Genomic DNA, 57671 nt, shown 5'->3' with positions numbered 1-57671 from the left:
ATAGAGGTCTGATTATCCAAGCAGTGCTTCTACAAATTCGGCAGCCACGAAAGGCTGCAGGTCTTCAATCTTTTCACCGACGCCGATGAAGTACACCGGCACCGGACGCACACGCGCAATGGCGGCCAGCACGCCGCCCTTGGCGGTGCCGTCCAGCTTGGTGATCACCAGGCCGGTCAGCTTGAGGGCGTCATCGAAGGCTTTGACTTGCGCCAGCGCATTTTGCCCGGTATTGCCGTCGATCACCAGCAGAGTTTCGTGCGGTGCGCCGTCCATGCCCTTGCCGATGACGCGCTGGACCTTTTTCAGTTCTTCCATCAAGTGCAGCTGGGTTGGCAGGCGGCCGGCGGTGTCGACCATGACCACGTCCACCCCCTTGGCCTTGCCGGATTGCACGGCGTCAAACGAGACGGCGGCCGGATCGCCGGACGCTTGCGAGATCACGGTGATGTTGTTGCGCTGGCCCCAGACCATCAGCTGCTCGCGGGCGGCGGCGCGGAAGGTGTCGCCGGCGGCCAGTAGCACCGACTGGCCGTGGGTCTGCATGTGCTTGGCCAGCTTGCCGATGGTGGTGGTCTTGCCGGCGCCGTTGACGCCGGCGATCATCATCACGGTGGGCGTGTGGCGGCCCAGTTCGAACGGGTGTTGCAGCGGCGTCAGCAATTCGATCATCAGCTGTTTCAGCGCGACCTTGACGGCGGCGGCGTCCAGCAGCTTGTCTTCCTTGACCTTGCGCTTGAGTTCGTCCAGCAGATAAGTGGTGGCGTCGACGCCTGCGTCGGACATCAGCAGCGCGGCTTCCAGCTCATCGTACAGGTCGTCGTCGATTTTGGCGCCGACGAACAGCACCGACAGGTTGTTGGAGGTTTTGGACAGCCCGGCCTTCAGGCGCGCCATCCAGGATTGTTTTTTCTCCGCTGGTTCTTCGATCGGCAGCAGCTCTGCCACTTCGGTAACGGCAGGCGCCGGAGTGGTAACAGGGGCGGCGACAGGCGCGGCGACAGGCGCCTCCGGCGCCACAGGTTTTTTCTTAAAGAAACTAAACATGGATAATTATGTGGGGGTGCTGGCCAGCACGAAGTTTGCTTATTTTACCAGAGCGCTGCCCCGCACTGCGATACAGGGGGGCTGAGCCCCTACCAGGTCAGACCCCGCCGCCCTGCGTCGTGCGGGGGGCTAGTTCGCTGCGGACGCGCCACTCGGCGATCGCGCCGGCCAGGTCGGCCAGCTCGAATACCCGTACATAGGATGGGCGGCGGCGCTTCAGGGCGGCATTGCTGCCGCCAGCCCACAGCTCGGCGGCGCCGGCCAGCCGGGTATTCAACTCAGCCAGCCCATCCAGCGCCTGGCGCGGATTCATGGCCACCGAGAACGACAGCGCAATAATATCCACCCGCTGCGCACGCGCCGCTTCAACGATGTCCAGCAGTGGCGTCTGCACGCCCAGCGAGATGCAGTGCGCGCCTTCCGCCACACACATGGCCTCGGCCATCAGCAGGCCCAGGCCGTGCCGTTCCTGCGGCAGGGTGGTCAGCAAAATGCGCGGTGCGCTGACATGGCTGCCGTTCGCCTGCGGCATGGCGAAGATGGCGCTGCGCATCACCACCGTCAGCGACTCGGTATATAGATGCTCTTCAAACGTGGCCAACTGGCCGCTGGCCCAGGCCTCGCCGATCAGCGCGGTCAGCGGCGACACCAGCTCGATCACAAAGCTTTTCAGCCCCATCATCAGCAAGGCCTGCGACAGCTTGCGGCGCAGCGCCTCCATTTGATGGCTCTTGCACAAATCCAGATAGGTTTGCAGTTCCGGCGCCGGCGCCGTTGGGGCTGCGCCCTTGCCGGTGGCTTTGCCGGTCAGCGCCTGCAATTCATCGGCGCTGAACTGGATCACTTTGCCGGGACGGAAGCCGAGGTCGATCAGCCGCTTGACCAGCCGCAGCTTGTGCACTTGTTCGATCGGGTAGACGCGTTCGCCGTGTGGATCGCGCAGCGGTTGCGGGAAATCGTAACGGCGTTCCCATACGCGCAGGGTTTCCTTGGCCACGCCGGTATCGCGCTCGACGTCGCTGATGGTGCTAGGCACTGCTTGGGAGGAAACGTTATTTATCATCAAGTATTAACCGGCTGCGGGTTGGGGCAGTCGCAAGGCTGGGACACGGGGTTCGGGTGCTCAAGCAGCGCCCTGCATTTTACATTCGTTTTTAACGTGAAAGTGACGTGCGCAGCGTGCCATTTGCAGGATATACCTGGCGGGTAAAACAGCTTGTCCACGACACACAGTTAACATGCAGAACTATTTACCGGAATATCGTTTTTCTGCTGACGGTGTCCAGGACAAGCGGCTGCAATCCATCTGAAAAATATTCTGAGGGCTGTTGTGCCGCCACCAAAGCTGAAAAATGAATCCATTTCATGCACTAAAACGGTGCGGCAGTGCAGAAAAATGCACTGATTTGTCGCTCCAAAACAACAGGTAGCAATTTCTTACAAATCGGTAACGTAATGCAACTTGTAGCGGCTTTTACAAAATTTACTACACAAATAAAGCTGCAATACCAAGTGCATCGTTGGTTTTGAGGCTATTTCGCTGGATAAAACTGCCGAACAAAGCTTGGAGTTGTTAGCTTATTACCATTCGAGAGAGGCAGTCTTCGATGGTGTTCAGTATAAAATGACTCCAGAAATAGCAATGTAGCTATTTTTACTTGGTCCGACGAAGAAGTGGTTCATACCGTGTTCATCGTGCGGGAAGCCGGGCTGTTCCGCTTGATCGGCAGGAAATATTGCGATGCGGTAAAATACCGCTGCTTTGAAAAACAGACAAGATAGAAGACGGTTCAGTATGAATGGTTTTACACTTGTCGTAGTTCAAGGCATCAGTATAGATCCGCCTCCGGCGCCCCATGAGGGTGCTGTGATCAGGCCGGCGTAGATTCATCGGCCGCATTAGTGAGCGCATCCGTATGGATGCATAGTGGCAGCTGGGGAGTTTGCCCTCACGCACATAACGGCACAAGCCGAGCAGCATCGAACACGCCGTACTACTGGCTTATTTTTACAGCAACACAACTGAAGGAAACATGTAATGAAAAAATCCCTTATCGCTATCGCCGTACTGGCAGCAACCAGCTCCGCAGCATTCGCTCAATCGAACGTCACCATCTACGGTATCGTAGACGCAGGCATCACCGCTGAACGCGGCGGCGCAGCTGGCAACGTCAGCAAAGTCACCAGCGGCGCAGCTTCGGCTTCGCGTATCGGCTTCAAAGGCACCGAAGATCTGGGCGGCGGTCTGAGCGCAATCTTCAAACTGGAAACCGGCGTTAAAATTGACGACGGCACCCTGGACAACTCCACCAGCACCCTGTTCAACCGTGAAGCCTATGTTGGTCTGTCGTCGAAAACCGCCGGCACCCTGACCCTGGGCCGTCAGTACACTCCGTACTACGAAACCCTGCGCGACGTTGGCGATCCATTCGCAATGGGCTACGCTGGTACCGCTAAAAACCTGTTCCCAGTTGCTTCGTATATGACCCGCAACTCGAACGCTGTTGTCTACAAAACCCCTAACCTGTCGGGCTTCACCGGCGCTGTTTCGTACAGCCTGGGCGAACAAGCTGGCGACGCATCGTCGGCACGTCAAGTTGGTGGCTCGCTGGCATACGGCAACGGTCCTCTGAACGTCGCTGTTGCTTACAACATGAAAAACAACGACACCGCGACCGTTAAAACCGCTGGTGTTGGCCACAACACCCTGGTTGCTGCTAACTACGACTTCAAAGTAGTTAAAGTATTCGGCGCATGGAGCAAAGATTCGGGCCAAGGTTCGGCACCAATCAACGGCGCAGCTAGCGCAACCGCCACCACCAACGTGTTCGGCTACGTATTCGCTCAGTCGCAAGACAGCCGCGATGCGCTGATCGGTGTGACCGCTCCTCTGGGCAACGGCACCCTGATGGCTTCGTACATCGACAAAGACGACAAAGAAGTTGCTAACCGTGACGCTTCGCAATGGGCAATCGGCTACAACTACGCTCTGTCGAAACGCACCAGCACCTACGTTGCTTACGCTAAAATCAAAAACAAAAACGGCGCAGGCTACACCGTTGGTAACAACACCGAAGCTGGTACCGGTGACAAAGCCTTCAACGTGGGCGTAAAACACTCGTTCTAATCTGACTTAGTCAGTTTTAGATGCAACAACGGCTGCCCTGTGCAGCCGTTGTTCATTTCTGAAAGCAGTATGATGAAGATGACACGACAAGCCGCTGTGGCTGGCGCCATCCTGCTGGCGTCCTGCGCCGTACTGGCCGCGCCCAAAGGGAATAGCAAGCAAGCCGGCACGCTGCCGCGCTACGGCATGCTGGTGTATTCCGATTTATGCATCCACCCGGACAGCGGGGAATTCGGCGGCCAGCGCATTACGCTGCAGCGCTTTGCTGAAGTCGATACGGTTTTATATGAATACACGGCCGGCGGCTTGAGCTGGCCGGTGGTGGCCAGCGACGTGACCATTGATACGCGCGGCCAGCAGTTTTACTTCACGGTGCAACCGCCGGACGAGGACGAGCGCATCATCAACGCCAAAGTGGTGGAGGGTGGCCGGGCGATCATGCTGGATGGCGGCTATTGCGGCGACGAGTCGCTGCCGATGCGGCTGCCGCTGGTGAAGGATTTCGGACGCAAGGCTGGCAGCTGCCGCGCCTGTCCTGCGCCGAAAATCCATCAGGAAAAAGAACAGGAGCCGCTGCCAGACAGCGGCTCCACCAAGACCGCCGGCCTGTAGGCCGGCCGCCGCTTACCTGGCGCGCGCCGCCTGGGCGTTGCTGCGGATGGTTTCCAGCGTCGCGCCCGGTGTGATCAGGTTGCCGTCGTAGCGCAGCTCAATCACTGCCGGCAGATTTTTCTCCCGCGTAAAGGCCAGTGCGCGTTGCAGCGCCGGCGCGAATTGCGCGGTCGCCTCGACCACCTCGCCCTGGCCGCCATACGCTGCCGCCAGCGCGGCAAAGTCCGGATTGTGCAGCGTGGTGCCGGACACCCGTCCCGGATATTCACGTTCCTGGTGCATGCGGATGGTGCCGAACATCGCGTTGTTGAACACGATGATGATCACGCCCGCCTGATACTGCACCGCCGTGGCCAGCTCCTGACCATTCATCATGTATTCGCCATCGCCGGCAAAGGTGATCACCGTGCGTGACGGATCGATGATCTTGGCTGCCACGCCGGCCGGCACACTGTAGCCCATGGCGCCGCTGGTCGGCGCCAATTGGGTGCGCATGCCGCCGTAGCTGTGGAAGCGGTGCGCCCAGGTCGCGTAGTTGCCGGCGCCGTTGGTGATGATGACATCGTGCGGCGCCAGCTGGTCGATCTGCTGCACCACCTGCCACAGGTCCAGCGGCGCTTTGCCGTCCTGGAAAATCGCCGGCTGCTGCTGCCACGCTTTCAGTTCGGCGCGCGCCTCGGCCACACTGGCTTGCCAGGCGCTGGCGTCCACCGGCTGCATCGCCGCCAGCATCGCCGCCATTTGCGGCATGCCGCTGTTGATCATCACCTCCGCCTGGTAGACGCTGCCCAGTTCCTCGGCGTCTGCGTGCACGTGGATCAGGCGCTGCACCGGCACCGGCGATTGCAGGATCGAATAGCCGCTGGTGGTCATCTCGCCCAGGCGCGGGCCGATCGCCAGAATCACATCCGCCTCGCGCACGCGCGCCGCCAGTTTCGGGTTGATGCCGATGCCGACATCGCCGATGTAGTGCGGGTGTTCGTTGTCCAGCAAGTCCTGGAAGCGGAAGGCGCACGACACCGGCAATTGATTGGCTTCGGCAAAGCGCTGGATGTCGGCGCAGGCGGTTTCGTCCCAGCCGCCGCCGCCGAGCAGCAGCAGCGGTTTTTTCGCCGACGCCAGCATGGCGCGTACCTGGTCGATCTGCGCGGCGGAAGGCGAGGCTTGCACCGGTTGATAGCAGCGGGTGTCGGCCACGCTGGCTTTGGTGGTCAGCATATCCTCGGGCAGCGCCAGCACCACCGGGCCGGGACGGCCGCTGGTAGCGATCTGGAAGGCGCGCGCGATGTATTCCGGCATGCGGTCGGCGCGGTCGATCTGCGTTACCCACTTTGCCATCTGGCCGTACATGCGGCGGTAGTCGATTTCCTGGAAGGCTTCGCGGTCGATAAAGTCGCTGCCGACCTGGCCGATGAATAAAATCATCGGGGTCGAGTCCTGGTAGGCGGTATGCACGCCGATCGAGGCATTGGTGGCGCCGGGGCCGCGGGTGACGAAACAGATGCCCGGCTTGCCGGTCATCTTGCCGTAGGCGTCAGCCATGAACCCAGCGCCGCCTTCCTGGCGGTTGATGATGAAGCGGATGTCGGAATCGTGCAGCGCGTCGAGCACGTCCAGGTAGCTTTCGCCGGGTACGCCGAAAGCGGTGTCCACGCCGTGGATCTTCAGGGCGTCGACCAGGATCTGGCCGCCGGAGCGGGATGGTTGCGTCATTATTGTGGGCCTCGTGGGTGAATTATCAGAGCATTCTACGGCGGCGGCGCGGGGGCGGCTTTTGGAATGGCGACACCAAATTTCAGATTTGCCGGTGTGGACTGGTACAATAGCGCCCGAAGCAAGCCAGACAGCCGCTGGTCAGTGCGTAAGGCCTGACGGGAGGAAGGTCCGGACTCCATAGAGCGGGGTGACGGTTAACGGCCGTCCGCTGAAAGCCAAAGCGCAAGCCGAGGTATAAGGCGAGGAATAGGGCCACAGAGACGAGCGTATTAAGTTACGGTGAAACGCGGTAACCTCCACCTGGTGCAATTCCAAATAGGCACGCGATGATGTTGCTCGCGGAGCGTGCGGGTAGGAAGCTTGAGCGCTGGAGTAATCCAGCGCCTAGAGGAATGGCTGTCATAGCGCAGGTTCGCCTGCGCCGTAACAAAATCCGGCCTATCGGCTTGCTTCAACTAATTACACGAGATGAAAAAATTCATTCTCGCCCTGGACCAGGGCACCACCAGCTCACGCGCCATCCTGTTCGATCACCAGGGCCAGATCTGTGGCAGCGCGGCACAGGAATTTCCTCAGCATTTTCCCCATCCCGGCTGGGTCGAGCACGACCCGCAGGATATCTGGCATAGCCAGCTGGCGGTGGCCCGCAAGGTGTTGGCCGACAATCATGTCGCGCCGCAGGATGTGCTGGCGATCGGCGTCACCAACCAGCGCGAAACCACCGTGGTGTGGGACCGCAAGACCGGCGAACCGATCGCGCCCGCCATCGTCTGGCAGGACCGCCGCACCGCTGACATCTGCGATGCGCTGCGCGCCGACGGCAAGGCCAAGAAAATCACCGACATCTCCGGCCTGGAGCTGGATGCCTACTTTTCCGCCTCCAAGCTGAAATGGCTGCTCGACCACGTGCCGGGCGCGCGTGAACAAGCCGAGCAGGGCGGGCTGGCGTTCGGCACCGTCGACAGCTGGCTGGTGTACAAGCTGACCGGCCAGCACGTGACTGATGTCAGCAACGCGGCGCGCACCATGCTGTTCAACATACACCTGATGCGCTGGGACTATGACCTGCTGCACCTGTTCGGCATTCCGGAACAGATGCTGCCGCAGATCGTCTCGTCCAGCGAGGAGGTTGGCACGACGCATCACAGCCTGTTCGGCGCGGCGATCCCGGTGGCCGGCATCGCCGGCGACCAGCAGGCGGCGACTTTTGGCCAGGCCTGCCATCAGCCTGGCATGGTCAAGAATACCTATGGCACCGGCTGCTTCATGCTGATGCACCTGGGCCGGCATCCGGTGGCCTCGCACAACCGTCTGCTGACCACCGTCGGCTGGCGCGTCGATGGCGCGACCGATTATCTGCTGGAGGGCAGCGTGTTCATGGGCGGCGCCACCGTGCAGTGGCTACGCGACGGCCTGGGCATCATCCAGTCTTCGGCGGAGGTGGAGGCGCTGGCGGCCAGCGTGCCGGATAGCGATGGCGTGTTCATGGTGCCGGCCTTCGTTGGCCTGGGCGCGCCGCACTGGGACGCTTATGCGCGCGGTTCGCTGTTCGGCCTGAGCCGCGGCAGCACCCGCGCCCACATCGCCCGCGCGGCGGTGGAGGCGATTGCCTACCAGAGCGCCGAGCTGATGGCGGCCATGCAAAAGGATGCGTCCTTGCCGCTGACCGAAGTGCGCGCCGACGGCGGCGCGGCCCGCAATGACCTGCTGATGCAATTCCAGGCCGATTTGCTGGGCGTGCCGGTGGTGCGCCCCAAGGTCACCGAAACCACGGCGCTGGGCGCAGCCTACCTGGCCGGCCTGGCGGTCGGCTTCTGGGACAGCCAGGAGGAAATCGCCGCGCAGTGGATGTGCGAGCGCCGTTTCGAGCCGGCCATGCCGGCGCAGCGCCGCGCTGAACTGCTAGGAAAATGGTCGCGCGCGGTGGAGCGTTCGAAAGCCTGGGAGGCTTGAACGGGCGCGTATAATGCTGTCTGAAACAGCATTGTGCGGTGCAAAATTTGTATAGACAAGTTGCGCTGCGTACATTGCTATAGAGTAAAAATTCAAGATTGCTGTTGTTGTTTGATGAGGCTTCCCCACTCCGCGTAAGGGCGCTCCCGCTGCGCCATGCTGGCGATTTACCCCTGCTGATACCCACTTTTCCCATCCCTGTCAGAGTGTTGTCTATTTGCTACTGCAATGTTGGCGGTTTGCAACTTTATACATTTAGATCAATTTTTTTAATCCGACATTTTCCGACCAAAACACATGGGTACAGATGAGGTGCCACCTTCACAACCTTTGCTAAGTACTTAATTTATCGAATTATTTTGTTTCTAGGTGGCTTCAAGGAATTACGCTAAGTCCTTAATTTCATTACTAAAATCGCTGTTTCGATTGGCTGAAACCGCTTGACCACTATTCTTCCATCCTCTAAAGTGGGCATCTGTGTGAAAAAGTGTCTTTTTGTGGGAAATTTTGCCTGACTTAGCGGACAGGGAAGATGAAAACGACTAGTCATAGTTTCATGCTCCGCTAACCATACTGAGGTAAAAGGTAATCACGTGTTTCAAGGCGCGTCCGCAATCAATCTCGATGCCAAAGGCAGGATGTCCATCCCTGCCAAGCACCGTGACGCGCTCTCGATCCAGTGCGAAGGCCGCCTCACCCTGACGCGCCATCCTGACGGCTGCGTCATGCTGTTCCCCCGTCCTGTGTGGGAACAACACCGTCAACAGATCTCCGCCTGGCCCCTGCAAGCGCGCGCCTGGCAGCGCATTTTCCTCGGTTACGCAAGCGACGTGGAAATGGATACCGCCGGCCGCATCCTCATTTCGCCCGAACTCCGCGCCGCCGTCGGCCTGGAAAAAGAGGTGATGATGATGGGCATGGGCTCGCACTTCGAGATCTGGGACGCCGCCAAGATGGCGGAAAAAGAGCAGCAGGCCCTGGAGGCCGGCACCCCTGATGTACTCGCTAATTTCTCTTTCTAAGGCCCTGTCACATGACCACGACAACGGTGCCTGAATTCCAGCATCGCACGGTGCTGCTAGACGAAGCGGTGGATGCGCTGGCGCTGGATGGCGCGCGCGCCAACGGCATATTCGTCGACGGCACGTTCGGCCGTGGCGGCCACTCGCGGTTGATCCTGTCGAAACTGGGCGCCAACGCACGCCTGATCGCTTTCGACAAAGACCCGCAAGCCATCGCCACCGCCGAACAGATTACCGACGCCCGCTTCAGCATCGTCCACGACAGCTTTGCCACCATGCGCGAGTCGCTGGCGGCCGAGGGCGTGGACAAGGTCGACGGCATTCTGCTCGACCTGGGCATCTCGTCGCCGCAGGTGGATGACGCCGCACGCGGCTTCAGTTTCCGCAACGATGGCCCGCTCGACATGCGCATGGACACCACGCGCGGCATGTCGGCGGCGGAGTGGCTCGCCACTGAAAACGAACAGACACTGGAAAAGGTGATAAAGGAATATGGGGAAGAACGGTTTGCTTTTCAGATTGCAAAGGCGATTGTTGCTCGCCGGGCAGTCGAGCCAATTTCAAGCACACGACAGCTTGCCGGCATCGTGGCAGGCGCGGTCAAGACTCGGGAGAAGGGCAAGGACCCGGCCACCCGCACATTTCAGGCTATCCGGATTTTCATCAATAAAGAGCTTGAAGACCTTGAAATCGGTTTGAACCGTGCCTACGACAGCCTGGCGCCGGGCGGGATTATCGCCATCATCAGCTTCCATTCGCTGGAAGACCGCATGGTGAAGCGCTTCTTCGCGTCCAAGGCGAATGTCGAGCAGCCGGACCGCCGCCTGCCGATCCGCGCGGTCGACCTGCCGCAGCCGGAGCTCAAGCTGCTGTCGAAGATGAAGCCGTCGGATCAGGAGATCGATGACAATCCGCGTTCCCGTTCGGCGGTGATGCGCGTAGCGCGCCGCCTGCCGATTCCTGCGGAGGCTGCATGAGCGGCAAGATTAACCTGGTGCTGGCGGCCTTGCTGGTCGCTTGCGGCCTGTCGCTGGTCAACGCACAGTACCAGGCGCGCCATCTGTTCATTGAACTGGAACGCACGCAGTCGCAGGCGCGCCAGCTGGATATCGAATGGGCGCAGCTGCAGCTGGATCAATCCACGCTGGGCAAGCACGCACGCATCGAAGAGATCGCGCGCCGTGACCTGAACATGACGCCGCTGACTGCGGCGCGCACGCAGTACCTGACGCCGGAGCACGCAAAATGAGCCGCGGCAGCAATGTGAACACCTCGCGCGTGGCCGCCTCGAAAGGCGTGGCCTTCTCCAAGAGCCCAGTATTGGCAGTCCGTCTGCCAACCTGGCGCTCGCGCGTGGTGCTGTTCGTATTGTTTGCCGCCTTCGCCGCACTGGCCGCGCGCGCCCTGTGGCTGCAAGGCTTGTCGACCCAGTTCCTGCAAAAGCAGGGCGAGGCCCGCTACGCGCGCACGCTGACGCTGCCGGCCACGCGCGGCAAGATCACCGACCGCGATGGCCAGGTGCTGGCGTCGTCGGTGCCGGTCAAAGCCATCTGGGCCAACCCGGACGAGGTGCAGGATGCGCCGCCGGGAAAACTGCGCGAACTGGCCAAGCTGCTCGACATGAGCAATGCCGAGCTGCAGAAAAAACTCGATTCCGATCGCAGCTTCGTGTTCCTCAAGCGCCAGGTCGAAATGGGTGCGGCCGAGCAGATCGCCAAGCTGGGTATTCAGGGCCTGGGCGCGGAGCGCGAGTACAAGCGCTTCTATCCACAGGGCGAGGTGACCACCCACGTGGTTGGCTTTACCAATCTGGAAGACGTCGGCCAGGAGTCGATGGAACTGGCGCAGCAGAAAACGCTGGTCGGCCAGCCGGGCACCCGCCGCGTCATCAAGGACCGTCTTGGCCACATCGTTGAAGACATTGGTTCGATCCGCGAGCCGCACGACGGCAAGGACCTGACGCTGTCTATCGACAGCAAGATCCAGTACATCGCTTTCACCCAGATCAAAGACGCAGTCGAGAAGTTCAAGGCCAAGGCCGGTGCGGCGGTGGTACTGGATGTGCATACCGGCGAGGTGCTGGCGCTGGCCAACTGGCCGAGCTACAACCCGAACGACCGCTCCAAGCTGACCGGCGAACAGCTGCGCAACCGCGTGATGACCGATACCTTCGAGCCTGGTTCGTCGATGAAGCCGTTCCCGGTAGCGATGGCGCTGGACGCGAAAAAGATCACGCCGCACACCATGTTCGATACCGGTAACGGCTCGATGGTGATTGGCGACCGTGTCATCCACGACACGCATCCGCACTACATGATCGACGTGCAGACCATCATCCAGAAGTCGTCGAATATCGGCACCACCAAGATCGCCTTCGGCATGCCGGCGCAGGACCTGTGGGAGATGTTCACCAAGCTCGGTTTCGGCCAGCAGCCGAAGTGGGGCTTCCCTGGCGCCGTGGCCGGCCGCGTGCGTCCGTATAAAGCGTGGCGGCCGATCGAACACGCCAATATGAGTTTCGGCCAGGGTATCTCGGTGTCGCTGATCCAGCTGGCGCGTGCTTATATGGTGCTGGCGCGTGACGGCGACATCATTCCCTTATCGTTCCAGAAGGTACACGAGGCGCCGCACGGCACCCAGGTGATCAGCCCCAAGACCGCCGCCGAAATGCGCGAGATGCTGGAAATGGTGACGCTGCCGGGCGGTTCCGCCGTCAAGGCGCAGGTGCCTGGCTACCGCGTTGGCGGCAAGACTGGTACAGCGCAGAAGTTCGTCGGCGGCCGCTACTCGCACACCAAATATATCGGCAACTTTGTCGGCATGGCGCCGATGTCGGACCCGCGCTTTATCATCGCCGTGATGCTCGACGAGCCTAGCGGTGGCGTGACGTATGGCGGCGACGTTGCCGGTCCGGTGTTCTCCGCGCTGGCGGCGCAGGCGCTGCGCGCCAAGAACGTGGCGCCGGACTCGGACCTGACCCATATCATCATTCCTGAATCTGCAGCACAGGGGAACATGTGACGACTTCTACTTTCGACCCGTTGGCTATTGCAGCCGCAATCCGCAAGCTGGCGCCGACGGCGAACCTGGCTTCGGATTCGCGCCGCATCAAGCTGGGCGATGTGTTCTTCGCTTTTGCGCCAGTCGCGGGCGAAACCGCCGACGGGCGTAACTTTATCGACGGCGCCATCGAGCAGGGCGCCGCGCTGGTGGTGCTCGATCCGGCCGGCTTCAGCTGGAATGACAAGTGGAGCGTGCCTTACCTGACGGTGGAAAACCTGAAGCAGCACGCCGGCGCCATCGCGCACGCCTGCTATCAACAGCCGGACGCCGGCATGTTCACCGTTGCCGTCACCGGCACCAACGGCAAAACTTCCAGCGCCGTCTGGCTGGGCCAGGCGTTGTCGCGCGGCGGCGAACCGGCTGCTGTCATCGGCACGCTGGGTGTAGGCGTGTTCAAGCCGCGCGGCGAAGTGGAATACGACGTGACCGGCTACACCACGCCGGATGCAGTGCTGCTGGCGCGTTCGCTGGCAGATCTGCGCGAGAAGGGCGCTGCCTCGCTGGCAATTGAAGCTTCGTCCATCGGCCTGGAGCAAGGCCGCCTGTCCGGCATGCACTTCGACGTGGCGCTGTTCACCAACCTGACCCGCGACCATCTGGACTATCACGGCACCATGGAAGCCTACGAGGCGGCCAAGCTCAAACTGTTCGACTGGCCTGGCCTGAAAACGGCAGTGGTCAACCTGGACGATCCTGCCGGTGTGCGCATCATCGACCACCTGAAAGCCAAGCCCGCGCCACTGGCTGGCGAGATTCCGTTGATCGGCTATACACTGCACGACAGCACCGCGCGCCCGGATATCGACGGCGTCGTGCTGCTGCGCGCCAGCCAGCTGCGCGCCGGCCGCAGCGGCGGCACCGAGTTCCACCTGGAGTGCCCGCTGGGCGTGGCGCAAGTGCGCACGCAACTGGTCGGCGGCTTCAATATCAGCAACGCGCTGGGCGTGCTGGGTGCAGTGCTGGCCAAAGGTCTGGGCCTGCGCGCCGCCATCGAAGCGGTCGAAGCGCTGGAATCAGCGCCCGGCCGCATGCAGCAGGTGGGTGGCCAGGATGCGCCGCTGATTGTCATCGACTACGCGCATACGCCGGATGCCTTGGAAAAAACCCTGGCCGCGCTGCGTCCTGTGGCCAACGACCGTGGCGGCCAGCTGTGGTGCGTATTCGGTTGCGGCGGCGACCGCGATCCGGGCAAGCGTCCGCAAATGGGCAAGATCGCGCAGGCGGCGGATCATGTGCTGGTCACCAGTGACAATCCACGTAGCGAAGAACCACATTCGATCATTGAGCAGATTTTGGCCGGCATGGACCAGAACAATCCGGCATCGACCGTGCAGGCGCTGGATGACCGCGCCGGCGCGATCCTTTCGGCGATCAAGCATGCGGGCAAGCCGGATGTGATTCTGCTGGCCGGCAAAGGCCACGAGCCGTACCAGGAAATCAAAGGCAAGAAGCTGCCATTCTCGGATGCCGATCACGCGCAGCTGGCGCTGTCGGCGCGTTTAACCATGATGAGGACGAATTAATGCGTGCAGCAGTCGCACAAATTCTGCCTTCGTTGACCGGCGCACGTTTAGTGAACGCCGGCGATGCTGTATTCAACGGCGTGTCGACCGACAGCCGTAGTGTTTCCGCAGGCGCGCTGTTCGTTGCCCTGCGTGGTGAAGTATTTGACGCTCACAACTTCCTGCCGCAAGTGGCGGAGCAGGGCGTCGCCGCAGTGGTCGTGGAGGAACTGCCGGAAGGCTGGACCGAATCGACCAACATCGCGGCCATCGTTGTGCCGAACACGCTGGTGGCGCTGGGCCAGATCGCCAACTGGTGGCGCAAGCAGTTCAGCATTCCAGTCATCGGCGTCACCGGCAGCAATGGCAAGACCACGGTGAAAGAAATGATCGCCGCGATCCTGGCGGCCGCCCACGGCGAAGAAGGCCGATTGGCTACGCGCGGCAACCTGAATAATGAAATCGGCGTGCCGCTGACGCTGTTCCGCATGGATGTGCAACAGCAGTCGGCGGTGATCGAGATGGGCATGAATCATCCGGGCGAGATCAGCCGCCTGGCCGCCATCGCCGGCGCAAATATCGCCATGGTCAACAACGCGCAGCGCGAGCACCAGGAGTTCATGCACACGGTGGAAGCGGTGGCGCGCGAAAACGGCTCGGTGTTGTCGGCATTGCCGAAGGATGGCGTGGCAGTGTTCCCGCATGGCGATGAGTTCACGCCGATCTGGGAAGAACTGTCGGCCGGCCGCCGCATGCTTCGTTTTGGCCTGAGCAAGGACGCGGAAGTCAGCTGCACCTTCCGCGCCAGCGATTTCGAAAGCGAGATGTTCATCACCATCTGCGAGAGCGAGGCGGACACACAGCAGTTCTTCGTGCGCCTGCAAGCGGCCGGTGAACACAATGTGCGCAACGCGCTGGCCGCAGCGGCGTGTACCTATGCCGCTGGCGTGTCGCTGGGAAAAATCAAGCTGGGCCTGGATACCTTTGCGCCGGTCAGTGGCCGCCTGCAAAAGAAGCAGGCCGTCAACGGCGCCGTGGTAATCGACGACACCTACAACGCCAATCCGGATTCGGTGCGCGCCGCCATCGACGTGCTGTCAAAAGCTGCTGCACCGCGCGTGCTGGTGCTGGGCGATATGGGCGAAGTCGGCACGCAAGGCCGCGAGTTCCATGAAGAGATTGGCGCTTACGCGCGGGATAAGGGCATCGAAACGGTGCTGGTAACAGGCGAACTGGCCGCGCACATCCGAGGCGCCAACGTTCGTCATTTTGAAAACTTTGGCGATTTGCTGTCTGCTGTTGAGGCAGCGGTGTCGCCTGATGCAACTGTATTAATCAAGGGCTCCCGTTTCATGAAGATGGAGCGGGTCGTGCAGCATTTGATTGGGTCGCAACAAGCTAACAAGGAAAGTCACTAATCATGCTGCTCTGGCTCGCACAATTCTTCCAGGATGATCTCGGTTTTCTCCGGGTCTTCAACTTCATCACCTTCCGTGCGGTGTTCGCCACCGCGACGGCGCTGTTTATCGGCCTGGCCGCTGGTCCGTTCGTAATCCGCAAGCTGACCGCAATGAAGTACGGCCAGGCGGTGCGCACCGATGGTCCGCAGACCCACCTGAAAAAACATGGCACGCCAACCATGGGCGGTGTGCTGATCCTGCTATCGATCGCGATTTCCACGCTGCTGTGGTGCGACCTGTCGAACCGCCTGATCTGGCCGGTGCTGATCGTCACGCTGGGCTTTGGCGCGGTGGGCTGGGTGGATGACTACCGCAAGGTGGTGTACCAGGACCCGGAAGGCATGCGCTCGCGCGAGAAGTATTTCTGGCAGTCGCTGGTGGGTATCGCTGCCGCGCTGTATCTGGCGTTTTCGGTGTCGGCGCCGAATACCGGCAAGGTGTTTGAGCTGTTCTTTGCCTGGGTGCAGTCGGGCTTCTCGATGGACCTGCCGCCGAAGGCCGACCTGATTGTGCCGTTCTTTAAAACCATCAGCTATCCGCTGGGTGTATGGGGCTTCATCGCGCTGACCTACTGTGTCATCGTCGGTTCGTCCAACGCCGTTAACTTCACCGATGGCCTGGATGGTCTGGCGATCATGCCGACGATTATGGTCGGCTCGGCCCTGGGCTTGTTCGCTTACCTGACCGGCAGCGTGACCTATTCGAAGTATCTGTTTATTCCGCACATTCCTGGCGCGGGCGAGCTGATTATCTTCTGCGGTGCGCTGGCTGGCGCTGGTCTGGCTTTCCTGTGGTTTAACACCCATCCGGCGCAGGTGTTCATGGGCGACGTGGGCGCGTTAGCGCTGGGCGGCGCGCTGGGCACCATTGCGGTGATCGTGCGTCAGGAAATCGTGTTATTCATCATGGGCGGCATCTTCGTTGCGGAGACGGTGTCGGTGATGATTCAGGTGACGTGGTTCAAGTACACCAAGAAGCGCTATGGCGTTGGCCGTCGCGTGTTCCTGATGGCGCCGCTGCATCACCACTTTGAACAAAAAGGCTGGAAAGAGACCCAGGTCGTCGTGCGCTTCTGGATTATCACGATGATACTGGTACTGGTTGGACTCTCGACGTTGAAACTGCGCTGATGATTTACGAAGGCAAAAACGCACTGGTATTAGGGCTGGGGGAATCCGGCCTGGCGATGGCGCTGTGGCTCGCCCGCAGCGGCGCGCGCGTGCGCGTTGCCGACACGCGTGAGGGGCCGGATCGCCTGCCAGCATTGCAGGCGGCTGTTCCTGATGTGGAATTCGTCGCTGGCCCGTTTGGCGCGTCACTGCTGGACGGCGTGGACTTCGTGACCGTCAGTCCTGGCTTGGCGCCGAACCGCGAGCTGGCAGAAATTGCGCCCGCCGCCGCTGCCGCCGGCATTGAAGTATGGGGTGAGATCGAGCTGTTCGCGCAGGCGCTGGAGTCGCTGAAAGAAACGCGCGGCTACGTACCGAAGATCATCGCCATCACCGGCACCAACGGCAAGACCACCGTGACCACGCTGGTCGGTCAGCTGTGCGAACGCGCCGGCAAGAGCGTGCGTGTCGCCGGCAACATCAGCCCGGCCGCACTGGATGTCCTGCGCGAAGTGCTCGACGCCTCGCCAGCGCCCGCCGAAGCCGCAGCACCAGACGCCGATGCGGAACCGGCCGCCGCAGCGCCATCCACGCTGCCTGACATCTGGGTGCTGGAGCTGTCGAGCTTCCAATTGCAGACGACCTTCACGCTGGAAGCCGACGCGGCGACTGTGCTGAACGTGACACAAGACCACCTCGACTGGCACGGCGACATGCCATCCTACGCTGCCGCCAAGCACCGCATCTTCGCCGCCAACACCGTTCGCGTGCTGAACCGCGACGACGCGACCACCATGCGCATGGCCAGCGCCACCGGCCACAATGTCACCTTCGGCACCGACGCTCCAGCCCTGCGCGATGACCTTGGCCTGAACAACGAGCGCGGCGTGCTGTGGCTCGCCACCGCCATTCCGGCAGAAGAAGAGGGCGAACCGAAGAAGCGCAAGAAAAACGATCCACCGCCGCCACCGGTCGAGTGCATCGTCAAGAATCTGATGCCCGCCGACGCGCTGCAAATCCGTGGCGTCCACAACGCCGCCAACGCGTTGGCCGCGTTGGCCCTGTGCCGCGCCATCGACCTGCCGCTGGCGCCGCTGCTGCACGGCCTGCGCGAATATCGCGGCCAGCCGCATCGCGTGGAACTGGTCAGCGCCATCAACGAAGTTGAATATTACGATGACAGCAAAGGCACCAATGTCGGCGCCACCGTGGCAGCATTGAATGGCCTGGGCAAAGCCTTCACCGGCGACAACCAGCGCCTGCTGGTCATCCTGGGCGGCGACGGCAAAGGCCAGGACTTCGCACCGCTGGCAGAACCGATGCAGCGCTACGCCCGCACCGCGCTGCTGATCGGCCGCGACGCTGCACAAATCCGCGCCGCGCTGGAACGGTCCGCGCGTGAGCAGGGCGGTGAACTGGCGTACACGCTGGAAGACTGCGGCACCGATCTGCCGCAAGCCGTCAAGCGCGCCGCCGAACTCGCGCACGCCGGCGACGCCGTACTGCTGTCGCCCGCGTGCGCCAGCATGGACATGTTCAAGAATTACGCGCATCGCGCCCAGGTGTTTATCGACACCGTGCGCGACATCGCGCTTGACGCTGGACAGGAGATCTGATGGCCTTGCAGCTGCCGTTCCGCTTTGGCTCCAAGCTGGCTGAAACGCCGCTGGAGAGCCGTGCGCGGCAGTCCAAGATGATGGAGTACGACCAGCCGCTGGTGTGGGTCACGCTGCTGCTGATGCTGCTCGGGATGGTGATGGTGTACTCGGCTTCGATCTCGCTGCCGGATTCGCCGAAATTCGCCAACTACGTTCGCTGGCAGAATACCTACTTCCTGCAACGCCAGGCCATGTTCATCGCTGTCTCGCTGGTCGCTGGCCTGTTCGTGTTCCGCATCCGCATTGCGGACCTGCAGAAGGCTGCGCCTTATCTGTTCATCGGTACGCTGGTGCTGCTGGTGCTGGTGCTCATCCCAGGCATCGGCGTGGTGGTCAACGGTGGCCGCCGCTGGCTGTCGCTGAAGGTATTCAACGTCCAGCCGTCGGAGCTGATGAAGGTCGTGGCCGTGCTCTACGCCGCTGACTACACCGTGCGCAAGCAGCAATACATGCACAAGCTGACCAAGGGCTTTATGCCGATGGCGGCGGCGATCGGCTTTGTCGGCCTGCTGTTGCTGCTGGAACCGGACCTGGGCGCATTCGGCGTAATCGTCTGCATCGCCATGGGCATCCTGTTCCTGGGCGGAATCAATGCGATCTGGTTCGGCGGCATCGGCGCCGTGCTGGTGACGATCTTCGTCTCGATCATCGCACTATCCAAATTCCGCCGCGAGCGCTACTTCGCTTACCTGAATCCGTGGGAAGAAGACAATGCACTGAACAAGGCATACCAGCTGACCCACTCGCTGATCGCTTTCGGGCGCGGCGAGATTTTTGGCGTTGGCCTGGGCGGCAGCGTAGAAAAGCTGCACTACCTGCCGGAAGCGCATACCGACTTCCTGCTGGCGGTGATCGGCGAAGAACTTGGCCTGGCCGGTGTGCTGGTGGTGATCGCGCTGTTCTACTGGATCATCAAGCGTGCTTTCGATATCGGCCGCCAGGCCATCGCCATCGACCAGACCTTTGCTGGCCTGACGGCCAAGGGCATCGGTATCTGGATTGGCGTGCAGACGTTTATTAACATGGGTGTGAACCTGGGCTTACTGCCAACCAAAGGCTTGACCCTGCCGCTGATGAGCTATGGCGGTACGGGTGTTGTGATTAACTGCATCGGGCTCGCGATCCTGCTCCGGATCGACTACGAGAACCGGGTTCTGATGCGTGGTGGCAGACTATGAAACGACTGATGATTATGGCGGCCGGCACGGGCGGTCATATTTTCCCTGGCCTGGCGATCGCGCAAACCATGCGCGCGCGCGGCTGGGAAGTGAGCTGGCTGGGTACGTCCAGCGGCATGGAGCAGGAGCTGGTGCCGAAACATGGCATCGCGATGGACAGCATCAACTTCACCGGCATGCGCGGCAAGGGCTTGAAGCACTCCCTGGGGGGGGCGCTGAAGATGGTGAAGGCGTTCGCTGACTGCTTCGGTTTCATCGGTAGCCGCAAGCCGGACGTGGTGCTGGGCATGGGCGGTTACGTCACCGTGCCGGGTGGCCTGATGTCGCGCATGCGCGGCACGCCGCTGGTGCTGGTCAACGCCGATGCCGCGCTGCTGCTGTCGAACAAAACGCTGGTGCCGTTCGCGGACCGGGTGTGCTTCGGCTTCCCTGCGGAATTCGGCAGCGCGGCCAGCAAGGCGGTGGTGTCGGGCAATCCGGTGCGCGAGGAGATTCTTGACGTGGCGCCGCCAGCCCAGCGTTTCGAGGGCCGCGAAGGCGCGCTGCGCATCCTGGTGGTCGGTGGCAGCCTGGGCGCGAAAGCACTGAACGACGTGTTGCCGGCGGCGCTGGCGCTGATTCCGCAAGCACAGCGTCCGCTGGTGACGCACCAGTCGGGCAAGAAGAATATCGATGCGCTGCGTGCCGCGTATCAGCAGGCCGGCGTGACGGCCAATGTGGTCGATTTCATTGACGACATGGCGGCGGCATACAGCGCTGCGGATCTGGTGATCTGCCGCGCGGGCGCCATCACCATTTCGGAACTGACGGCGGCCGGCGTGGCCAGCGTGCTGGTGCCACTGGTTGCATCGACCACCAGCCATCAGCGCAACAACGCGCAGTGGATGGCAAAACAGAAAGCGGCGATACACATGCCGCAAACGGAATTGAGCGCGCAATCGGTTGCGACGCTGTTGGAAACGCTGACCCGCGCGTCCTGCCTGGCCATGGCCATGGCAGCGCGCGAAGTCGGCAAGCGCGATTCGAATGAGGCAATCGCTAAAGTATTGGAAGAATTGGTATGAAGCATAAAGTACAGAACATACACTTCGTCGGCATCGGTGGCAGCGGCATGAGCGGCATTGCGGAAGTGCTGCTCACGCTGGGCTACAACGTATCCGGCTCGGACCTGGGCAGCAATGCTGTGACCCAGCGCCTGGCCGGCATGGGCGCGACCGTGTATCAGGGCCACGCGGCGGAAAACATCGGCAAGGCCGATGCCGTCGTGACCTCGACCGCTGTGCAGCAGGACAATCCTGAAGTCGTCGCAGCGCGCAGCCGCAAGATTCCTATCGTTCCGCGCGCGGTGATGCTGGGCGAGTTGATGCGCCTGAAGCGCGGCATCGCCATCGCCGGCACCCACGGCAAGACCACCACTACCAGCCTGGTGGCGTCGGTGCTGGCGCAGGGCGGGCTGGACCCGACCTTCGTCATCGGCGGCCGGCTGACCAGCGCGGGCGCCAACGCCAAGCTGGGTACCGGCGAGTACCTGGTAGCGGAAGCCGATGAGTCGGATGCATCGTTCCTGAACCTGACGCCGATGATCGAAGTCATCACGAATATCGACGCCGACCACATGGAAACCTACGAGCACGATTTCGAAAAGCTCAAGCAGGCTTTCGTCCACTTCACGCACCGCCTGCCGTTCTACGGCCGCGCCATGCTGTGCATCGACGATCCGCATGTGCGCTCGATCCTGCCGCATGTGACCAAGCCGGTCACCACCTACGGATTTGCCGAGGATGCTGAAGTGCGCGCCGTGAACGCCCGCGCCGTCGGTGTGGAAATGCACTTTACTGTCAAGCAGGAAGGCTATCCGGATCTGGACGTGGTGCTGAACCAGCCTGGCCTGCACAATGTGCAGAATGCCTGCTCTGCCATCGCCATCGCGCGCGAGATCAATATTCCGGACAGCGCCACCCAGGCTGGCCTGGCTGGCTTTGCCGGCGTTGGCCGCCGCTTCACCAAGTATGGCGATGTTGCGATTCCAGGTGGCGGCAGCTTTACGCTGGTGGACGACTTCGGCCACCACCCGCTGGAAATGGAAGTGACCATGGCTGCCGCGCGCGCCGCCTATCCGGGCCGCCGCCTGGTGCTGGCTTTCCAGCCGCACCGCTACAGCCGCACCCGCGATTTGTTTGAAGACTTCGTCAAGGTACTGGGCGCACCGGATGTGCTGGTGCTGGGCGAAGTCTACGCTGCCGGTGAAGCGCCAGTGGTGGCTGCCGACGGCCGCGCGCTGGCGCATGCATTGCGCGCACGCGGCAAGACGGAACCGATTTTTGTTGAGGCGATCGGCGATATGCCGGAAACCATCATGGGCGTGGTGCGTGACGGCGATGTCGTCATGACCATGGGCGCAGGCTCGATCAGCGGCGTCCCGGCCAAACTGACTAATTATCCAAAGGTCTGAATCGTGAGTACCCTGAATCCACAACACGTACAAGACGCCAGCGCATTCGGCAAGGTCGGCGTGCTGTTCGGCGGCCGTTCCGCCGAGCGTGAAGTATCGAATATGTCCGGCGCCGGCGTGCTGGCCGCGCTGCAAAGCAAAGGCATCGACGCCCATCCTTTCGATCCGGGCCAACGCTCGCTGGCTGAACTGGCGGCGGAAAAATTCGACCGCGTGTTCATCGCGCTGCACGGCCGCTACGGCGAAGACGGCAGCCTGCAGGGCGCGCTGGAACTGCTGGGCATTCCGTACACCGGCAGCGGCGTGATGGCCAGCTCGGTGGGCATGGACAAGATCACCACCAAGATCGTGTGGCTGAACGCCGGCCTGCCGACGCCGCGCTACGCGGTGCTGAACGCGCAGTCCGACCTGGCCGCCACCGCCGCCGACCTGGGCCTGCCGCTGATCGTCAAGCCGCCGCATGAAGGTTCGACCATCGGCATCACCAAGGTCAACGAAGCGGCTGAGTTCAAAGCCGCCTACGACACCGCCGCCGCGCTGGACGATTCGGTGCTGGCGGAAGAATTTGTCACTGGCCGCGAATTCACCGTGGCGGTGCTCGGTACTGGCGCCAGCGCGCGTGCGCTGCCGGTGGTGGAGATCGTCGCGCCGGAAGGCAATTACGATTACCAGAACAAGTACTTCACCGACGACACCCAGTATTTCTGCCCGGCCGCGCTGCCAGAGGCGCTGAGCGAGGAAATGCGCCGTATCGCCGTGGAAGCGTATCGCGCGCTGGGTTGCGAGGGCTGGGGCCGGGTTGACGTGCTGCTGCGTGAACGCGATCAGAAACCGTTCCTGCTGGAAGTGAACACCTCGCCAGGCATGACTGGCCACTCGCTGGTGCCGATGGCGGCGCGTGCGGAAGGCATCAGCTATGAAGACCTGTGCGTGGAAATCCTGCGCAGCGCACGCCTGAAGATGAAGGGATAAGCAGTAGATGTGGCATGACGTGAAGGCTTTGAATGCTACCGCCAGCAGCTTGTTCGTGCTGACGATACTGGCATGCATCGCGTCCGGCGTGTGGTGGGTGTCGCAGCGTCCGATGTTTAACCTGCGCACGATACGTATTGAGAATATCGCGAGCGACGATTTAAAGCATGTGAACCACCTGACGCTGCGTAACAACGCGCTGGGCCGGATCAAGGGCAACTTCTTCACCACCAACCTGGACGCGGTGCGCCAGGCATTTGAGTCGGTGCCCTGGGTACGCCGCGCCACGGTACGGCGCGAATGGCCGGACCAGCTGATCGTGGCGCTGGAGGAGCATGAGGCGCTGGGAACGTGGGGCGAGGATGGCCGGCTGCTGTCGACCAAGGGCGATGTGTTCACCGCCAACCTGGCCGAGGCGGAAGAGGATCATGCGCTGCCGGAGTTTGACGGTCCGGATGGCAGCGAGAAGGAAGTGTTGTTGCGGTACGCCGAGTTGCGCAACTGGTTTGCGCCGCTGAAGCTGGTGCCGCAGGCGCTGTCGCTGTCCAGCCGCTATGCGTGGACGGTGCGGCTGGATAACGGTATGAGCGTGGCGCTGGGTCGGGAACAGACTACCGCCACGCTGAAGGAAAGGGTGGACCGCCTGGTGGGGATTTATCCGCAACTGGTGGAGCATTTACCGAATATAGAAGCGATAGACATGCGGTACCAGAACGGTTTGGCGCTGAGCGCGCAGGGATTGAAGATTCCGGCGGAAGGCGCGAAACGAAAACCAGCAGTGAAGAAACCAACGGCCAATAAACCGGACACCAAGCATAACTAGCAGGCAGAAAAGAAATGACTAAAGACGCGAAAAACCTGATCGTCGGCCTCGATATCGGCACCTCCAAGGTGGTGGCCGTGGTGGCCGAGGTGATGGGCGATGGACGCCACGAAGTGATCGGCCTGGGCCAGCACGAATCGCGAGGCCTGAAAAAAGGCGTGGTGGTCAACATCGAAGCGACCGTTGAATCGATCCAGCGCGCGCTGGAAGAAGCGGAGCTGATGGCCGACTGCAAGATCCGCAATGTGTACGCGGGCATCGCCGGCAGCCATATCCGCAGCTTCAATTCGAGCGGTATGGTAGCGATCAAGGACAAGGAAGTGACGGCGACCGACGTAGCGCGCGTCATTGAAACGGCAAAGGCGGTTAACATTCCGACCGATCAGCAATTGCTGCATACGGTGCCGCAAGAATTCATCGTCGACAGCCAGGAAGATGTGCGCGAGCCAATCGGCATGAGCGGCATCCGCCTGGAAGTCAAAGTGCACATCGTCACCGGCGCGGTGTCGGCGGTGCAGAACATCGTCAAGTGCGTGCGCCGCTGCGGCCTGGAAGTGTCGGACCTGATCTTGCAGCCGATGGCCTCGGCCGACGCGGTGCTGACAGTGGATGAGAAAGAACTGGGCGTGGTCCTGATCGACATCGGCGGCGGCACGACCGACGTGGCGGTGTTCTCCGATGGCGCGATCCGCCATACGGCGGTGATCCCGATCGCCGGCGACCAGATCACCAACGATATCGCGATGGCGCTGCGCACGCCGACCACCGAAGCGGAAGAGATCAAGATCCGCTACGGCGTAGCCAAGCAGGTGCTGGCTGATCCGGGCGAGTCGCTGGAAGTGCCGGGCCTGGGCGACCGCGGTCCGCGCAACCTGTCGCGCCAGGCGCTGGCTGCTGTGATCGAGCCGCGCGTGGAAGAGCTGTTTGCGATGGTGCACCAGGTGGTGCGCGAGTCCGGCTACGAAGGCGTGCTGTCGTCGGGCATCGTACTGACCGGCGGTACTTCGATCATGCCGGGCATGGTCGAGATGGCGGAAGACATTTTCCTCAAGCCGGCGCGCCTGGGCACGCCGGACTACCGTGGCCAGCTGGCCGACGTGGTGCGCAGCCCGCGCTACGCGACCGTGCTGGGCCTGTTGCAGGAAGCGAAAAAGCAGTATCTGCGTGGCCACATCGTCACGCGGCAGGATGGTTCGGTGAAGGCAGTCTGGCAGCGCATGAAGGAATGGTTCCTCGGGAACTTCTGAGGCAGATACGAAACAACGCAGTACAAAACAACGCAGTACAAACGCAAATTTTTTATATTAAACCGCAGTTTTCAATCTCCAGTTCTCCTACAATTATGAGGACTGGCGCTTGAAAACCGCATTCTGATAGGGAGTCACATCATGGAGTTCGATATGGTCGATAACGCAGCTTTGGGCACCGTCATCAAGGTCGTCGGGGTCGGCGGTGCGGGTGGTAATGCGGTGCAGCACATGATCAACAAAGGCATGTCCGGCGTGGAGTTCATCGCCGCGAATACCGACGCGCAAGCGCTGTCGACTTCGAAGGCCGACAACATCATCCAGATCGGCGACACCGGCCTGGGCGCTGGCATGAAGCCGGACGTCGGCCGCAAGCTGGCGGAAGATTCGCGCCAGCGCATTGAAGACTCGCTGCGCGGCGCGCACATGGTCTTCATCGCTGCCGGTATGGGCGGCGGCACCGGCACTGGCGCCGCACCGATCGTCGCGGAAGTGGCGAAGTCGCTGGGCGCACTGACCGTGGCCGTGGTGTCGAAGCCGTTCTCGCACGAAGGCCAGAAGTGCATGGACATCGCTGACGAAGGCCTGGAACAGCTGTCCGCCAACGTTGACTCGCTGATCGTCATCCTCAACGAAAAACTGGAAGAGATCTACGAAGACGAATCGCTGATCGAATGGCTGCAACACGCTGACGATGTGCTGAACAACGCGGTGGCCGGTATCGCCGAGATCATCAACGTGCCTGGCCACATCAACGTCGACTTCAACGACGTGAAAACCATCATGGGCGAGCAGGGCAAGGCGATGATGGGCACCGCTACCGCTGCTGGCGTGGACCGCGCGCGCATCGCTGCCGAGCAGGCAGTTGCCTCGCCGCTGCTGGATGGTGTCGACCTGTCGGGCGCACGCGGCGTGCTGGTCAACGTTACCGCATCGCGTGGCCTGAAAGGTAAAGAGATCAAGGAAGTCATGGCTGCCGTGCGCGCCTTCGCTGCGCCAGACGCATCGATCGCACAAGGCATCGCCTACGACGACGAGATGGGCGACAGCATCCGCGTGACCGTGGTGGCCACCGGCCTGGGCAAAGCCAAGAAGCATGTGCAACTGGTGCCACAGCAAATGCTGCGCACCGGCACCCACAACAGCCCGATGATGCCATCGGCTGCCATGGGCGGCGCAGCTGCAGCGCAGGGCATGTCGATGGGCGCCACCGGCGGCATGGGCGGCGGCGCTGCACCGGCGTTCGACGGCATGAAGGCGCCAGCAGTATGGCGCCGCGAGTCGGCATCGGAGCAAGTGCGCGCGATGGAGAAGAACGGCATGGAAACCTACGACATTCCAGCCTTCCTGCGCAAACAGGCCGATTAAGGCATACTTCGGGTTCTACCCAAGGAAAGAGCCGCACTGGGTGCGGCTCTTTTTACATTTACAGAGGAGTTATCCATGACCATCAAGATCGGCGACAAGCTGCCGGAAGGCGCACTGTCCGAATTCATCGAAACCGAAACCGAAGGCTGCTCGCTGGGCCCGAACACTTTCAATGTGCAGGATCTGGTCAAAGGCAAGAAGATCGCCATCTTCGGCCTGCCAGGCGCCTACACCCCAACCTGCTCGGCGCAGCATGTGCCTGGCTACGTCAAGCTGGCCGATGAGCTGAAAGCCAAGGGCGTGGATGAGATCTGGTGCATCTCGGTCAATGACGCCTTCGTCATGGGCGCATGGGGCCGCGACCAGAAAGCCACCGGCATCGTCCGCATGATGGCCGACGGTAACGCTGCTTACTCGAAAGCGCTGGGCCTGGACGCCGACTTCAGCAAGTTCGGCATGGGCACCCGCTCGCAGCGCTACTCGCTGCTGGCGGTGGACGGCGTAGTCACCCAGCTCAACATCGAGCAGGGCGGCAAGTTCGAAGTCTCCAACGCCGAGACTCTGCTGGGTCAGCTGTAATAAATCCGGGGTCAGTTGGCGGAACTGACCCTGGATCTTTAATCGACGATTTTTCTGATCTCGATGCTCTTCAGCCAGCGTACGTGGCGTGGGCCGGTGCGCAGGTCTTTGGTGGAGATCATGGCAATGCGGCCTTCGTCGTCGGCGAGCGCTTTGCCGTCTTTTTCGAAGAAGATCAGCACGCTTTCGCCTATCGGCGAGTTAAATATTTCTGACCACGAGTACACCACTGCATAGCCGTCGCTGGCGGTGGCGATGATGGCCATCTTCTTCACGTCGTTGTGATTGCTCGATATCACCTTGGCGCGATCCAGCAGGGCGCGAAGGGTGACGCCGTTGCGGTTTTGCTGTTGCTCCAGCGGGAACTGGCGCAGGTCGTTCACGTCCAGCTTGAGCGGATGCTCCACGGCGCCGGTGACGCTCAGTTCGGTCGTGACGTATTTGCTGGCGTTGTTCAGGTCCGGGTGGGCCCAGGCGGTGCTAGCGCTCAGGGTGAGTGCGATCAGTAGCTTACGGATGCTCATGGTAATTCCTTAGTAGCGGTAGGTGATGTTGCCGAACCACTGGCGGCCAGCGCTGGGGAAGCCATCTGCCAGTGCATAGTTTTTGTCGTTGAGGTTGGTCACGCCGGCTTCCATCGATACATGCGCCACAGGGCGATAGGCCAGCTTGAGATTCAGCGTGGTGAAGCCTGCCAGTTCGACGGTGTTGGAAGCCCAGCGGCTGCTGTTGTGTTCTGCAAAGGCGACCACGTCGACATCGCCGCGTGGATGCAGCGAGGCCTGAGCGGTCAACTTTTGTTTTGGTACGTCGGTCACGCGGGTCGAGGCCGAGCTGACGTTCTTCAATGCGGTGTAGGTGTAAGCGGCGCCGATATCGGCCCAGCGGTTAAGTGCCGTGCGCGCATCCACCTCAAAGCCGGTGCTGCGGACCTTGCCGACATTGCGCATCTGCGACTTGTTGCCGGAGACGTTGGCAAGCGCCTGGATCTTGTCGGTCACATCGCTGTAGAACAGCGCCGCCTGCAACTGGCCGCCTTGCCATGGCCGGCCTTGATAACCGACCTCGTAGTTGCGTGCTCGTTCCTGGCGCAGCGCTGGATTTTCGATGTAGGTGCCGAGGCGTTGCGAGTAACGATCCTTCAGCGTTGGCAGCCGCGATTTCTGGGCGATGGTGGCGTACAGCCTGTCATTGCTGTTCAGATCATGGAACAGGCCTGCTTGCCTATCGTGTGCGGTTTTCTTGTCCGGCAGCGAGTAGGCATTGCCGCTGCTGAAGACATCTTTCGGCTTCATCTGATGCATGCCTGCACCCACCGACAACATGGTAGCCTGTGTTAGCTGGATGTTGTCTTCCAGTGCATAGGACATCAGCTCATCCTTGAAGATGGACATGGTCGCATCATATGCGTCGGTCTCGACGTGTTTGTCGAGTTTGTAGTGGGTGATCAGGCGTAGCGTGTGCTGATCGAGCCGGCGCGATTCCAGTTCAAGCGATGCGCCATTGGTCCAGTCCTTGTAGATGCTGCGCCCGGTGCCGACGCTGCCAGAGCCGGAGGGCTTCAGCGTCGCGTAGCTGCCGTTGGTGTAGCTGTCGACTTCATTACCGTAGGTGTCGTGATAGGCGCGTACCTTCAGCGTTTCCTTGCTGCTCAGCGCAGTGCGCGAGATGAAGTACAAGCTTTCCTTGTCCCAGTATGGCCATTTCCAGTAACGCGCGGTGGCGGGATCGGTCGATGGCGGCTGGCCCTTGACCCCGTGCTGCTTATAGTAGCTGAGCGCGTATTCGTCGCTCCCAGTCGGCGTCCAGCCGAATTTCAGCGACACCTTGCTGTCGCGGCGATAGGCGTTGTTGCGCGAGCCGCCGTCTTCGCTGGCGGTCGGTTTGAAGTCAGAAGAGAGCGGGAAGGTGTCGGCCTGATCATACGAGGCTCCTGCCTGCATATACCACTTGCCCTGGTTGGTGCCGACGTTGGTAGAAGCGATGCGTCCGCTGCCGCTGCTGACGCCGAGCATGGCGTCGGCCTCCAGTGCTGTTTTCGGTTTGCGCGATACCAGATTGATTGCGCCGCCCAGCGCGTTGGGACCGTAAGACATCGAGCTAAAACCTTTGGCGACCTGAATCCCGGCCAGGTAGGCCGTGCTGAAACGGTTGAAGTCGACGTAGCCGTCATACGGCACATATACCGGAATGCCATCGATATAAAGCGGGACCTGGCGCGAATCGAAACCGCGCACGGCGATGGTTTTTTCGTTGCGCGAGTTGGTCGATAGCGTAATACCGGACAGCAGGTTCAACGCATCGCCGACATTCTCGCGATTGAATTCGCGCATCTCCTGACGGCTGACCAGCGATGACACCTGCTCCCTGCCGATTTCCCCCACTTCGCTGCGTGCGCTGCTGATGAGCACTGTGCCCAGGCCGAATGGCACCACCTCCTGCGCGTAAGCCCCACTGGTCGCCAACACTGGTATGGCCAGTGTCCATATCCGCTTTTTCATCCCTCTGCCTCTCGCTGTATAGTTAAGTATATAGCGATGATAGAATCAAACTACGCACAGGTCGATAGGCCAAAGTATCTAGGTCTTGGCTGGCGCAGGAGTTTTATCAGGACTATCGCGATTTGAGCTACCCGCAATTGCTGAATGAGCTGAAGAGCATCAAAGGCCGCATGCTTCAATTTAATACCTCATCGCGGTATGCGAATGCGCGTGGCCGCATCCGCAAATGGCTCAAGGCTTGTGAGTGGCGTCGATGCGCGCCTGCATCGCAGGCGTCATGTGAACCTGGTGCTGGGCGTCGACCAGCAGCACTTCTTTAAGATCGAGCTTGGCGGCCATGGCTTGCCAGCCTTCCGGGCCGGCGATGAACAGCGGCTTGGAGTGGCCGTCCGAGCGCAGGCCGGGATCGCGGCCGCCGCCGGCGATAATCGTGACCGATGCCACCAGATCGATCGGATAGCCGGTGCGTGGATCGATGATGTGTGGGCGGCGCTTTCCATCCTTCATGAAGTAGCGTTCATAGTCGCCGCTGGTGCCGATGGCTTCATTATCGTGCAGCGCGATCTGCGCCACCGTGCCGGCGCCGCGCGGATCGCGGATGCCAACCTGCCATGGCCGCTCACCTGGCTTGCCGATGGCGATGACGTTACCGCCGATATTAACCAGCGCCGCTTTCACATGCGCTTCGCGCAGCAGCATCGCGGCGCGGTCCAGCGCATAGCCTTTGGCGTAGCCGCCAAGGTCGATCATCACTGCTGTGTTGACGCTGCTGATGGTGTTACCGTCATAGCGCAGATCGGACAGCGACGGATGGGCATCGACCCAGCGTTTGATCTCCGCCTCCTCCGGGCCTTGCGCGCTGATGTCATTTTTCTGGAAGCCCCACAGCCGTATCAGGTGGCCGATAGCGGGATTGAATAGCAGGCCGGAACGTGTGGACAGCTTCTCGGCCGATTTGAGCAGCCCGGCCATTTCGGCATCGGCGCGGAATGGCTGGCCCTTGGCGATGCTGTCGTTCAGTGCGGTCAGCATGCTGGGTTGCCACGCGTGGAATTTGCGGTGCAGGCGGTCGAATTCGCGCAGTACTTCGTCGCCGAGCAGGTCGGCGCGTTGTTGTGATCCACCGTAGATGGTAATCGAGACTGTGGTGCCGAACACATGGCCCTCGGTTTTGTAGAGCCGCTCCTCACTTGAGCAGGCGCTCAGGAACAGCAGAATGGCCAGCAAGGCGCGGGTGAACATGGTGTTTCTCCGGAAGCGGCCGCCGACCGCAGTCGGCGGCCAGCGGTATTAATTACTCTTGCCGATCATGTAGTCGACGATGGCTTTCAGTTCGTCGTCCTTCAGGCCCGGATTGCCGCCACGCGGCGGCATCATCTTCACGCCCGAGATGGCGCTGGCGTACAGCGCCGGCTTGCCCTTTGCGATGCGCGGCTTCCACGCGGCCTTGTCGCCAACCTTGGGCGCACCCATGATGCCGGCCGCATGGCAGGCCGCGCAGGTGGTGGTGTAGGTCTTCTCGATCTTGGCTGCGTCCGGCGCAGCGGCGGTGGCGGTGGTGACGGCAGCCAACATGGCTGCCAGCATCAGTAACTTCTTCATGGTCTATCTCTCTCTTCAAAGTGAACCGGCATATACCGGGATAAAAAAGGATCGTCGCACCCTGCCAGACGACGCCGATCCAAACCGTTGCTATTTAATGTTCCATGCCGTGCGCCGGCATGCCGCCACTGGTGCTGTTCAACATGGACAGGGTGATCTGATCGAAACGCAGCACTTTGCCGCCTTGCTTCTGCGCGAAGGCGTCGGCGTAGGCCTGCTGGCTGAACGAGGCGATGGTCGCGCCCATCGAGCCTTGCGCCTTGCTGCCGATGACGTACAGTGCATCGCGTGCCGGTATCCAGTGGCCTTTGGGTTTCTGCCAGTCGGCCTTGCCCATGTCCTGCACGTAGAAAGTGCTGGTGGCGCGATGCTGTTCCGGCGCCAGCATTTCGCTGAGCAGTTCCATCACGTCGCAGAAGTAATCGGTTTTGCCGTCGACAAACCGGATCTGTGCTTTGGGGCCGGGGAAGTCGCGTAGCAGCATGCCATCCAGCGCGCAGGCCGCATCGTCGGATGGATCAATGGCGGGCAGCTTGCTTGCTGTGTGCGTGCACGCGGCCAGCACGAGGGCGGCCAGCGCGCTCCAGCGCAGGCGTTGGGTATTCATGAAAATCTCCTGAGTGCGATAGAAAACGGTAAGACAATCCAGGCCAGCATCACGCCGGCCAGCAGCGCTGGATGGGTCCAGCTTTCCGGCATGACGGTGGCCAGACCATACATGGCCTGGGCCTGATCGGAACTGAACACGTTCAGCAGACGGAATACGTCGGCCGGGTTCAGCATCAGCAAGGCGGCGAATATGCCGCTACTCAGCTTGCCCTGGCTGAGCACCATGACACCCATCAGCAGCAGGTCGAACACCAGCACGAACAGGAACCACAGCGTCAGGGCGATACCGCTGGCACGGATGCGGTCGCGCGTGCTGACCGACACCAGCATGGCAATGCTGAGGAAAGCCAGTCCCATCAACACGGCGCTGGCGACGAATTGCGTGTAGCGCCAGCCTTCGGCCACGGTCAGCTGCGAGAACAAGGGCAGCAGGCCAGCGCCGAAGCCGATGGCGGTGGCGCTGGTAAGGGCCGCTGCCAGTCCGAGGTATTTGCCGAGCAGGACTTCCAGCCGCGTTACCGGCATAGACAGCAGCAGTTCCAAAGCGCCGCGCTCACGCTCGCCGACGATGGCGTCGTAGCCGAGTATCAGCGCGATCAGCGGCACCAGGTAGATGACCAGGCTGGCAAGGCTGGCGATGGTGGCGTCGATGCTGTGGAAGCCAACCTGGCCTTGCTGGGCCGCGCCGAAGTAGGCGATGGCCAGCGCGAACACGGCAAACACCAGCGCCACGGCCAGCACCCAGCGGTTGCGCAGGCGGTCGCGCCATTCCTTGGCGGCTAGGATGCCGACCTGGCGCCATTCAATGCGTGCGGACATGGGCGCCTCCGTAGCCAAGGAAGACCTGTTCCAGTGTCGACTCTTGAAGGGTGATGTCGCTTGCGCAGGCAGCCAGCTCGCGCAGTACCGCCATCTTGTCGGCACTGGCGCAGCACACGCGCAGTTGTTCGCCATGCGCCTCCTGCTGCAATCGCAAGGGCAGTGCGGCCAGTGCGACGCGTATGCTCGCTTGCAGCATGAGCGGGACAGTGGCGACGATGGTCAGCGCCAATGGCGCATCCATGCCGGCGCGCAGTTGCGCCAGCGTGCCTTGCGCGGCGACCGCGCCGCCCTGCATGATCAGCAGCTGGTCCACGCGGTGCTGAATCTCGGCCAGGATGTGCGAGGTGATGACGATGGTGGCGCCGCGTTCGCGCACCGCGTGCAGAATGTCGTAAAAGCCGGCGATGCCTTGTGGATCAAGTCCGTTGGTTGGTTCATCGAGGAAGATGATGTCCGGCTGCCCCAGCAGCGCTTGCGCGAGCCCGAGGCGCTGGCGCATGCCTTTGGAATAGGTCTGCACCTGGCGGCCGGCGGCGGCGCTCAGGCCGACCAGTTCCAGCAGCGGCGTGCAGGCTGAACGTGGAATGCGCTTAAGGTCAGCGAAGAAGTGCAGCACTTCCCGTCCGCTCAGATTATCGTAGGTGACGAAGCTCTCGGGCAGGTAGCCGATGCGGCGGCGGGTCTGGCGAAACGCCGCTTCGGCAGCATTCTGGCCCAGTACATGCAGCGTGCCGGCGGACGGCGCGATCAGGCCGAGCATCAGCTTGAACAGCGTGCTCTTGCCGGCGCCGTTGTGACCGATCAGGCCAAACATGGCGCCTCGCGGAATGTCGAAGCTGACATCTCGTAAAGCCGTGAAAACGCCGTAGCGGTGTTGAATGCTACGCAGGCTGACGGCGGCTTCAGTTGGTGTCGGTGCGGGGAACGATGTCATTCCATTTCTTCCAATTCTGTGAGATCGGCCGCATGCGCGGATGGCGGTCGACTACGCTGGGTGCGCGCAGCAGCGGGAACTGGCGGGCAGCAAAGCGCAGTGTTTGCAGCGCCGGGCTGGCGCTGAGCATTTTGAGCAGCGGGTATTGCCAGTTCAGGCGGTCCACCAGGTCGTTGGCTTCGTAGGGCACGTCGCCTTGGCCGTCGGCGTTCTGGTCCCATCCGTTGTAGTTGCTCCAGTAGTTTCCTTCTTTCTTGCCCCATTCGACATCGCGCGACGCTACAAAGCGCACCTGTTCCTGATTGCCGATGAAGTCATTGCCATCGACTTCGTTGTTCGACGAACCGGCAGACAGATGCACACCGGTACGGTTGTTGATGACCAGGTTGCGGCGCAGCGTGTTGTATTCGGCGTCGTAGACGAAGAAGCCGCGGTCGTTGCTGGCGACAACGTTGTCTTCAATGATGGAATCCTGAATAGTGCGCAGCATGATGCCGTGATCGGTATTGCCCCACGAGATATTGCGGCGCACGGTCAGGCTGCGGACTTCCATCAATGCCAGCCCGGCGCGGCTCAGATAGACCTCGTTGTCTTCCCAGGTGCTGTGGTTGGTGTTCATGTAGTGCGTGCCATAGCGGACGTGATGGATGCGGTTGTGGCGGAATTCCGCATCCTTGGAAACGTCAACATAAATGCCGTCGCGGGTGGTGCTGATCTCGTTGCCGATAACGCGCACGCCGCGTGTGTCATACACCTGGATGCCGTTGCCGCGCTGCGCCGATTGCAGATCGCGCCGGCCGGTGATGACGTTGTTCATCAGCCGCGCGTCATGCACGCCTTGCAGCCAGATGCCGAACAGGTTGGCGACCAGCTGGCATTCGCTGATCTGCACGCGGTGCGCGCCAGGCTGGATATAGATGCCGGCATTCTGCGCGGTCAGGTCTTCGCCGCTGTCGCGCACGATCAGGCCGGTGAGTTTGACGTCGGCGGCGCTGATGCGGATGGTGTCGTCCTTGCGCTGCGCGCTGATGATGGGATGGCCCTGGCCTTGCAGCGTCAGCGGCTTGTCGATCAGCAGGCGCTCGTTATAGGTGCCGGCGGCGATCAGCAGCGTGTCGCCCGGCTGCGCGCGGACAATGGCGGCGTTGATCGAATCACCAGCGTGGACTTGCAGCACGGCGGCCGCGGCCAGGCCGGGGCCATTGCCGGCCAGTGTTAGCGCCAGCATCAGCGCGCGCATTAATGGTAGCGAGCCGGGAGCTGTCGTCTTCATGGATGTTCCTTGCCCTTGGACGGCAGCATCGCGCGCAGGCTGTCCAGCGACAGGAAATAGCCATCCGCGCCGATGCGCGTCAGCGCCTGGCCTTTGGCCTCGCGCTGCTTGCGTTCCTTGACCAGCGGCGGGCAGGCGTGATCGTCGTAGTACATGATCATGCAGTCGAGACACAGCATGCATTCCATCTGGTCGATTTTGCCCTCGCTGTCGATGGCGTGCGAGCCGCAGCCTGCCGCGCAGGCGTGGCAGGTGGTGCATTCGGCTTTGCGCCTCAGGCCGAACAGGCGGAACTTGCCGGGAAGGGCCAGGCCAGCGCCCATCGGGCACAGATATTTGCAGTAGGGACGCTCGCTGAACATCGACAGGCCGAGTATCGCGCCGATGAACAGCCAGAACGGCCACGTGCGGTTCCACACGCCGACCAGGAAGGTGGTCTTGAATGGCTCGATTTCCGCCAGGTGCTCGGCCGTCTCCATCGAGAACAAGGACACGCCGATCAGGCCGAAGAAGATGGCGTACTTCAGCCAGCGCAGCTTGTCGTGCAGCTTTTTCGGCAGCAGTTTCTGCCAGCGTTTCAGGCCGATGGCCGCGCCCAGTTTCAGCATCAGGTGTTGCAGCGAACCGAATGGGCACAGCCAGCCGCAGAACAGACCGCGTCCCCAGATCAGCACCGTAATGATGATGAACCACCAGAACAGGAAGATAAACGGATCGGACAGGAACAGCTCCCAGCGCCACTGGTTGATCAGCGAATGCAGCCAGGTCATGATCTGCGTGATGCTCGGCTGCGCCTTCAGGTAGAAGCCGATGAAGCCTGCGCTGATGATCCACAACACCAGTCGCGGCCAGCTGATCAACGGCTTGTGCTTGCGCTTGGATGCGCGCACCAGCCGGTCGCGCTGCGCGTACAGCACGGCGGTGAACAGCAGCGTGGCGATAAACAAGGCAATCTGCGGAATCCGGTCCAGCCAGATGTTTTGCCAGGCCGGGCGTGCCGTCACCACTTTCGGATGGCCGCCTTCCAGATAGCGCGCCGGCAGCCAGTACGGCTGGTCGTAGTGGGCGAAAGTCTTCGCACCTTTGGCATCCAGCTTGTTGACCAGCAGTGTCAGCGTCCATGGCCATGCCGGATTGAAGTGCTTCGAGCGGACGATGAAGATGCCGGACTCGCGGTAGTCCGGCGCATCGCCGGGTTGCAGGTGATAGAGGTTGAGGTAATCGGTGTCGCGGAAGGTGTAGGTTTGCGGATCTTGCCGCACCTGGATACGGTCGTAGATGCCGCCGCGTACAAAGCCCGATCCTTTGAACGAGGTCTGTCCGCTGGCGATGACGAAGATCGCATGCTCATCCGGCTTGAGGTCGCGCATCAGGCGCTGGTAGTTGTCCTCGCCCAGCAGGCTGTTGCCCAGCGTTGGCGTGTTCAGGTAACCGAAATACAGATCGATGTACTCGCCGCGTGCGCTGTCGGCGCCAACTTCGCGGGCTGAAATCTTCAGCCGGCCAACTGAACCTTCGTCCGCCAGCTTGCTCCAGTTCAGGCGTTCGTCGATGGGCGTGAAGCGCGCCGGGGGACGCTCGGCCGTGGTGAAGATGCCGACCTGGCGGCCGATTTCATAGGCACTGCGGGAAATCACCTGGTTCTCGGCGATGGCGGTCACTGTCGCACCGCTGATCGCATCCAGGCCCACACTGCCATCGCCGCCACGGCCGATTTCCAGCTTGGCGTCGCCGCGCAAGCCCACGTATTGGTCGATGAATTTGAGCAGCGCGGATTCGGGGATGCCAGCCAGCAGTATCGGCTCGGAGTGCTTGATCACACGCACGCCGGTGATGACGCCCTTGGCGTCCATGCCGATCAGCGTGATCACCGGCTTGCCGGAGTAAGCGGGAATATCCACCACATCGGTGGACAGGAACACATAGCCGATCACCTTGCCAGCAGCGTCCAGCGCCTGCACGTACTGCGGCGATCCCATACGCCTGGAAAAGCGTTTTGCCTGCGGCATGACATCGGCGCAGGCGGCATGGGCGCACAGGTCGGGACCGTGCATTAATTCGGGTGATAGCTCAGCGTCGTAGACGGTGGCGCCGGCCATCGGCGCCGTCAACACGGCCAGCAGCATTGCCAGCCATGCCAACAGGGATTTTGAAATAAACGTCATGAGGATACGCCCTGCCGCTGGCGTGCCAGCCGGCAGGGACTTAGGCTACAACTACATTACAATCAGGCTTCAACCAGGAAACGGCTGCGCATCTCCAGGTGCAAGGCGTGGCAGAAGTGCGTGCAATACATCCAGAACGCACCCGCGTGATCGGCCTTGAAGGTGACCGATTTGGTTTCCTGCGGATTGACGATGAAGTTGATGTTGTAGGTCGGGATCGCGCAACCGTGGGTCAGGTCTTCCACCTTGTCGTAGTTGGTCAGCGTGATGGTGACCTCGTCGCCTTTCTTCACCTTGATGACCGGCATGCTGTACGCCGGCGCTTGCGACATCAGGCGTACATGCACCTTGTTGCCCTTGCGCTCGATGCCGGCGGTTTCCGGCGTAACGGCGTTCGGGAAGTCGGTCAGGTTGTAGATCTGGCGCGTCTTCACCACGTCGCGGCGGACGATGATGCCGTCGTGCGGTTCCGAGTAGGCGGTATGGTCGGCCACCAGTTTCATGGCGCTGCCGCCGATGTCGATCAGCTGTTCCGTTTCCGGATGCAGCGGCCCGACCGGCAGGAAGCGGTCCTTGGAGAATTTGTTACCGGAGTTGAGGTACTTGCCATCCGCCTGCGTGGTTTCACCCATCGACGAATAGTTGTGGCCCGGCTGGTAGTGCACGTCGAATTTTTCCAGAATGACCTTGGCGTTCTTGTCGCCCTTGAATTGGGCGATGGCGGCGTCGACGTTCCACTTGACGGCCTGGCTGTCGAGGAACAGCGAGGTGTAGGCATTGCCCTTGCCGTCAAAGGCGGTGTGCAGCGGGCCCAGTCCGATTTCCGGTTCTGCCACCACGGTGTCGCGTGGATCTTTGACTGCGCCATCGAACCATTGCAGCACTTTGCTCAGCTCAATCACGGTGGCGGTCGGCGACAGCTTGCCGGAGCAAACGAAGTACTTGCCGTCCGGGCTGGCGTTGACGCCGTGCGGGTTTTTGCCGACCGGGACGTACAGCGAGATGGCGGTTTTCGGATCTTCGTTGGCGGCTTTGCGGCCATCCACCACGGGCACTTTCGAGGCACCGATCGTGGTGAACTTGCCGGCCTTGACCAGTGCTTCCACACGCTCGATGTGCAGGAACACGCAGGCGTCGCGTTCGGCCGCCATCATGCCGTTCAGATCGGCGGCATTTTCCACGTTGTACTGGTTGCAGGCGGCCAGCTTGCCGTCGTACGAGGTGGCGCACAAGTCCATATTGCCGTCGACGCGCACCTGCCACATCACTTCCATGGTCTCGGCGCTGACGCAGCTGAACAGCGCGCCCCATTTGGTCGGATCTTCCAGATCACGGCCATCGTTGGGCAGCGGGATGTGGAATTCTGCGCCGCAGAACACGCGGGTGGTGTAATCGATTTTCGGGTCAACCGGATCGCGCTTGTCCGGGAAGATGCCGTGGAAACCGGCCACATTGGGCAGCTCGGTGATCTTGTCGGTTTCCATCGTATCCATGCGGATGCGCGCCACGCGCGAGTGCAGCTTGTCGTTGATGAACAGCCAGCGGCCGTCATAGGTGCCGTTCTTGTAGCTGCCGTGGACGTGGTGGGTGTCGCCGGTGGTGTACTTCAGCGAGCCATCCGGCTTGGTGCCCATGATGGCTTTGGATTCGTTGGTGATGCCCCAGCCGACCATGCAGTCGATATTGAACACCGGGATGCGTTTCAGCTCGCGGCCGGACGGCAGGCCCAGCACGCGCGCTTCGCCGGAGTGGCCGGAACTGATGAAGGCGTAGTAATCGTCCAGCTGCCCCGGCGCGACCTCGCCGCCCTTGTGTGCGGCTGGCGCGGCGGCGGTTTTGCCGCCGGCCGCTGCTTCTTCCTTGCAGCCGGCCAGGCCCAGCGTTACGCCAGCCAGGCCCAGTGCTGCGCTCTTGCCCAGAAAGCCGCGGCGTGTCGACGGCGTTTCGTTGGTGGTATCCATCTTCTTGCTGTCCATCTGTCGTTCTCCATCGTTGCGAATTTTCTCAACACGTATTTTCAATGCATCTTTTCGGAAAAACGATGATCTGGATCAAGCATTTCAGGACAGGTCTGCGGCGAGTGCCGCAGACTTGATCTAGGCGAGGTTTGCCGGAGTGGCTTTGAACAAGCTTGAGTCGATGCTGAAGGAATCGTCAGCTTCCACCGCGAAGTAGCGGCGCGTTTCTTCCGGCGCGCCGTGCAGCAGGCTGCGGATGGCAGTGACGCGTTCGGCCGGCGTGCGCATGCGCGCGGTCCACTCATCAAACTTCATTTGCAGTTTCCAGTGGTTCAGCTGTTCACTGGCGAAGCCTGCGTCGCTGAGCATCCGCAGCCATTCCGATGCGCGATAGTCGCGCACATGCGAAGCGTCGCGCAGCAGTTCAACCGCTTGCAGCGTGGTGTCATGCAGCGGCGATTCTGGCGCGGTGATGTCGATGATGATGAATACGCCGTTCGGCTTGAGCACGCGCCGTACTTCGCGCAGCGCGGCTGGCACATCCAGCCAATGGTGCGCCGAGAAGCGCGTCACCACCATGCAGAACGATGCGTCGATGAAGGGCAGCGTGGCGACATTGCCTTGCTGTGTGCTGATGGTGTGATGTCCGCGTTCACGTGCAGCGTTTGCTACCACGTCCAGCATCTCGTGTGACAGGTCGTAGGCGGTGACCGAGTCCGCCACCGGCGCCACCGCGAAGCTGGCGTGGCCGGCGCCGCAGCCCAGGTCCAGTACCACCGGCCGTCTGGGCATGCCGGCTGCGATCTCGCGCAATTGCGCCAGGTCGGCGCCTTGTGCGTGGACGCTGCTGGTCAGATAGGCGCTGGCGGTATTACCGAACTGCTGGGCGACAATGGCTTGCTGTTGCATGATTTTTCTCCATAAGTGGCTGGGTCAGTGCAGAATAGGTGGGTTTTTATCCTGTAACAAGACAAGGACTTATCCTGGTATAAGGCACTACCATGCAGAACAAACTCGGCGAATTCATCCGCGCTCACCGCGAGCGCATCACCCCGGCCAGCGTTGGCCTGAGCAGCGGCGGCCGGCGCCGCACGCCCGGCCTGCGGCGGGAGGAACTGGCGCAGCTATGCGATGTCAGTCCAACCTGGCTGACGTGGCTGGAGCAGGGCAGGGAAGTTTCGGCTTCCGGCAAGCTGCTGGCGCGCATGGCGGAGGTGCTGCAACTCAGTGCGGCCGAGCGTACCTATCTGTTCAGCCTGGCGGAGCGGCTGGACCCCCAGCATGATGACGATACCAGTTATGCCGGCGAGCCGCTTGGCGATATCGTCGCGGCAATCGACGGCCCAGCGTATGTCCTCGACCGCCAGTGGAATGCGCTGGCGTGGAACGAGCACGCGGCCGCCCTGTTCGGCGGCTGGCTGGATGTGGAAGAGGCTGAACCGGCGCAGCCCAATCTGTTGCGCTTCATGTTCCGTAACCCTGCCGCGCGTGGACTGATCATCGACTGGGAAGACCGCGCGCACCGCCTGGTGGCCGAGTTCCGCGCCGACATTGGCAAGCACGCCAGCGATCCATCATTGGCCGCGCTGATCACCGAGCTGTCGCAAGACAGCGAGGCATTCCGCACACTCTGGACCTCGCAAGAAGTCGTTCACCGCGAAGGCGGCCTGCGCCGCTTCCTGCATCCCCGCGCCGGCGAACTCAGCTTCAACCAGATCACCCTTCATCTGGCCAAACGCCATGATCTCAAGCTGGTGATGCTGCTCCCAGCTTGACAATCGGGGTCTTGATAATTAATATCCATCCGGTCGGAAATAAATAATCGAGGCTGGCGTGGGACGTAAACGGGTAATTGATCAGGAGCAGATCCTGGATGCGGCGGAGCAGGTGGTAGCGCGCGATGGCGCGGCGCGGCTGACGCTGGAGGCGGTAGCGGAGCAGGCAGGAATCAGCAAGGCCAGCGTTTTGTATGACTTCAAGTCGAAGCAGGCGCTGATTGCGGCCGTTGTTGCGCGCGCGGTGCGGAAAGATAATGCGTTCAACGATAGCGTTACCGAAGATCTGGGCGATGTCAGTAGTCCTGTGATTCGTGGCCGCATCGCTGCCGCCGCGCAGCCCTTACCGGAAGAATTTCGCGCCACGGCGCTGAATCTGTGCGCGGCGCTGGCGCAGGATCGTGAATTGCGCGCGACGGTGCAGAACAATCAGACGGCGGTGGTCAAGAAAATGCTCGATACTGCTGAATATCCGCGCGGCGCCATGCTGGCGTATCTGGCGCTGGAAGGTTTAAAGTTGCTGGAGGCGATGGATCTGTACCACCTGCCGGCGAAACAGCGTAAGCAGGTGCTGGCTGATATCAGTGCGCTGGTGGAGCCTGAATGAGCCGTATATTCATCACTGGCGGCAGCGGCTATGTGGGCCGGAATCTGATTCGTCATTTCATCGCATGCGGTGACAGCGTGCTTGCGCTGGCGCGCAGCGAGCAGGCGGCTGTGACTGTTGCTGCGCTGGGCGCCACGCCACATCGTGGCGATTTGCATCAGCCGGAACTGATCCGCGCCATGCAGGGCTGCGATATTCTGATCCACGCAGCGGCCGATACTAATCACGGCTGGGGCACCAAGGCGCAGCGGCAGACCAATCTGAATGGCACACGTCATGTGTGTGCATCCGCGCGTAAAGCCGGTGTGACGCAGGTGATTCATATCAGTACTGAGTCGGTGCTGCTGGACGGCCAGCCTTTGCTGAACGCTACCGAAGACCACCAATTTCCTGCGAAGCCGGCTGGCGCATACTCGCATACCAAGGCGGAAGCGGAACGCATTGCGCTATCGTATGCCGACGAATCGATGTCGGTAGTGGTGTTGCGTCCGCGCTTCGTGTGGGGACGGGACGATACCACCGCATTGCCGCAACTGACCGCTGCCGCACGTGAGGGCAAGCTGGCGTGGATCGATGGCGGCGGCTATCGCACTTCGACTACCCATATCGCGAATCTGTGTGAAGGTGTGGACAAAGCGTTACAGCATGGCCGCAACGGCCACGTGTACTTCATTACCGATGGTGAGCCCGTGGTGTTCCGCGAATTCATCTCGCAGTTATTGGCTACGCAGGGCATCGTCGCGCCAGATAAAAGCGTGCCGCGCGCGCTGCTCAGCAAGATTTCTGCGATAGGCGATCTGCTGGCTTCGATCAGCCGTGGCCGCATCAAGCCGCCGATCACGCGACAGGAATACGCCACCATGGCAGTCGAAGTCACGCTGGATATCAGCAAGGCGCGCGCGGAACTAGGCTACGAACCAGTGATCAGCATGGAGGCTGGGCTGGTGGAAATGCGGGAGTCCTAAGGCCCGCGAAGCTTCAATGCGCGAAGGTTGATCATTGCCCTTTACGCGGGAGCGATGATGGATCGCCAAGCTGGTAATGACGACACCAAGCTGCGTGAAGCCGATCATTAGTCGCGGCTTGCTATAATGGCAGCGACCGCGCGCAATGCGCCGTCCTGGCTCCGGGCGTCGCCACAATGACGTCTTATCGGCCCGTCCTGGGCCCGTTGTCAGGGAGCTTCCTCTGTCCACTCGTCAAGAAAATCTGCACAGCATCTATGCGATGCTGACTGCTGTCGCCATGTTCTCCTTCATGGATACCACCATGAAGCTGTTGTCCGCCCACTATCCCGCGATGCAGGTGACCGCGCTGCGCTCGCTGAGTTCGCTGCCGCTGCTGTGCGGCTACATTCTGTATCGCGGCGCGTTCAGGGGCATCTTGCGCGTACGCTGGCCGATGCATTTGTTCCGCGCCGCACTTGGCATCACCATGCTGACCACCTTTGCCTTCGGCCTGAAGTCGTTGTCGCTGGCCGAGGCGTATTCGATCTTCTTCATTGCGCCGGCGCTGATTACCGCCTTGTCAGTGTGGGTGCTGAAGGAGCATGTGCGCACCGGGCAGTGGGTGGCGATCGGCGTAGGCCTGCTGGGCGTGCTGGTGGTACTGCGTCCCGAGGGGACGGGCTTCCTGTCGCTGGGGGGACTGGCGATTCTGGCCGCTGCCACCTGTTATGCGGTGTCGGCGATCAGCGCGCGCGTATTGGCTCGGACGGATAGCACCGAATCGATGATGTTCTGGCTGCTGACCCTGATGTCGATCGGCTCGGTGGCGCTGGCGTGGAAGATCTGGGTGCCGGTGCGCGCCGAGCATGGCTGGATATTGCTGGCGCTGGCCTTGTCCGGCTTTTTCGGCCAGTTGGCGATCACCAAGGCGTTCAGCACCGGCAAGGCGTCGATTGTGGCGCCGTTCGAGTACACGGCGCTGGCCTGGGGCGTGGCGATCGACTGGCTGCTGTGGCAGGCACTGCCGGATGGCTACACGCTGCTGGGCGCGGGCATCATCATCGCCAGCGGCATCTATCTGGTGCGGCGCGAGGCGGTTCATGTTGAAGCCGAGCATCCTTAGTCACAGTTCGCTATAATCTTCTGATGTTAAAACAACGCACTATCAAAGAACTGGTCCGCACCACGGGTGTCGGCCTGCACTCCGGCACCAAGGTCGAACTGACCTTGCGCCCGGCCGCGCCGGATACCGGCATCGTGTTCCGCCGCGTCGATTTGTCGCCGGTGGTCGAGTTTCCGTCCAGCGCGATGGCGGTGGGGGATACCCGCATGGCGTCGGTGCTGGTCAAGGATGGCGCGCGCGTCTCCACCGTGGAGCACCTGATGTCGGCCTGCGCCGGCCTCGGCATTGACAATCTGTACATCGAAGTCAGCGCCGAAGAAATTCCGATCATGGATGGTTCGGCCTCGTCTTTCGTGTTTTTATTGCAACAATCAGGCGTGCTGGAGCAGCCGGCGGCCAAGAAATTCATCCGCGTGCTGAAGCCGGTCGAAATCCGCGAAGGCACGGGCGACAAGGAAAAATGGGCGCGCCTGCTGCCGCACGACGGCTTCAAGCTGGATTTCTTCATTGAATTCAACCACCCTGCGGTGGACGGCACCCAGCAGCGCGCGCATGTGGATTTCGGCGACGTCTCCTATGTGCACGACGTCGCGCGCGCGCGCACCTTCGGCTTCATGCAGGATGTGGAAATGCTGCGCGGCATCGGCTTGGCGCGCGGCGGTTCGCTGGAAAACGCCATCGTCATGGACGAGTACCGTATCCTGAATTCGGACGGCCTGCGCTACGACGACGAATTCGTCCGCCACAAAATCCTCGACGCCATCGGCGACCTGTATCTGGTCGGCCATCCGCTGCTGGCCAGTTACGAAGCGCACAAATCCGGCCACGCGCTGAACAACCAGCTGCTGCTGGAATTGCTGAAGCATCCGGATGCCTACGAAATCGTCACCTTCGACAGCCAGGACGCAGCGCCACAGTCCTACGTGCGCCAGATGGCGCGTGAGTGGGCGCTAACTTAAACTAGCCGCCACCGGCGCGGCGGCGGGCCACCATGGCCTTGACCGCGTCGATCAGCGCGCTGTTCTGCGGGCTGGCTTCCAATGTGCCGCTGAGTTGGTCGAAGGCTTCGACCGCCGCCGGCGGCAGCTCCAGCGAACGCATCTTCTCCTTGATCTCGGCCGCCTTGGTCATCTGCACCTTGAGGCGCACGCCGCTCACCTGCCAGCCGCGCCGCGCTAGCGTATCTTGTAATTTTGGTAATTGTTGCTTCAACTTGGCTGCCAGCGCCGTGGTTGGCAGCGATAATTGCAACTGGCCTTCCTCGAACGACAGGATCTCGGCATGCTGGAACATCGCCGGCAGGCAGTCGGCGCAGTCTTTTTGCAGCCGCGCCATGCGCTCGATCGCTGGCAGCAGGGCGGCCATTTTGTCGTTGCGCCGCAGGAAATCCGTGGCGCCCACGGCGGTCGGGCGCTTGAGCGAGATGTTGGAGGAGTTGAATCGCATGCGGCGAAACATAACACAGATAGCGCAGCACCCCAAAATCGTCACCACCGGTTAAAATCGATTACTTTTGTGACATTGTGAACGCTTGGGCTATTGTTATATAGGCCAATAACCCAATCTAGCACCGGGCGCGTGATAAAATCACCGTCTTTTGCCATATCCCAACTCCGTGCGGTAGTGTCTTTTCACCTGCAGAGGTTTTTTTAACGGCGTTTTTTCAAGAATTCAAGCATGTCTTTTCTGACCAAGATTTTCGGCAGCCGCAACCAGCGCCTGCTCAAGCAATACCAAAAAACGGTACGCGAGATCAATGCGCTCGAACCGGCCATGGAAAAACTGTCGGACGCCGAGCTGCAAGCCAAGACGCCCGCCTTCAAGGAACGCCTCGCCGCCGGCGAGACGCTTGACCAGATCCTGCCGGAAGCCTTCGCCGTTTGCCGCGAAGCGTCCAAGCGCGTGATGAAAATGCGTCACTTCGACGTGCAAATGATCGGCGGCATGGTGCTGCACTACGGCAAAATCGCCGAGATGGGCACCGGCGAGGGCAAAACCCTGACCGCGACCCTGCCAGCCTACCTGAATGCACTGTCCGGCAAGGGCGTGCACATCGTTACCGTCAATGATTACCTGGCGCAGCGCGACGCCGACACCATGGCCAAGCTGTACAGCTGGCTGGGCCTGAGCACCGGCGTCAACCTGTCGCAGATGGAGCACTCGGTCAAGCAGCAGGCTTACGCTTCCGACATCACCTACGGCACCAACAACGAATTCGGTTTCGACTACCTGCGCGACAACATGGTGTTCGACATCAAGGACCGCGTGCAGCGCGTGCTGAACTTCGGCATCGTCGATGAAGTTGACTCGATCCTGATCGACGAAGCGCGTACCCCGCTGATCATCTCCGGTCAGGCCGAGAATCACACCGATCTGTACTACAAGATCAACGAACTGCCACCGCTGCTGACGCTGCAAATCGGCGAAGAAACCGCCGACGGCAAGGGCAAGATCGAAGTGCCCGGCGATTACACCAAGGACGAAAAAGCCCACCAGGTGCTGCTGACCGAAGCCGGTCACGAAAAAGCCGAAGCGATCCTTACGCAGATGGGTCTGCTGGCGGAAGGCGCCTCGCTGTACGACTCGGCCAACATCACGCTGGTACACCACCTGTACGCGGCGCTGCGCGCGCACGCGCTGTACTTCAAGGATCAGCACTATGTGGTGCAGAACAATGAAGTGGTGATCGTCGATGAATTCACCGGCCGCCTGATGACCGGCCGCCGCTGGTCCGACGGCCTGCACCAGGCGGTGGAAGCCAAGGAACACGTCAAGATCCAGAACGAGAACCAGACCCTGGCCTCGATCACCTTCCAGAACTACTTCCGCATGTACGCCAAGCTGGCCGGCATGACCGGTACGGCCGATACCGAAGCCTACGAATTCCAGGAAATCTACGGCCTGGAAACTGTGGTGGTGCCGCCTAACCGTCCATCGGCGCGTAAAGACCGCCAGGATCAGGTGTACAAATCGGCGCAAGAGAAGTACAACGCCATGATGCTGGAAATCCGCGAGTGCTACGAACGCGGCCAGCCAGTGCTGGTGGGGACGACCTCGATTGAAAACTCCGAGCTGCTGTCAAGCATCCTGACCAAGGCCGATCTGCCGCACAATGTGCTGAACGCGAAACAGCACGCACGCGAAGCAGAGATCATCGCCCAGGCAGGTTCGCCGAAAGCCATCACCATCGCTACCAATATGGCCGGCCGTGGTACTGACATCGTCTTGGGCGGCAACGTTGAAAAACAAATCCAGTTCATCGAAGCCAATCCTGAGCTGAGCGACGCTGACAAGGCCGCGCAAGCCCAGGCGCTGCGCGACGGCTGGCAAGCACTGCACGAACAAGTGGTGGCTGCTGGCGGCCTGCACATCGTCGGCACCGAGCGCCACGAATCGCGCCGCGTTGACAACCAACTGCGTGGCCGTGCTGCGCGCCAGGGTGATCCTGGCATGTCGCGCTTCTTCCTGTCGCTGGACGATCCGCTGCTGCGCATCTTCGCGGGCGACCGCGTGCGCGCCGTCATGGACCGTCTGAAAATGCCGGAAGGCGAGCCGATTGAGGCGGGCATCGTGTCGCGCTCGATCGAAACCGCACAGCGCAAGGTTGAGGCGCGCAACTTCGATATCCGTAAGCAGCTGCTGGAATACGACGACGTTGCCAACGACCAGCGTAAAGTCATCTATCAGCAGCGTAACGAGCTGCTGGAAGCGACCGATATTTCGGAACTGATCCAGTCGCTGCGCCATGGCGCCTTCCACGACCTGGTACGCGAATACGTGCCGGCGGAATCGGTCGAGGAGCAGTGGAACCTGAAAGGCCTGGAAGCCGCGCTGGCGGCCGAATGGCAGATCGAGGTACCGCTGACCAAGATGATCCAGGACGAGCCTAACCTGACTGACGAAGAAATCGTCGAACGCGTGATCGCGGCGGCCGATGCGCTGTATCAGTCGAAGATCGATATCGTCGGCAAGGAGTCGTTCGGCGGCTTCGAGCGCAACGTGATGCTGCAATCGGTGGACTCGCACTGGCGCGAGCACCTGGCTGCGCTCGATCACCTGCGCCAGGGTATTCACCTGCGCGGCTATGCGCAGAAGAACCCTAAGCAGGAATACAAGCGCGAGGCGTTTGAACTGTTTGGCCAGATGCTGGACATGATCAAGAACGAAGTGGTCAAGCTGATCATGACCGTGCGCATCCAGTCGCGTGAAGAGATCGACGCGGCCGAAGCGGCGATGCAGCAATCGCACGTTGAAAACGTCAGCTACCAGCACGCGGACTTCAATCCGAACGCTGCGCCGGAAGAATTGCTGGCGCCACCGCAATTCAGCGGCCTGCCACCGGAACTGCAGAACCTGAGCGGCGAGCAGCTGATGGAGCTGGGCCTGAAAGTCGGCCGCAACGATCCATGCCCATGCGGCAGTGGCAAGAAGTACAAATCCTGCCACGGCAAGCTGGCGTAAAGTGCCGCTCTGGTAGACAATAAACCCGTAAAGTTGAAAAGCTTTACGGGTTTTTTTACGCTTGAGCAGAGAGGCGCGGCATGACACAGACGCTGGACGAGGACATTGCGACGATTGCCGGCATCAGCGCGGTGCCGACCATACTGGAGGCAGTGGCGGAGCTGACCGGCCTGGGCTTTGTCGGCATCGCGCGGGTGACGCCGACCTCCTGGCATTTGTGTGCGGTGCTGGACCGGCTGAACTACGGTCTGTCGGTCGGCAGCGCACTGGATATCAAGACCACGCTGTGCGAGGAAGTGCAGCACACGCGCTGCGCCGTGATCATCGATTCGGTCGAGGAAAGCGCGCAATACCGCGATCATCACACGCCACGCATCTACGGCTTTCAAAGCTACTTCTCCATCCCCTTGTACCGGGCGAATGGCGACTATTTCGGTTCGCTGTGCGGACTGGACCCGCAGCCTGCGCAGCTGACGCAGAAAGCCACCCGCAATACGCTGATGCTGTTTGCCGAGTTGATTAGCCGGCAGCTGGCCAACGAAGTGGTGCTGGTCGAGGCGCAGGAAGCGCTCAGCGACGAGATGAAGACTGCGCGGCTGCGCGAGCAGTTCATCGCCATGCTGGGCCACGATATCCGCACGCCGCTGAGCACCATCATGAACGGCACCGAGATCCTGCGCCAGCGCGCGCCTGCGTCCCTGGCGCCCTTGCTGGACATGATGCAGCGGAGCAGCCAGCGCATCGCCGCGCTGGTGGACGATGTGACCGATTTCACGCGAGGCCGCATGGGTGGTGGCATCTCGCTCAATCTGCGCCCGGAACCTCATCTGGAAGCGCCGCTGCAGCAGGCGATAGACGAGTTGCGCAGCGTGCATCCGCAGCGCGAGATCGTCGCCGAACTGCCGCTGGGGCTGACGCTGGTTTGCGACGCGGCGCGCATGGTGCAGCTGCTGTCAAATTTGCTGAATAACGCCATCCTGCATGGTAGCCCGTCGGCGCCGGTACTGGTCAGCGCCAGGGAGGCGAACGGTATCTTTGAGCTGTCGGTGACCAACAGCGGCCCGGCGATTCCGGCCGAGGTGCAGGCGCAGCTGTTCAAACCGTTCTGGCGCTCCGGCATCGCCGACGGCGGTGACGGATTGGGATTGGGCTTGTTCATCGCCTCGGAAATCGCCATCTCGCACGGCGGGCTGCTGGAGGTCAGTTCGTCGGATGACGCCACCACGTTCACGTACCGCTCCAGCAGTATCAACCAATAAAAAGCGAGGAAGAATGGACCACGAAGTCAATCAACTAATGCTGCGCGTCGCGGCATGCGAGCAAGAAAACAAGCGCTTGCGCAAGCAGGTCAAACGGCAGAATTTGGGCTTGATCGGCGCCTTGCTGGTGACTGTGCTGGGTACGGCCACTGCCAGCATCGCGCTCAAGAACGAGGTGTTCGGTACGATACAGGCGCGCGATATCACCATCGTCGATAAGAACGGCGTGGTCCGTGCGCGCATGAGCGGCGATATGCCGGACGCGGTGATGTTCGGCGGCCGTGTCGCCAAGCGTGGCGGTGAAGCGGCCGGCTTCATGATTTACGATAAGGATGGCTACGAGCGTGGCGGCTATGTCACCTTCGACCATGACAACGCCATGCTGTCGCTCGATTCCAAGCACCACATGGTGGTCAGCCTGATTGCAGGCCCGGACGAGAGTGGTGTGGGCGTCCTGAACCTGGCGAACAAGCAGCAGGGAATGGAGTTACGGGTAGACACGGACGGTGCCCGCATGAGCGTCAGCAAGGAGCGCGTGGTGCAGCAGCAGATCCCGGCGATCGATCAACTGACGCCGGAAACCTGCACCCGTTGGCGCAAGATCGAAAAAGAAAATCCGAACAAAAACGTTTGCCGCAGCCGCTATACCGAAACCGCGTGCCAGCGTTGCCTGTCCGAGCAATAAGCAGGTCGCGCTGAAATTCTGCCGCGGGATGGTCGCCGCAGCCTGCGCTAGGCCGCCATGCGGTAGCAGGCGTCGTTGGCGCAGGCTTGCGGCTGTACATCGGTCAGCAGCCTGACGACTGTCGGCGCATCCAGTTCATGGATGGCGGCATGGAAGCGCTGGACCAGGTCGCGGTTCAGCTGTTGTTCCGACGCCTGTGCATCCTTATCTTCGCGTAGCCGGCGGCGGGCACGGCTCAGGTGCTGCCGCGCGTTGGCCGCTTTGCTGCCCAGCGTCGCCGCAATGTCGGCGTGTTCGCGTTCAAACACCTCATGCAGGACCAGCGCCAGTCGCTCGGCAGGCGACAGCGCCAGCAGCCGCGCCAGCGCTTCGGCCAGCTCCGCCTGCCGCAGCAAGCGATCATCTGGCGTTGTGGGGGCGCTCTGCGGCGTCATTTCCAGCGCGATGTGCGACGCCATCGCATCCCGTGCGCGCCTGCGCAGCCGGTCGATCGACTGATGCCGCACCACCGTGGTTAGCCAGGCAGCGGGCATGGTCAGCGCCTGCTGTTCGGCACCATGCCACTTGAGAAAGCAATCCTGCACCACATCCTCCGCCTCGGCATCGCTGCCGACAATGCGCAGGCTGATCGCTTTCAGGCGCGGGCGTAACTGTTCAAACAGATCAACGGCGGTTGGCATGACGGATCTCCTCAAGGCTGGTGTGCCTATGACGCCTGACGGCGGCCAGGTGTGACACGGCGACGGAATATTTTTTTGCCGTCACGCGACGCGTGTGCTTAAGCGTCAAGTGGGTACTTTAACCTGAAAGGACCTTCATGCATGCCTTGGTGCCCACCGTTATTGAACAAACCTCGCGCGGCGAACGCGCTTTCGACATTTATTCGCGTCTGCTGAAAGAGCGGGTGATCTTCCTGGTTGGGGAGGTGACCGAGCAATCGGCCAACCTGATTGTCGCGCAATTGCTGTTTCTGGAATCGGACAATCCCGAGAAGGACATCTCGCTCTACATCAATTCACCCGGCGGATCGGTCTATGCCGGCATGGCGGTGTACGACACCATGCAATTTATCCGGCCCGATGTCTCGACATTGTGCACCGGCTTTGCCGCCAGCATGGGCGCTACGCTGCTGGCGGCCGGCGCCATCGGCAAGCGCTACGCCTTGCCCAACGCCCGCATCATGATCCACCAGCCGCATGGCGGCTCAAAGGGCGTGGCGGCCGACATCGACATCCAGGCGCGTGAAATACTGTACCAGCGCCACCGTCTCAACACCATCATGGCCGAGCGCACCGGCAGGGCGCTGGCACAAATCGAAAAAGACTCCGACCGCGACAACTTCATGTCCGCTCACGAAGCCGCCGAATATGGCCTGATCGACCATGTGCTGACCACACGTCAGACCTGACTGCGGACGGGGGCGACGCGGGGAATCAGCATGCGGATGGCAGTGCCGGCGCCGGGTGCGGAGTCGAGGGTGATGCGTCCGCCCAGTATGCCGGTGACGATGTTGTAGACGATGTTCATGCCCAGCCCCGTGCCGCCCTGTCCCATCCTGGTGGTAAAAAAGGGATCGAACACGCGGCGCTGCACTTCTTCCGTCATGCCGCAGCCGTCGTCGCTGAATTGCAGGTCGATCAGGCCGTCGGCGCCCAGTTCGGCGCGGACGGCGATGGCGCCGCTGCGCCGCTGTTCGAAGGCATGCGTCAAGGCGTTGGTGATAAGGTTGGTCAGTACCTGATATAGCCCGCCCGGATAGGAGTCCAGCATCAGCCCGGCCGGAATGTCCAGCGCGACCTCGCATTGCATGCGCCGCAGCCGTGGGGTGTAGGCGGCGATGGTGTCCTGTACCGCCGCCAGCAGCTCAAAGCTGCGCCGCTGGTCGTTGGTCTGGTCCACTGCGATCTGCTTGAACGAGGCAATCAGCTCGGCCGCCTTGTGTAGCGAGCCGGCGATCAATTCGCTGGCGGTACGAACTTCGTCCAGGTGCGCTGTCAGCTCGGAGCGGCGCAGCGTGCCTGCGGCAACGTGCTGCGCGAATTCCTGCACGCGGTCACGCAAGGCGGTCGAGGCCAGCAGGCTGTTGCCGATTGGCGTATTCAGTTCATGCGCGATGCCAGCCACCAGCGATCCCAGCGAGGCCATTTTTTCCGATGCCAGCAATTCGCTCTGCGTGTGCTGCAGTGTTTGCAGCGCGGTACTGAGATCGGCGTTGGCGCGCTCCAGTGCGGCCGAGCGCTCGCGCACGCGGCTTTCCAGCGAGATGTTGAGATCCTTTAGCTCGCGCTTGGCGTTCAGTTCTTCGGTGAGGTCCAGCAGCGCCCAGATGATAGACGGCTTGCCGTCCAGGATCAGCGTCGACGACCAGATCGCTACGCTGCCGACACTGTCGTCGGCCAGCAGCACGCCGGCGATTGCGCCTTGCACAGCGCCGTCCTGACGGTACATATCCCAGATGCGCTCGCGCTCGCGGGTGCTGGCCCAGAACGGCACTTCGTCGCTGCGCTTGCCGATCAAGTCGGTGCCGGCGGCGCCGAAGGTGTGGGCCACCGCACGGTTGATGGCGACGATGCGGCCATCGCAGTCGGACACCGTCAACGGCAGCGGCGCCATATCGAACAAGGTTTTGAAGCGCGCTTCCGATTCCGACAGCCGCCGCTGCGATTGCTCCAGCTGCGCGATCCGTTCGCGCAGCGCCGCGCTCATCGCGTTCAGCGCGCGCGTGAAGACGGCAATTTCATCGTTGCCGTGCACCGGCAGCGCCTTGCTGTAGTCGCCCGAGGCCATCTGCCGTGATTCGCCGGTCAGTGCCGTCAGCCGTTTGCCGATGCCGTGGGTGAAGACGTAAAACATCAGCACCCCCAGCGCAAAGCCGAACAGCGCGATCACGCTGCCCTGTACCAGCACTTCGTCGCGGGCCTGTCCCAGGTCTTTGGTGGTGAGTCCGAAATGGATGCTGCCGATGCGGTTATCGGCCAGCAGCAGCGGCGAGCGCGCATGCAGCGTGTCGCCGCTGATGATGGTGTTGACGCCTTTGCTATCGCCGCCTTCGTGCGGCAGTCGTGGCAGGGCTTGTTCGCGCTTGCCCACCGAGATGATGGGGCTGCCCTCATCGTCGAGGATGGTCAGGTAGCGCAGGAAACTGTCGTCCGGATCGGCCAGCATTTCCGCCAGATAGCTGTTCAGCTCGGGCAGACGGCCACGGGTGGCGTAGGGACTCAGTGAGAGGTTGAGGGTGACCGCGTATTCACGGGCGACCCGTTCGGCGTTGGTATTGACTGCGTGGTTCATCAGCCGCAGGCTGTTCCAGATCAGTAGTCCAACCACCAGTGCCTGGATGATGGCACTCAGCATCAGGAACTTCGCGCGTAGCGATAAACTCAAAACGTTCACTCCTTGTTGGGCAATGCCAGGAGCGCACGCACCTGCCGCATGGATAACGCGGCAGGCTGGCAGGGCGGCCTGGGTTTAAGGCAGGGTCAAAATCACTTTGACAGTATCGTCAACTGCCGATTTATCAATATACCCGATTGCTTTCGGATCGGCAGCAACTGCTTTCTTCACCTCGGCGCTATTGGCATATTCCTTCGGCGGCGTGGCTTTGCCGGTGAATACCAGCTTGGACCACAGGGCTTTGACCTGGGCCGCGTCCTTGTCCGCTACCTTGTGATAGAACTCGTTGCGGATGGCCGAACCGTCAGCCTGGTCGACCGGCGTGAACAGATTGGATTTACCCAGGAAGAATTGCGAAGCCTGTTCCGAGAACATGCGCGTCGCCGGGTTCTGCTTGCTGACGATGACGACGATTTCCGCCGCCGATGCCGGCAGGGTTGCTGCGCCGATGGCCGACAGCAGCAGGGCACTCAGTATCTTTTTCATTGTTGTAGTCTCACGCTTTATCAGAATACGAAGTCGACGCCGGCCGCAACCACGGTGACGTTCTTGTTGTAGCCAGCGGCTGGCACGTTGATCAGCAGGCCCGACTTGGCGCCTGGCTTGACGCGGTCAACCTGCACCTTCAGCGCGACTTGCTTGGCGAAGTCCCAGCGCACGCCCACGGTGTCCGAGGTTTGCTCGGCAGCGGTCAGCAGATTGGTGACAGCGGCGTTCAGCGCAGGAATGCGCGACAGTGCGGCCGGCTTGGTGACCGAGCTGCCTTCGCCCTTGGCCGAAGCGTGCATGTAGTACGGCAGCACTTTGCCGAAGCGGTAGCCGACCATGGTGTACCAGGAGTTGGTGTCCGGCAGGTAGACCGGCTCCTTGGCGCGGCGTTGGGCGTATTCCGCCTGGGCGACGATATTGTTCCAGTCCATCGTGCCGCCGATCGAGGTGAAGGCGACCTTCTTGCCGGTGGTGAAGGTGATGTCCGAAGCCAGCTGGGTCAGGCCTACGCTGTTCAGCGTGGTGGTCAGGGCGTTGATCGGCTGGATGTCGTTGATCTTCATGTCGGCGCGGGCGTGGGCTACGCGCAGCAGGAAGGGACCGTATTCGCCGGCCAGGCTGATGCCGGCGGCTGGTGCGCGGTAGGTCGCGGTCGAGCCGGTGCCTGACGACACGTACAGTTTGCCGCGGCTGACGCCGACGAAGGCTTGTGCGGTGAAGTTCAGATCGCCAAACGCGCGCTGGAAGTTGATGTCCGCGCCGTCCGAGTTCTCAATCGGCGCCTGGCTATACAGCTCGATCGGTGGACGCATCATGTTGTTGGCGTAGCCGACGTTCTGGTAGTCCGAGATCAGGAAGGTCGGCACGACCACGCGGCCGACGCGCACCGAGACTTCATCGTTGATGCGGGCTTTCAGGAAGGCCCAGGTCAGATCGGTGGTGAAGGTGCCCTGGGTGGCGTTGCGGGTCAGCACCTGCGCGGTGCCGGACAGCCAATCGTTGAACTTGTAGGTCGCTTGCAGACCGAGGTTGGTGTCGAGGCCCAGACGGGCGCTGTCGCCGACGCCGTCAGCCTGGTTGTAACGGGCGAATTTGACGTCGTTGGTATTGCTTTGGGCGACACCCAGCGTACCGAAGCCGCTGATGCTCAGGTTACCATCATCCAGCGCGCCTGCCTGTGCCGATGTGGCGGTGGCCGCCACGAAGGCGGCCGAGATTGCCGCGACTAAAAGTTGCTTTTTCATGAGTTCAATCCTATGGGAGTTTTGTTTTGTGTGACGGGCAATGCGGGGATGGGGCATTTGTCCGTAACCTTAGACTAATTTCCTGAAGGCATGAAATGGAAAACGATAAACCGAACGAACGTTCTAATTTTTTGTGGCTTTTCTGCAAAAAACACTGTAAAAACAGCAGGTTGTACGATATCTCTCCAGTGATTTTTAAGCAAATTTGATGTTCTGCCATGCTTGCGCGGGACCGTTACAAACCTGCGCGAGCGGCGTGTCAGGGATTACAATAGCGGCTCCTGTTTCCACCCACTGAGATCACACTATGGCCGTTAATTCCCCTCTGCCCATCGCCTCCGAACTGAAGCCTGTCGCCGGTGTTGAAATCGGCTTTGCCGAAGCCGGTATCAAGAAGCCGAACCGCAAGGACGTGCTGGTGATGAAACTGGCGCCGACCGCGACCGTGTCCGGCGTGTTTACGCTGAACCGCTTCTGCGCCGCGCCTGTGCAGATCGCCAAGGCGCATCTGGCCGCCGCCCAAACCAGTGGCAAGCCGATCGCCGCGCTGCTGGTCAACACCGGCAACGCCAACGCCGGCACCGGTGAACTGGGCCTGTCGCTGGCGAATGAGACCTGCGCGGCGCTGGCCTCGCAGCTGGGCGTGGAGGCGGCGCAGATCCTGCCATTCTCGACCGGCGTGATCCTGGAACCACTGCCGGCCGCCAAAGTGATTGCCGGCCTGCCGCAAGCCGTGGCCGGTCTGAAAGCCGATAACTGGTACAACGCCGCCGAAGCCATCATGACCACCGACACGCAGCCGAAAGCCGGCTCGCGCACCGTCACCATCGGCGGACACAGCGTGACCATGACCGGTATTTCCAAGGGCGCCGGCATGATCAAGCCGAATATGGCGACCATGCTGGGCTATCTGGCGCTGGACGCCAAAGTGGCGCAGCCGGTGCTGGACGAGCTGGTCAAGCACGCGGCCAATCACTCGTTCAACTGCATCACCATCGACGGCGACACTTCGACCAACGATTCCTTCATGCTGATCGCCACCGGCGCCGGTTCGCTGAACATCACTTCGGCGGAGCAGCCTGAATACGCCCAGCTGCGCGACGCCGTCACCGAACTGTCGCTGTTCCTGGCGCAAGCCATCGTGCGCGACGGCGAAGGCGCGACCAAGTTCATGAGCATCATCGTGGAAGAGGGCGCCAGCGTGGAAGAGTGCCGCAAGATCGCCTACTCGATCGGCCACTCGCCGCTGGTGAAGACTGCCTTCTTCGCCTCCGACCCTAACCTGGGCCGCATCCTGGCCGCCATCGGCTACGCCGGCGTGGACGATCTGGACGTGTCGAAGCTGAACCTGTACCTGGACGACGTGTGGGTGGCGAAGAACGGCGGCCGCAATCCGGACTACAAGGAAGAAGACGGCCAGCGCGTGATGAAGCAGGCCGAGATCACCGTGCGTGTCAAGCTGGCGCGCGGTGCGGCGTCTGCCACGGTCTACACCTGCGACCTGTCGCACGATTACGTGTCGATCAACGCCGACTACCGCTCCTAAGATGTCGGCGGCCCTCGAACAATTCCTGGTGCGCGCCGAGGCGCTGCTGGCGCGCGTGGAAGCCATCCTGCCGCCGGCCGCGCCGCAGCCGGAGTGGGAGCGCGGCTTTGCGTTCCGCTGGCGTCAGCGCGCCAATGGTCCGAGCTATTTGCAGGCGGTGGCGCATGTGTCCGACATCGCGCTGGATGACTTGCAGCATATCGGTCCGCAGAAACAGCAGATCGAGCAGAACACGCGTCAGTTCGTGAGCGGCAAGCCGGCCAACAATGTGCTGCTGACCGGCGCGCGTGGCACTGGCAAGTCGTCGCTGATCAAGGCTTGCCTGAATCAGTTCGCCAAGGATGGCTTGCGCCTGATCGAAGTGGACAAGGAAGACCTGGCCGAGCTGCCGGACATTGTTGACCTGGTGGCGGGGCGGCCGGAGCGTTTCATCATCTTCTGCGACGACCTGTCGTTTGAAGAGGGCGAGAGCGGCTACAAGGCGTTGAAGGTGGCGCTGGACGGCAGCATCTCGGCGCAGTCCGAGAATGTGCTGATTTACGCGACCTCGAATCGCCGCCACCTGCTGCCGGAACGTATGTCAGACAATATGAGCTACAAGCACGACGAAAACGGCGACCTGCATCCGGGCGAAACGGTGGAGGAAAAAATTTCGCTGTCCGAGCGCTTTGGCCTGTGGCTGACCTTCTATCCGTTCCGGCAGGATGATTACCTGACCATCGTGGCGCACTGGCTGGCCTCGCTGGGCTGCACCGAAGCGCAGATTGAAGCGGCGCGCGCCGACGCCTTGCGCTGGGCCTTGCAGCGTGGCTCGCGCTCGGGCCGGGTAGCGTGGCAATTCGCCAAGGATTACGCGGGGAAGCTGGCATGAGCAAGCCGATTGATGTCGCTGTAGGCATCCTGGTCAAGCCGAACGGCGACGTGCTGCTGGGCCAGCGCCCGACCGGCAAGCCGTATGACGGCTATTGGGAATTCCCCGGCGGGAAAGTCGATCCGGGCGAGAGCATCCTGGAAGCCCTGAAACGCGAGTTTGTGGAAGAGCTGGGCCTGACCATCCACCGCGCCGAGGAATGGTGCGGCGTGGAATACATCTACCCGCATGCGCACGTACGTCTGCATTTCTTCATCAGCCGCGACTGGTCAGGCGAGCCGCAAAGCCTGGAAGGCCAGGCGTTCGCCTGGCAAGGCACGGTAGGCGTCGAGCCGCTGCTGCCAGCCACCATTCCTTTATTGGAATGGCTGGAGCAGGTGCGCTACTAAAATCGGGGTCAGATACCGTCTTGAATAGCAAGCCCTTTTGAAAGGTAATTGGCGTCAAAGGGCTTGCCGGTACGAATGACACCATAGATGAGATGCACGAGCTTATGCATCACGGCGCCGATTACGGCTT

Annotated in this window: 51 protein-coding genes and 1 other RNA gene (1 of these 52 running past the window's edge); 32 read left to right on the top strand and 20 right to left on the bottom strand. The window is 61.4% G+C overall.

Annotated elements, in window-relative coordinates:
* The 3 genes from KW842_RS18725 to KW842_RS18715 form a co-directional block, all read right to left on the bottom strand.
* Positions 1-2, bottom strand: partial view of a cell division ATP-binding protein FtsE gene (locus KW842_RS18725; protein ID WP_218305635.1) — a 2-nt sliver only. 655 nt of this gene lie to the left of the window's left edge; only 2 of the gene's 657 nt are visible here; its start codon straddles the left edge of the window (only 2 of its three bases are visible, at positions 1-2); its stop codon lies off the left edge, out of view.
* Between the two features lie 10 nt (positions 3-12).
* The gene (ftsY, locus tag KW842_RS18720) at positions 13-1047 is read right to left on the bottom strand and encodes a signal recognition particle-docking protein FtsY (RefSeq protein WP_218305634.1); all 1035 of its coding nucleotides are present in this window, start codon (positions 1045-1047) and stop codon (positions 13-15) included.
* Between the two features lie 97 nt (positions 1048-1144).
* Positions 1145-2110, bottom strand: a complete 966-nt coding sequence (locus KW842_RS18715; protein ID WP_218305633.1) for a MerR family transcriptional regulator — start codon at positions 2108-2110, stop codon at positions 1145-1147.
* 975 nt (positions 2111-3085) lie between these two features.
* On the opposite strand from KW842_RS18715, the gene KW842_RS18710 reads away from it, so the two are divergent.
* Positions 3086-4174: a porin gene (locus KW842_RS18710; protein WP_218305632.1), complete on the top strand. Its 1089-nt coding sequence runs from the start codon at positions 3086-3088 to the stop codon at positions 4172-4174.
* 69 nt (positions 4175-4243) lie between these two features.
* The gene (locus tag KW842_RS18705; protein WP_229223787.1) at positions 4244-4786 is read left to right on the top strand and encodes a hypothetical protein; all 543 of its coding nucleotides are present in this window, start codon (positions 4244-4246) and stop codon (positions 4784-4786) included.
* A gap of 12 nt (positions 4787-4798) precedes the next feature.
* On the opposite strand, the gene KW842_RS18700 is transcribed toward KW842_RS18705, so the two are convergent.
* Entirely contained in the window at positions 4799-6499 is a 1701-nt protein-coding gene (locus tag KW842_RS18700; RefSeq protein ID WP_218305631.1) for a thiamine pyrophosphate-binding protein, read from the bottom strand.
* Positions 6500-6617: 118 nt separating this feature from the next.
* Between KW842_RS18700 and rnpB the strand changes: the two genes are divergently transcribed.
* The 18 genes from rnpB (at position 6618) to KW842_RS18610 (ending at position 26888) form a co-directional block, all read left to right on the top strand.
* Positions 6618-6959: RNase P RNA component class A (gene rnpB / locus KW842_RS18695), an RNA gene on the top strand.
* An 11-nt stretch (positions 6960-6970) separates the two neighbouring features.
* Positions 6971-8455 (top strand): glycerol kinase GlpK, encoded by a 1485-nt coding sequence (gene glpK, locus KW842_RS18690; RefSeq protein ID WP_218305630.1) that lies wholly within the window; start codon positions 6971-6973, stop codon positions 8453-8455.
* A 593-nt stretch (positions 8456-9048) separates the two neighbouring features.
* Positions 9049-9477, top strand: coding sequence for a division/cell wall cluster transcriptional repressor MraZ (gene mraZ, locus KW842_RS18685; RefSeq protein WP_218305629.1), 429 nt, complete (start codon positions 9049-9051; stop codon positions 9475-9477).
* Positions 9478-9488: 11 nt separating this feature from the next.
* On the top strand, positions 9489-10454 hold the full coding sequence (gene rsmH / locus KW842_RS18680) for a 16S rRNA (cytosine(1402)-N(4))-methyltransferase RsmH (RefSeq protein ID WP_218305628.1): 966 nt from the start codon (positions 9489-9491) through the stop codon (positions 10452-10454).
* Positions 10451-10726, top strand: coding sequence for a cell division protein FtsL (gene ftsL / locus KW842_RS18675; protein ID WP_090186438.1), 276 nt, complete (start codon positions 10451-10453; stop codon positions 10724-10726). Before rsmH ends, ftsL begins: the two co-directional genes overlap by 4 nt.
* Complete coding sequence (locus KW842_RS18670) at positions 10723-12498, top strand: penicillin-binding protein 2 (protein ID WP_218305627.1); 1776 nt, start codon at positions 10723-10725, stop codon at positions 12496-12498. The genes ftsL and KW842_RS18670 overlap by 4 nt, the downstream gene beginning before the upstream one ends.
* The gene (locus KW842_RS18665) at positions 12495-14063 is read left to right on the top strand and encodes a UDP-N-acetylmuramoyl-L-alanyl-D-glutamate--2,6-diaminopimelate ligase (RefSeq protein ID WP_218305626.1); all 1569 of its coding nucleotides are present in this window, start codon (positions 12495-12497) and stop codon (positions 14061-14063) included. Before KW842_RS18670 ends, KW842_RS18665 begins: the two co-directional genes overlap by 4 nt.
* Positions 14063-15460, top strand: a complete 1398-nt coding sequence (murF, locus tag KW842_RS18660; RefSeq protein WP_218305625.1) for a UDP-N-acetylmuramoyl-tripeptide--D-alanyl-D-alanine ligase — start codon at positions 14063-14065, stop codon at positions 15458-15460. The genes KW842_RS18665 and murF overlap by 1 nt, the downstream gene beginning before the upstream one ends.
* 2 nt (positions 15461-15462) lie before the next feature.
* On the top strand, positions 15463-16632 hold the full coding sequence (mraY, locus tag KW842_RS18655; protein WP_218305624.1) for a phospho-N-acetylmuramoyl-pentapeptide-transferase: 1170 nt from the start codon (positions 15463-15465) through the stop codon (positions 16630-16632).
* On the top strand, positions 16632-18227 hold the full coding sequence (gene murD / locus KW842_RS18650; RefSeq protein ID WP_218305623.1) for a UDP-N-acetylmuramoyl-L-alanine--D-glutamate ligase: 1596 nt from the start codon (positions 16632-16634) through the stop codon (positions 18225-18227). The genes mraY and murD overlap by 1 nt, the downstream gene beginning before the upstream one ends.
* Positions 18227-19447 (top strand): putative lipid II flippase FtsW, encoded by a 1221-nt coding sequence (gene ftsW, locus KW842_RS18645; RefSeq protein ID WP_218305622.1) that lies wholly within the window; start codon positions 18227-18229, stop codon positions 19445-19447. Before murD ends, ftsW begins: the two co-directional genes overlap by 1 nt.
* The gene (gene murG / locus KW842_RS18640) at positions 19444-20511 is read left to right on the top strand and encodes an undecaprenyldiphospho-muramoylpentapeptide beta-N-acetylglucosaminyltransferase (RefSeq protein ID WP_218305621.1); all 1068 of its coding nucleotides are present in this window, start codon (positions 19444-19446) and stop codon (positions 20509-20511) included. Before ftsW ends, murG begins: the two co-directional genes overlap by 4 nt.
* On the top strand, positions 20508-21899 hold the full coding sequence (gene murC, locus KW842_RS18635; protein WP_218305620.1) for a UDP-N-acetylmuramate--L-alanine ligase: 1392 nt from the start codon (positions 20508-20510) through the stop codon (positions 21897-21899). The genes murG and murC overlap by 4 nt, the downstream gene beginning before the upstream one ends.
* Before the next feature lie 3 nt (positions 21900-21902).
* The gene (locus tag KW842_RS18630; RefSeq protein WP_373925207.1) at positions 21903-22871 is read left to right on the top strand and encodes a D-alanine--D-alanine ligase; all 969 of its coding nucleotides are present in this window, start codon (positions 21903-21905) and stop codon (positions 22869-22871) included.
* A gap of 7 nt (positions 22872-22878) precedes the next feature.
* Positions 22879-23694 carry a cell division protein FtsQ/DivIB gene (locus KW842_RS18625; protein ID WP_218305619.1) on the top strand — a complete coding sequence of 272 codons (816 nt, stop codon included), beginning with the start codon at positions 22879-22881 and terminating at the stop codon, positions 23692-23694.
* 14 nt (positions 23695-23708) lie between these two features.
* Positions 23709-24941 carry a cell division protein FtsA gene (gene ftsA / locus KW842_RS18620; protein ID WP_218305618.1) on the top strand — a complete coding sequence of 411 codons (1233 nt, stop codon included), beginning with the start codon at positions 23709-23711 and terminating at the stop codon, positions 24939-24941.
* 141 nt (positions 24942-25082) lie between these two features.
* Complete coding sequence (gene ftsZ / locus KW842_RS18615) at positions 25083-26309, top strand: cell division protein FtsZ (protein ID WP_090186387.1); 1227 nt, start codon at positions 25083-25085, stop codon at positions 26307-26309.
* 75 nt (positions 26310-26384) lie between these two features.
* On the top strand, positions 26385-26888 hold the full coding sequence (locus KW842_RS18610) for a peroxiredoxin (RefSeq protein WP_218305617.1): 504 nt from the start codon (positions 26385-26387) through the stop codon (positions 26886-26888).
* 38 nt (positions 26889-26926) lie between these two features.
* On the opposite strand, the gene KW842_RS18605 is transcribed toward KW842_RS18610, so the two are convergent.
* The 11 genes from KW842_RS18605 to KW842_RS18555 all read right to left on the bottom strand — a co-directional run bounded on the left by KW842_RS18605 (position 26927) and on the right by KW842_RS18555 (position 39661).
* On the bottom strand, positions 26927-27412 hold the full coding sequence (locus KW842_RS18605; protein WP_229223785.1) for a sulfite oxidase-like oxidoreductase: 486 nt from the start codon (positions 27410-27412) through the stop codon (positions 26927-26929).
* Between the two features lie 9 nt (positions 27413-27421).
* Complete coding sequence (locus KW842_RS18600; RefSeq protein WP_218305616.1) at positions 27422-29389, bottom strand: TonB-dependent siderophore receptor; 1968 nt, start codon at positions 29387-29389, stop codon at positions 27422-27424.
* A gap of 231 nt (positions 29390-29620) precedes the next feature.
* Complete coding sequence (locus KW842_RS18595) at positions 29621-30631, bottom strand: FAD:protein FMN transferase (RefSeq protein WP_218305615.1); 1011 nt, start codon at positions 30629-30631, stop codon at positions 29621-29623.
* Positions 30632-30679: 48 nt separating this feature from the next.
* Positions 30680-30991 carry a cytochrome c5 family protein gene (locus KW842_RS18590; protein WP_218305614.1) on the bottom strand — a complete coding sequence of 104 codons (312 nt, stop codon included), beginning with the start codon at positions 30989-30991 and terminating at the stop codon, positions 30680-30682.
* Positions 30992-31085: 94 nt separating this feature from the next.
* Positions 31086-31598 carry a nitrous oxide reductase accessory protein NosL gene (locus KW842_RS18585; RefSeq protein WP_218305613.1) on the bottom strand — a complete coding sequence of 171 codons (513 nt, stop codon included), beginning with the start codon at positions 31596-31598 and terminating at the stop codon, positions 31086-31088.
* Positions 31595-32419: an ABC transporter permease gene (locus KW842_RS18580; RefSeq protein WP_218305612.1), complete on the bottom strand. Its 825-nt coding sequence runs from the start codon at positions 32417-32419 to the stop codon at positions 31595-31597. Before KW842_RS18580 ends, KW842_RS18585 begins: the two co-directional genes overlap by 4 nt.
* Positions 32403-33356 carry an ABC transporter ATP-binding protein gene (locus KW842_RS18575; RefSeq protein WP_218305611.1) on the bottom strand — a complete coding sequence of 318 codons (954 nt, stop codon included), beginning with the start codon at positions 33354-33356 and terminating at the stop codon, positions 32403-32405. The genes KW842_RS18580 and KW842_RS18575 overlap by 17 nt, the downstream gene beginning before the upstream one ends.
* Positions 33325-34596, bottom strand: coding sequence for a nitrous oxide reductase family maturation protein NosD (locus KW842_RS18570; protein ID WP_218305842.1), 1272 nt, complete (start codon positions 34594-34596; stop codon positions 33325-33327). Before KW842_RS18570 ends, KW842_RS18575 begins: the two co-directional genes overlap by 32 nt.
* 29 nt (positions 34597-34625) lie before the next feature.
* Positions 34626-36794, bottom strand: coding sequence for a NosR/NirI family protein (locus tag KW842_RS18565; RefSeq protein ID WP_218305610.1), 2169 nt, complete (start codon positions 36792-36794; stop codon positions 34626-34628).
* 62 nt (positions 36795-36856) lie between these two features.
* Positions 36857-38770: a TAT-dependent nitrous-oxide reductase gene (gene nosZ / locus KW842_RS18560; protein ID WP_218305609.1), complete on the bottom strand. Its 1914-nt coding sequence runs from the start codon at positions 38768-38770 to the stop codon at positions 36857-36859.
* A 120-nt stretch (positions 38771-38890) separates the two neighbouring features.
* Positions 38891-39661: a class I SAM-dependent methyltransferase gene (locus tag KW842_RS18555; protein WP_218305608.1), complete on the bottom strand. Its 771-nt coding sequence runs from the start codon at positions 39659-39661 to the stop codon at positions 38891-38893.
* Between the two features lie 92 nt (positions 39662-39753).
* Between KW842_RS18555 and KW842_RS18550 the strand changes: the two genes are divergently transcribed.
* From KW842_RS18550 to lpxC, 5 genes are all read left to right on the top strand, one after another.
* Positions 39754-40527: a helix-turn-helix transcriptional regulator gene (locus KW842_RS18550; protein ID WP_218305607.1), complete on the top strand. Its 774-nt coding sequence runs from the start codon at positions 39754-39756 to the stop codon at positions 40525-40527.
* Between the two features lie 58 nt (positions 40528-40585).
* Positions 40586-41134: a TetR/AcrR family transcriptional regulator gene (locus tag KW842_RS18545; protein ID WP_218305606.1), complete on the top strand. Its 549-nt coding sequence runs from the start codon at positions 40586-40588 to the stop codon at positions 41132-41134.
* Entirely contained in the window at positions 41131-42099 is a 969-nt protein-coding gene (locus KW842_RS18540; protein ID WP_218305605.1) for an NAD(P)-dependent oxidoreductase, read from the top strand. The genes KW842_RS18545 and KW842_RS18540 overlap by 4 nt, the downstream gene beginning before the upstream one ends.
* Before the next feature lie 262 nt (positions 42100-42361).
* Positions 42362-43204 (top strand): DMT family transporter, encoded by an 843-nt coding sequence (locus tag KW842_RS18535; RefSeq protein ID WP_218305604.1) that lies wholly within the window; start codon positions 42362-42364, stop codon positions 43202-43204.
* 23 nt (positions 43205-43227) lie between these two features.
* Positions 43228-44163, top strand: coding sequence for a UDP-3-O-acyl-N-acetylglucosamine deacetylase (gene lpxC / locus KW842_RS18530; protein ID WP_218305603.1), 936 nt, complete (start codon positions 43228-43230; stop codon positions 44161-44163).
* Between the two features lies 1 nt (position 44164).
* On the opposite strand, the gene KW842_RS18525 is transcribed toward lpxC, so the two are convergent.
* Entirely contained in the window at positions 44165-44650 is a 486-nt protein-coding gene (locus tag KW842_RS18525) for a DciA family protein (RefSeq protein WP_229223784.1), read from the bottom strand.
* 231 nt (positions 44651-44881) lie between these two features.
* On the opposite strand from KW842_RS18525, the gene secA reads away from it, so the two are divergent.
* The 3 genes from secA to KW842_RS18510 all read left to right on the top strand — a co-directional run bounded on the left by secA (position 44882) and on the right by KW842_RS18510 (position 49609).
* A complete protein-coding gene (secA, locus tag KW842_RS18520; RefSeq protein WP_218305601.1) occupies positions 44882-47665 on the top strand; it encodes a preprotein translocase subunit SecA in 2784 nt (927 codons plus the stop codon).
* Between the two features lie 80 nt (positions 47666-47745).
* On the top strand, positions 47746-48924 hold the full coding sequence (locus tag KW842_RS18515) for a sensor histidine kinase KdpD (protein ID WP_218305600.1): 1179 nt from the start codon (positions 47746-47748) through the stop codon (positions 48922-48924).
* 13 nt (positions 48925-48937) lie between these two features.
* A complete protein-coding gene (locus tag KW842_RS18510; protein WP_218305599.1) occupies positions 48938-49609 on the top strand; it encodes a hypothetical protein in 672 nt (223 codons plus the stop codon).
* Between the two features lie 47 nt (positions 49610-49656).
* On the opposite strand, the gene KW842_RS18505 is transcribed toward KW842_RS18510, so the two are convergent.
* A complete protein-coding gene (locus KW842_RS18505) occupies positions 49657-50289 on the bottom strand; it encodes a sigma-70 family RNA polymerase sigma factor (RefSeq protein ID WP_218305598.1) in 633 nt (210 codons plus the stop codon).
* A gap of 137 nt (positions 50290-50426) precedes the next feature.
* Between KW842_RS18505 and clpP the strand changes: the two genes are divergently transcribed.
* Positions 50427-51017, top strand: a complete 591-nt coding sequence (gene clpP / locus KW842_RS18500) for an ATP-dependent Clp endopeptidase proteolytic subunit ClpP (protein ID WP_218305597.1) — start codon at positions 50427-50429, stop codon at positions 51015-51017.
* Here the strand turns inward: clpP and KW842_RS18495 are convergent.
* From KW842_RS18495 to KW842_RS18485, 3 genes are all read right to left on the bottom strand, one after another.
* Positions 51008-52993, bottom strand: a complete 1986-nt coding sequence (locus KW842_RS18495) for an ATP-binding protein (protein WP_218305596.1) — start codon at positions 52991-52993, stop codon at positions 51008-51010. The genes clpP and KW842_RS18495 overlap by 10 nt on opposite strands.
* 84 nt (positions 52994-53077) lie before the next feature.
* A complete protein-coding gene (locus tag KW842_RS18490; protein WP_218305595.1) occupies positions 53078-53488 on the bottom strand; it encodes a hypothetical protein in 411 nt (136 codons plus the stop codon).
* A 20-nt stretch (positions 53489-53508) separates the two neighbouring features.
* Positions 53509-54735 carry a porin gene (locus KW842_RS18485; protein WP_218305594.1) on the bottom strand — a complete coding sequence of 409 codons (1227 nt, stop codon included), beginning with the start codon at positions 54733-54735 and terminating at the stop codon, positions 53509-53511.
* 307 nt (positions 54736-55042) lie between these two features.
* On the opposite strand from KW842_RS18485, the gene argJ reads away from it, so the two are divergent.
* From argJ to KW842_RS18470, 3 genes are read left to right on the top strand one after another with little or no spacing between them, the layout of a single operon-like run.
* The gene (gene argJ, locus KW842_RS18480) at positions 55043-56281 is read left to right on the top strand and encodes a bifunctional glutamate N-acetyltransferase/amino-acid acetyltransferase ArgJ (RefSeq protein ID WP_218305593.1); all 1239 of its coding nucleotides are present in this window, start codon (positions 55043-55045) and stop codon (positions 56279-56281) included.
* 1 nt (position 56282) lies between these two features.
* Positions 56283-57152, top strand: coding sequence for an ATP-binding protein (locus KW842_RS18475; protein WP_218305592.1), 870 nt, complete (start codon positions 56283-56285; stop codon positions 57150-57152).
* Positions 57149-57541, top strand: a complete 393-nt coding sequence (locus tag KW842_RS18470; protein ID WP_218305591.1) for an NUDIX domain-containing protein — start codon at positions 57149-57151, stop codon at positions 57539-57541. The genes KW842_RS18475 and KW842_RS18470 overlap by 4 nt, the downstream gene beginning before the upstream one ends.
* Positions 57542-57671 lie beyond the last annotated feature (130 nt).

Origin of the sequence: Duganella sp. sic0402, from assembly GCF_019219065.1 — a bacterium.
Classification (GTDB): Bacteria; Pseudomonadota; Gammaproteobacteria; order Burkholderiales; family Burkholderiaceae_D; genus Rugamonas.
Note: the sequence above shows the minus strand (reverse complement) of the source record. Positions and strands in the feature narration are given on the sequence as shown.

What these genes read in the sequence shown, in the direction of transcription:
- ftsY (WP_218305634.1), bottom strand. Translation starts at nt 1,047, where the DNA reads ATGTTTAGTTTCTTTAAGAAAAAACCTGTGGCGCCGGAGGCGCCTGTC.
- KW842_RS18715 (WP_218305633.1), bottom strand. Translation starts at nt 2,110, where the DNA reads ATGATAAATAACGTTTCCTCCCAAGCAGTGCCTAGCACCATCAGCGAC.
- KW842_RS18710 (WP_218305632.1), top strand. Translation starts at nt 3,086, where the DNA reads ATGAAAAAATCCCTTATCGCTATCGCCGTACTGGCAGCAACCAGCTCC.
- KW842_RS18705 (WP_229223787.1), top strand. Translation starts at nt 4,244, where the DNA reads ATGATGAAGATGACACGACAAGCCGCTGTGGCTGGCGCCATCCTGCTG.
- KW842_RS18700 (WP_218305631.1), bottom strand. Translation starts at nt 6,499, where the DNA reads ATGACGCAACCATCCCGCTCCGGCGGCCAGATCCTGGTCGACGCCCTG.
- glpK (WP_218305630.1), top strand. Translation starts at nt 6,971, where the DNA reads ATGAAAAAATTCATTCTCGCCCTGGACCAGGGCACCACCAGCTCACGC.
- rsmH (WP_218305628.1), top strand. Translation starts at nt 9,489, where the DNA reads ATGACCACGACAACGGTGCCTGAATTCCAGCATCGCACGGTGCTGCTA.
- ftsL (WP_090186438.1), top strand. Translation starts at nt 10,451, where the DNA reads ATGAGCGGCAAGATTAACCTGGTGCTGGCGGCCTTGCTGGTCGCTTGC.
- KW842_RS18670 (WP_218305627.1), top strand. Translation starts at nt 10,723, where the DNA reads ATGAGCCGCGGCAGCAATGTGAACACCTCGCGCGTGGCCGCCTCGAAA.
- murF (WP_218305625.1), top strand. Translation starts at nt 14,063, where the DNA reads ATGCGTGCAGCAGTCGCACAAATTCTGCCTTCGTTGACCGGCGCACGT.
- mraY (WP_218305624.1), top strand. Translation starts at nt 15,463, where the DNA reads ATGCTGCTCTGGCTCGCACAATTCTTCCAGGATGATCTCGGTTTTCTC.
- murD (WP_218305623.1), top strand. Translation starts at nt 16,632, where the DNA reads ATGATTTACGAAGGCAAAAACGCACTGGTATTAGGGCTGGGGGAATCC.
- ftsW (WP_218305622.1), top strand. Translation starts at nt 18,227, where the DNA reads ATGGCCTTGCAGCTGCCGTTCCGCTTTGGCTCCAAGCTGGCTGAAACG.
- murG (WP_218305621.1), top strand. Translation starts at nt 19,444, where the DNA reads ATGAAACGACTGATGATTATGGCGGCCGGCACGGGCGGTCATATTTTC.
- murC (WP_218305620.1), top strand. Translation starts at nt 20,508, where the DNA reads ATGAAGCATAAAGTACAGAACATACACTTCGTCGGCATCGGTGGCAGC.
- KW842_RS18625 (WP_218305619.1), top strand. Translation starts at nt 22,879, where the DNA reads ATGTGGCATGACGTGAAGGCTTTGAATGCTACCGCCAGCAGCTTGTTC.
- ftsA (WP_218305618.1), top strand. Translation starts at nt 23,709, where the DNA reads ATGACTAAAGACGCGAAAAACCTGATCGTCGGCCTCGATATCGGCACC.
- ftsZ (WP_090186387.1), top strand. Translation starts at nt 25,083, where the DNA reads ATGGAGTTCGATATGGTCGATAACGCAGCTTTGGGCACCGTCATCAAG.
- KW842_RS18610 (WP_218305617.1), top strand. Translation starts at nt 26,385, where the DNA reads ATGACCATCAAGATCGGCGACAAGCTGCCGGAAGGCGCACTGTCCGAA.
- KW842_RS18605 (WP_229223785.1), bottom strand. Translation starts at nt 27,412, where the DNA reads ATGAGCATCCGTAAGCTACTGATCGCACTCACCCTGAGCGCTAGCACC.
- KW842_RS18600 (WP_218305616.1), bottom strand. Translation starts at nt 29,389, where the DNA reads ATGAAAAAGCGGATATGGACACTGGCCATACCAGTGTTGGCGACCAGT.
- KW842_RS18595 (WP_218305615.1), bottom strand. Translation starts at nt 30,631, where the DNA reads ATGTTCACCCGCGCCTTGCTGGCCATTCTGCTGTTCCTGAGCGCCTGC.
- KW842_RS18590 (WP_218305614.1), bottom strand. Translation starts at nt 30,991, where the DNA reads ATGAAGAAGTTACTGATGCTGGCAGCCATGTTGGCTGCCGTCACCACC.
- KW842_RS18585 (WP_218305613.1), bottom strand. Translation starts at nt 31,598, where the DNA reads ATGAATACCCAACGCCTGCGCTGGAGCGCGCTGGCCGCCCTCGTGCTG.
- KW842_RS18580 (WP_218305612.1), bottom strand. Translation starts at nt 32,419, where the DNA reads ATGTCCGCACGCATTGAATGGCGCCAGGTCGGCATCCTAGCCGCCAAG.
- KW842_RS18575 (WP_218305611.1), bottom strand. Translation starts at nt 33,356, where the DNA reads ATGACATCGTTCCCCGCACCGACACCAACTGAAGCCGCCGTCAGCCTG.
- KW842_RS18570 (WP_218305842.1), bottom strand. Translation starts at nt 34,596, where the DNA reads ATGCGCGCGCTGATGCTGGCGCTAACACTGGCCGGCAATGGCCCCGGC.
- KW842_RS18565 (WP_218305610.1), bottom strand. Translation starts at nt 36,794, where the DNA reads ATGACGTTTATTTCAAAATCCCTGTTGGCATGGCTGGCAATGCTGCTG.
- nosZ (WP_218305609.1), bottom strand. Translation starts at nt 38,770, where the DNA reads ATGGACAGCAAGAAGATGGATACCACCAACGAAACGCCGTCGACACGC.
- KW842_RS18555 (WP_218305608.1), bottom strand. Translation starts at nt 39,661, where the DNA reads ATGCAACAGCAAGCCATTGTCGCCCAGCAGTTCGGTAATACCGCCAGC.
- KW842_RS18550 (WP_218305607.1), top strand. Translation starts at nt 39,754, where the DNA reads ATGCAGAACAAACTCGGCGAATTCATCCGCGCTCACCGCGAGCGCATC.
- KW842_RS18540 (WP_218305605.1), top strand. Translation starts at nt 41,131, where the DNA reads ATGAGCCGTATATTCATCACTGGCGGCAGCGGCTATGTGGGCCGGAAT.
- KW842_RS18535 (WP_218305604.1), top strand. Translation starts at nt 42,362, where the DNA reads ATGCTGACTGCTGTCGCCATGTTCTCCTTCATGGATACCACCATGAAG.
- lpxC (WP_218305603.1), top strand. Translation starts at nt 43,228, where the DNA reads ATGTTAAAACAACGCACTATCAAAGAACTGGTCCGCACCACGGGTGTC.
- KW842_RS18525 (WP_229223784.1), bottom strand. Translation starts at nt 44,650, where the DNA reads ATGCGATTCAACTCCTCCAACATCTCGCTCAAGCGCCCGACCGCCGTG.
- secA (WP_218305601.1), top strand. Translation starts at nt 44,882, where the DNA reads ATGTCTTTTCTGACCAAGATTTTCGGCAGCCGCAACCAGCGCCTGCTC.
- KW842_RS18515 (WP_218305600.1), top strand. Translation starts at nt 47,746, where the DNA reads ATGACACAGACGCTGGACGAGGACATTGCGACGATTGCCGGCATCAGC.
- KW842_RS18510 (WP_218305599.1), top strand. Translation starts at nt 48,938, where the DNA reads ATGGACCACGAAGTCAATCAACTAATGCTGCGCGTCGCGGCATGCGAG.
- KW842_RS18505 (WP_218305598.1), bottom strand. Translation starts at nt 50,289, where the DNA reads ATGCCAACCGCCGTTGATCTGTTTGAACAGTTACGCCCGCGCCTGAAA.
- clpP (WP_218305597.1), top strand. Translation starts at nt 50,427, where the DNA reads ATGCATGCCTTGGTGCCCACCGTTATTGAACAAACCTCGCGCGGCGAA.
- KW842_RS18490 (WP_218305595.1), bottom strand. Translation starts at nt 53,488, where the DNA reads ATGAAAAAGATACTGAGTGCCCTGCTGCTGTCGGCCATCGGCGCAGCA.
- KW842_RS18485 (WP_218305594.1), bottom strand. Translation starts at nt 54,735, where the DNA reads ATGAAAAAGCAACTTTTAGTCGCGGCAATCTCGGCCGCCTTCGTGGCG.
- argJ (WP_218305593.1), top strand. Translation starts at nt 55,043, where the DNA reads ATGGCCGTTAATTCCCCTCTGCCCATCGCCTCCGAACTGAAGCCTGTC.
- KW842_RS18475 (WP_218305592.1), top strand. Translation starts at nt 56,283, where the DNA reads ATGTCGGCGGCCCTCGAACAATTCCTGGTGCGCGCCGAGGCGCTGCTG.
- KW842_RS18470 (WP_218305591.1), top strand. Translation starts at nt 57,149, where the DNA reads ATGAGCAAGCCGATTGATGTCGCTGTAGGCATCCTGGTCAAGCCGAAC.